Raw genomic sequence first — 56,539 nt, 5'->3', positions numbered from 1 at the left:
CGGCGGCATCGAACCGGACGGGGGGCAGGGCACGCGCGCACGACGGCATCCGACTGCCGGCCGCGCGGCGCCGGCGTGAATCCTCTCTCGGCGCGCGTCCCTGCGGCCTGGCTACGACGTCGTGATTCGGCCCCGGCATGACGACTCGAAGCGGCCTCATCTCGTGTAGATCCACGACGACTCGACGCGGCCCCGATGCGTGAAGATCCATGACGGCTCGAAGCGGGCCCCAAGCCGTCATGGGCCAGGTCTCTGCGGAACCTGAGAAAGCTACCGATGCTCAAGTAGGGGGCCGACTCCAGCCACCCGGGTGCGGCACCCGAACGACGGCGCAGTCACCGACGTGTACGCGGGTGAGGGCCGGTCGGGCCTGGGCTGAGGGCCTTGTCCCACCGCGAGCCGGCGGGGATCATGACCGCGTGCGGCACCAAGGGAAACTCCACGAACTCCTCGCACGCGCCGGCCTCACGGTCGTCGAGGACGTGCGCCCGGGCAGCCTGTTCCCGCCGGAGGCCGGCTGGCGGATCGCGCGGGGGATCGCGGCGCCGGACGGCGTGGCCCGGGAAGCACTCGATGCCGCGTGGTGGCGCCGTCTTTGCGATGTCGACGGCGAGTTCCTGGTGGCCGTCCACAGGCACCGGATCGGCGGCAACGACTCCTGGTGGACCCGGGTCCGGCACGCCGGGAGCGGTGTGCCGGAGTTCACCGGCGGCCCCGGGTTCGTGGCCCTCTCCCTCGACGGGCAGGTGCTGCTGGCGGAGGTGCCCGGCGAGGGCGGGCCCCGGGTGACGGCCCTCGACCGACTGCCGGAGCGGCTGGAGGAGGCTGCCGCGGCCGCTGGGCGCGAGACGGAGACCGAGCGGGCCGAGGTGTGGGCGGCGGTGCCCGGCCGACCTGCGTGGCCTCTGCACTGGGCGGAGGGGATCGGATCCAATCCGGCCGCGACGGACGAACTGCTGATCCGGCTGCTGGACGTGGACGAGGGCTTCCTGCACGGATGCGACCGGCCCGCCGTCCTCGACGCCGCCGTGACGCACCCCGATCCGCAGGTGCGGTCAAGTCCCGCCGACACCTTCCGGCCCAAGCTCACGTCCGATCAGTGGGTACACGTGGTCCGCGCCGAGCCGTCGCCCGACCGACGCGTGCGCTGGGCGGAGCGCGCCCGCAGCTGGGGCGCCGAACTCCCCGAGGACCTGTACGACGACCTCCTCGCCGGCCCGTCCCGCGCGCGAGCCGCCGAACTCCCGGGGCTCCCCGCACAGCACCTCCCTGGCCTCGCGGCCGACGCCGATCCCCTGGTGCGGGCGGCGGTCTGTGCCCGGTGGGAGGACCTCGCTGCGCCGGTGCGGGAACGGCTGCTGGCCGACACCGACCACACGGTGCGAACGGCTGCGCTGCTCGCCCACCACTCCGGCGTTCCCATGCCTGGCGAGGTTTTCACCGACCTGCCCGACCAGCGACCGGCGCTCGAACGGTGCCGCCTCGCACCTGAGTTGGAGGCGGAGCTGGTCCGGGACGGGGACGCGGAGGTACGTCGGGCGCTGGCCGCCAACCCGGGCCTGGGCGCGCGCGGCGTCGCCGTGCTGGCGGAGGACCCGCAGGACGACATCCGCTCCGCGGTGGCGCTGCGCCCCGACCTCACCGAGGAGCAACGTGCCGCGGTGCGCCACGACTTCGACCCGACGTCGATGTCGATGTCGCACACCCTGCCCTGGGTCGAGGACCTGCACGGCGACGCCGACGCCATGCGCCGTCTCGCCGCGTCGTCCCACCCGCTGGTCCGCCGCGGTGTGGCCCGAGCCCGGCACCTCCCGCCGGACGTCGTGGGGCGCTTGGCGCGGGACGAGGACCGGGTGGTCCGCCTGTTCCTCGCCGAATCCTGCGAGGACGCGCCGGCCGACATGCTTCTGGAGGTCTGGCGCTGGTGGGACGGCAGCTTCAGCCACCCCGACCGGCCCCGCAGTCACCCCAACTTCCCCCGTGCGGGCCTGCTGCGCTACACGGCCGACCCCAGCGGGCGCATGCGCCGCCTGGCCCTGGACGACCCGGGGTCGACACCGGCCGACGTCGCACGCCTGGCCCGCGATCCGGAGGCCGAGGTGCGCCGCCGAGCGGCTGAGGACCCCCGGCTGTCACCGGCGGACGCGGTGCGGTTGCTGAACGACCCGGAGGCCCACGTCCGCGGCGCCGTGGTGCGCAATCCGCGGCTACCGGCCCGCGTCCTGGCCGGGCTGTTGCACGACCGCGACACGGCATCCACAGCGGTCACCAACCCGGCGATCCCGGTCTCCGTCCTGCACCTCATCCTCACTGCGGCTGCGACAACCCCGCGCCGAACACCGACGCCCCGCACGGCGACCGTGATGGTCCCACACTGAACTCCGCCACGCACAGCCGGCCACGCCCTGCTCCAACTCCGCGGGCACCCGCCGTACTCCGTCGCACGTGTGCCGCCGGCGCACCCGCAGGGTTGGCCGCGACGTTGTTCGAGTGCTCGACCCGGGTGGCTGGAATCGGCCCCGTTCGTGGTCGCTGAGCAGCGTGCTGCGTGCCTGCCAGCCGCTCTCCATGGTGCGGGCCAGGGCGTGCTGGTCGTCGGTGCAGGTGTCCCCCGAGTGCATGGCAGAGCACCAGGTGGCGAACTGCCTACCGAGACCGCTTCGCCCGCCAGGGCGCCGCTGAGGCGGCCTGGAGCGGCACTTCCGGTACACGACCGACCTGTCCTCGGGGAGTCGCAGGACTCCCCTACCGCCTGGCCGGTTGGCGCCGCGCGGTTGGTCAGGCGGATCCCACGCATGGTCCCGCCGCTGTCGCCGCCGGAAGTGCAGGAGATCGGCTCTGGTCACGACAATGGCTTCTGGCTCAGTTTCCGTGCTGAGTGACGCTCTGTCACGGCTGGACATCGAACAGAGCGATGGAAGGGGGTGGCGGGGCAAGCACTGCGCGAAGCCGCGTGAGCATGGCTCGCCACTGCTTCCAGTCCTCCCGGTCGACCCGGTCCGAGGCCGGCCCATCCTCGTCGCCGACGATACGGGCGAGGGCTTCGTCGGCGAGTGCGCGCAGGTCGGCAGAGAACCGTCGAGGGCGCCGCCGCCGGAGCGCCGCAGGCGGTCCGCTCGCACCCGCTCTCAAGGCCCTGACCCGCTGGGCCGCCAAGACAGACGTTCCCGACCCGTCCCGGACGAGCTCGTCCCTGTCGAACGAGCCCGGCCGACAGGCGATTGATCAGGTCGTCGACACTCGGTGGCGACGCTTGTCACGAGATGGGGAAGGCTCAGTCGCCTCGGATGCGGGCATGCAGATGCATGTCGTGTCGGCCGTCGTCATGCACGGCGGCGCTGCGCCTGGTGCCTTCCAGGAGGTAACCGGCCTTGGTAGCGACCCTGCAGGAGGCGTGGTTGCGGGTGGAGTGGTCCAGCTCCACCCGCTGGAAGCCGATCTCGTACAGGGCCCAGGCAGTGAGCGCCCCGAGGCCGTGCGAGGCCACTCCGGCGCCGCGGGCGGCCGGGAGCACCCAGTAGGCAACGTCGGCTATGCCGTCGTCGAAGTCCAGTCCGCGTAGTGCGATCCGGCCGAGTACCTCGTCGCCGTCGCGAGTGATCGCCCAGTGGCCGCCCTTCTCGTGCTTCCAGTCCTGGCGGTATGCGTCGAACCATTCCCGGACCTGGAGCTCGGTGGAGGGCCGACGCGTGTGCCAGCGTCGGATCTCGTCATCCTGATAAGCAGACAGGAACGCTGGTGCGTCGGATTCTTCCCAAGGGCGTAACAGCAAGCCCCCGGTGGCGGAGAGCACGGGTTGGGGGGAGCCACCGAGCAGGCCGGAGGCGATGACGGGCGGCGTCGACAGAGCGCGAGTCATGCACCATGATCGCCCGATGCTGGCCGCGCACGTCAACAGCGAGCCATTCGGCAACGCATGACGATCACCGCCGGGTCAGGGCCGGATCAGAACACGCGTCTTTCGGCGGCCCGCAGCCCCCGCGGCCCCGACCACTTGATTCCCTTGGTCTTGTTCGCCTTGATGCGAGCGAGCCGGAAGGACTTGGTGCCGGTCTCGATGACGGTGGCGTTGAAGGCGAGCCGGTCGACGATGGCCACGCCCTGCGACAGGGATCCAGCGGTCGTCCTGGCGGTTGTGGAGCAGCGCGCAAAGGGCAGATCCTGCCGGGATGCCCCACGGTCCGACGGCTTCGCGGCGGTCGCTGGGTGCCTGCCGGGCTGCACGCCTCGACGGGCGCGTGCACCAGCTGCGGCCGACTGCGCTCGAGTCGAGCGACCGTGGTGCCGTTGGCGGGCCGAAGAGCGAGGCTCAGCGCACGGACTTCTGCTGCCAGGCGGTGCGGCGGGTGCTGGTCCGCGCCGGCTTCCGGCGACAGCGCACGATCGTCGGCCACTCCCCCGCGGCCGTCACAGCGTTCCTGCGGCCCCGGCCGGTTCGGGAACTGCCGGACGTCGACTCGAAGACGGCCGCCACGCTCACCTCGTACAGCCTGCACACCGTCGGCGACGTCCCCCATCCCCCAGCTCACCCTGCAACGCGCGCTCGACGCCCGCGCCGCCCGGACCCTGGACGAATGTGCCCACGGCCACGACACCGCCCTCGTCGACCCGCGCCCGGCACCCGCCCGCATCAGCGCCGACCACCTTTGCCCGCGGCGAACTTGGCACCCGCCTGCGCACACCGCCCACGGGACAGCCTGTAGACGGTCACAGTGTCAGGGAGAGGGAGTGCCGTTGTCAGGAGCGCACGGAACTCCCGCCCGCGTCGGGCATGTCGGCAGTGGAGACGGATGGGCGCGCTCGTATTCAGCGCGCCAGGCTGTGATGGTGATGATCAATGCGGCCGTCACGACGACCATCTGGATGACCCCTGCCAGCGGATGTGCCCAACGCAGCAGGGCCACCGCCACCAAGAGGACTGCCAGCGTGTAACCGCCGAACCAGAGCACTGGTGCCCAGTCCATCGGTGGCGTGCCGACCTGCATGGAATCGCTCGAACGGGCCCACCCTTCCAAGCCCATTTTCAAGATCAACAGGAGGGCGACCGGAATCTCAAGGAGCAGCAGGATCAGCACCAGGCAACCACCCGCGAACGCGTCGCCACGGCTGTCCAGGGGCTTCCGGGACCGGGGCAGGTCCTCCGACGTGCGCGAGGTGCGGGAACCACGACCTAACGGCATGGTCGTACATTCGTACGCAACATGGTGCTACGTCCCAGGCTTTTCACGGTCGAGATCAAGTCGTGCCTGTTCGTGCCCACAACAGACACCGCGGTGCCGCCACCCTGTGTCCGATGGATCCCTGCAACGCCTGCACAGCCGACGGCACGGGTACGCCCTCCGATCCTCCTGCGGCTTGCTCACGAGAAGCACGGAAGTCACGGTGATCACGCTCTTCGAGGAGCGAGCGAGACAGGATGAGGTTCCGACCGGTGCTCGAGCACAACACCACGCAGGCAAGATCAGCAACGGACGACAGTCCACGACGCGAAAAGCGGCTCGACACCAGGTGGACCGAATGCCGTCGAAGGCACTCCTCGACGTCCCGTCGCTCGACCAGATCGGCACTCGCGATCTCGACGCTTCCGGGCATGTCGGCCCCCGTAGATGATGGCGCGATGAGCAACATCAGCGATGCCCACGTGAAGGTCCACTTCCGCATGGAGGTGGACGAGGACGGCTGGCCTCCGGCGTCAGTCGAAAGCCTGTGGGCCGTGGACCTCGGCGACGGGACCGTGCGCTTGGACAACATCCCGTGGTTCGTCCGCGGGGTCGCGAGCGATGACGTTGTCGGAGTCGAAGTCGACGACGAGGGCCTGTGGTGGGCCGGCGAGACCGTTCGCGCCTCGGACAACTGCACCATCCGGTTGATCGTGCTGAAGGACGAAGGTTCGGCAGCAGCCAGGCAGACCGTGCTGGAGACCTTCCATCAGCTGGGAACGACAGGCGAGGGTATCGAGCAGTTCCGGATGGTCGCGCTGGACATCCCGCCGACGGCGGACCTTCCCCGGATCCGCAGGTTGCTCGAGCACGGCGAAGTCAAGGAATGGTGGCACTGGGAGGAAGGGTGCGTCACCGCGGCATGGAGAGCTACGGCCTCGGACCAGGGCCAGGACGGCCCCGGTTCGATCAAGCCGTGGGTCGGCTCGCGGGGCAGCCCGTCGGGCACAAGAAGCGCCATCCACGGAGTCGCACCACCGCCGGACGTGGGCGCGCTGTTCGCCCTGGCCCTGACACGTCAGTGGCAGCCGCTATGGTCCGTGCCATGACCTCAAGTGATCATCTGCTCGACCTGATCCGGACCACCCCGGAGATCGATCTGCTGCTGCGGTCATCGTTCGGCTTCGACATCCACCGCAAGCACAATGGCGATGACCTGAGGCTTGCCTCGGGTGCGCCGCTGGAGGCGATCGCCGGGGAGCTCGCAGGTGGGGCGTACTTCTTGTGTGCCGAGCAAAACGGTCGCCGTCCGGTGGTGTTCGCGAGTTCCGAAGGCGAAGGCGGGCTGCTCGCCGACGACCTGGCGGAGGCGCTGGAGATCATCATCGGGCTGGAGTGGCAGGACTGCCTCTCCTTCTCGGGGGGTGGCGATGTGGAGGTCATGCAGATCTCCGCTGAACACCTCGCACGGTCCCGCGACAAGGACAACCCGGACATCGACAGCGAAGCCGCCGAGGTGGCCGCAGCCCTGTCGCTGAGTATCGTGCCTGTCCTTGACCTCGTCACCCGGTTGCACGCAGCCGCTTCGAAGACCGAACCGGACTACATCGTGACCGATGACGACGGGCAGGCGTTCGACCCACCGTTCGGCGAGTACGTGGAGCCACGCCACGGTGGCTGGCACTGACCCCGACCGGCCGCTGCCGCATGTCGTTTCGACACCGACATCTCGGCCCATATCTGACAACGCGTCGGGCAGGCTCTCCGGCGTGCCTGCCGACCTCGTTCCCGACGATTCCTGGGAGTGCATAGCTCCGTTGTCTCCTGGCGACGGACGGCTCGGCGACCGATGGCTCGCACGTCACAGCGCTCAATGGGGCTCACACCGGACCATCACCCGTCGACCGAGGCCGGCCGGACAGGAAGCCTCACCTGATGATCTACCGGCACGGCGCCGCACTCGCCGGCACGCTCACCGGCGGCAACCGCCACGACGTCGGCAGCAACGGCACTTTGCCGTCGCCCGCCGTCCACGAAGCCCCGCCCCGCCCCGCCCCGCCCCGCCCCGCCGACATGGTCCAGGGGGCCCGGTTCCAGGCCGACGCCCTTCTCGGACCCCCCGGCGGTGTGGTGACCCGGCCGGTCGTCACTTGGAGCCAGGGGCGTCCCACCGCAACCGTGATGGCCGAAAATGTGTCTCTGATCCTGTGCTCGATGCTCCGGGGCGGATGAGGTACCGGGGCACGGCGGCCTTGGGGGACGGACATGAGCGCTTGGGCGGTGCCGGGATACACCGATTCGCTGGAACTCGGTTCGGGGGCGAGCGGACGGGTCGTGCTCGCCGTTCATGTGGAGACCGGGGTTCCGGTCGCGGTGAAGTACCTCAGCGACTCATTGCGCACCCGGCCGGGCTTCGTGCAGGGCTTCCGCTCGGAGGCGCGGCTGCTGGGCGGGCTGGGGAGTCCGCACGTCGTCGGCCTGTACGAGTACGTCGAGAGCCCCGACGGGGCCGCGATCGTGATGGAGCTGGTCGACGGCATCTCACTGCGCACCCTGCTGATCAGGCAGGGCCCGCTGGTGCCGGAGGCGGCGCTCACCGTCCTCAAGGGATCGCTGCTGGGGCTGGCCGACGCGCACCGGGTCGGTGTCGTCCACCGCGACTACAAGCCGGAGAACGTCCTGGTCGGCACGGACGGGTCCTCCCGCCTCGTCGACTTCGGCATCGCGGTGGACTCCGGCGTCAGCGCGGGCATCGCCGGGACCCCGGCCTATATGGCACCGGAACAATGGACCGGCGCGCCGGCTTCGCCCGCCGCTGATGTGTACGCGGCCACGGCCGCCTTCTTCGAGTGTCTGACCCGCCGTAAGCCGTACCAGGGCGAGAACTTCGCCGAGTTGGCGCTACGGCACCTGGACGCGCCGATTCCGGTGGAGCAGGTACCGGAGGACGTACGGGGTCTGGTGGCGCGGGGCCTGGCGAAGAACCCGGCGGAACGGCCCACACACGCCGCGGAGTTCGTGCGGGAGCTGGAGGTGGTGGCGGGGGCGGCGTACGGGCCGGACTGGGAGGAGCGCGGCCGCAGGGCGCTCGCCGCCCTGGTTGCGCTGCTGCCCCTGCTCTTGCCGTCGGGGCGTACGTCCCCCACCTCCACGACGGACTTCGCCCGGACGGTGCTGCGTCAGCCCTCCGTGGGAGGCCGGCTGCGGCCGTGGCTGCCGGGCCGGGCGGGGCTGGTGCTGTCGGCGGCCCTGGTGCTGCTGGGCGCACTTCTGGCGTACGGTGTCCAGCCGGACCCGACCGCTGCCCCGCCTGAGGCGGCGCGGGTGCTGGCGACGACCAGCGCGGGGCCCGGGACCGACCCCGCCGCGGAGTCGAGCCAGCCACCCACGCCGTCGGCCACCACGACCGCGCCGACTACCCCGACCGCCCCCGAGTCACCCACCGATCCGGCCACGCCGTCGACCCAGTCTCCACCGGTCGATGAGCCGGACCCGGTGACCACGACCCCGACCACCCCTGACGTCGATCCGCCGCCGGCCGTCAAGGACATCACCGCGGACCTCCGGACGACCGGCCCCACGACCGCCACGGCGACGTTGACGATCACTACGGACGGCCCCGGGCCGCTCACCCTCACCGTCGAATGGTTCACCAGCGAGGAGCCCGGCGGCCAACTGACGCCCGACGGCCCGGCAGACACATTCGAGCGCAGCGGCGCGAGCAGCTACACCGTCACCGTCGAGCACGCCTTCCAGAAGGATTACTGCTCCTGGTGGACCGTAAGGGCGACCACTGACCCGGCGTCCGCCGACGGCGAGGCGACCGCCCAGTCGCAGCTACGTGGGTGTCGGGCGGAGCCGAAATGACCACCCCCGAAGACCAGGTTCCCGAGGAACCCACCCGCAGACTCGACCCCACCGAGGCCGAGTACAGCGCGACGGTGTTGGCCAGTCACTGGTTCACGCGCCCGGAAGAGGAGGGGGCCACGGCGACGGTGCCGGAGCAGGGGAAGCCCTCCGTGACGGTGCCGGTCGGGGGGTTCACCCGCCCGCGGTCGCAGGTGTCCCCCGCGACGGTGCCGGACCGCATGGAGGGCACCGTCCTGCGCTTCGGCCCCGGTGTCACGGCCGCAACAGCCCACCGCAACCACAGCACGCTGCCCGTCACGCTCCCACCGTCCCCGCCCGTCCCACGCAGCAGCCCACGCCGCTACGTGCTCCCGGCACTGGTCCTTCTCTGCGTCCTCGCCTTCCTGGCGTGGCACCGGCTCGGCCCCTCGGTGGAGGTACGCAGCGTGTCGGTCACCGCCCGACCGGCAGAGCTGGGCTGCGGCGAGACCGCGCAGATCCTTGCCCAGGTCACGACGAACGGCCGCCCGGGCACGTTCAGCTACCGCTGGTTCCGCAGCGACGGCACATCCTCGGACGTCCTGCGCGAACACCTGCCCCGCGGGCGACGTCACGCCACCCTCAGCCTCCTGTGGACCTTCGAGGGCAAGGGCCACCACGCCGGGCGAGCGGAACTCCGCGTCCTCACGCCGTCGGTGCGCACGGCCGTCACGAGGCTGACCTACGACTGCCGATGACTTCGCGATGGCCTGTTCGTCCGAAGTGTCCACCACAGCAGGCGCGTTCCGCGCCGATGCCCTGGTGAGAACGTGCCGAAGCAGGCCTGGACCTCGCCGTCGGCCAGGCCGCCGTACACGCCCGGGGCGGCCGCAGACCTCCGAGCCCGGCCTCCTAGGCAGGGCATGACATCCGGGACCGGTGCCGGCGTGAGGCCGTGATCGCCCTGATAGGGGTGAAGCCAGACCTTCAACCTTGGGCCCGGCGATACGAAACGTCGACCATGTCGAGGTTTGACGGCGCCCGTCAATGCGGCCGCGGAACAGCGCGCCAGACGCATGCCTGCCGGCCGGCGTGCGCTTTCGCGAGGCCGTACCCTTCTGGGAGTGCATCGCATCGCCGTCGGGCCAGATCAGCCCTGGGGCCTGTTGCGAAAGTGGATCTTCTGTCAGACCTGCCTGGGATGCTCTGAGCATGGAGATGACAGTGCAGCTGACGATCGACTGCTCCGATCCGCGGAGAATGGTGACCTTCTGGGCCGAGGCCCTGGGCTACGTGCCTGAACCTCCGCCGGGCGGCCACGCCACGTGGCGTGCCTACTGGGCGGCCATGGGGGTGCCCGAGGAAGAGTTGCCGGCCGGTGCCGGGGATTTGCCGGAGTCGATCATCGATCCCGCGGGACGCGGACCGAGGGTGTGGTTCCAGCAGGTTCCGGAGCCGAAGGTCGCCAAGAACCGCTGGCACTTCGACCTGAAGGTCGGTGGGGGTCGTGACGTCCCGCTGGACGTCCGCATGCAGAGGGTCAAGGCCACGGTGGAACGGTTGGTCAAAGCCGGTGCCACCGTGCTGCGGATCAAGGATGAGCCTGACATGGGGTTCTATGCCGCCGCCATGCAGGACCCCGAGGGCAACGAATTCGACGTCGTCTGAGGGCCGTCGCGACGGTCCTGGTCACAGCGACTCGTTCGCGGCTGCGACCAGCACCGCGTCGCCGCGTAGCGGACGGAGAGCTCGTCGTACCTCGTGGCCACTGCCGGGTGCCTTTCAAGTCGGTTGATCCCGCACTCGACGGCTTGGCTCTCGCGGTAATCCTTCGCGTCGAACGCGGCGGTCGGCCGCCACGGGAGCCGAGCTTCCTGTGGTTGCGGGCCTGGTCAGCCTTGTATGGGAGATGGTGCAGCGGATTCCGCGGCGGCGCAGGTGGGCGCGGTTCTTGCGGGAGGAGTACGCCCGATCGGCGCGTACTCGATCGGGGCGGACGCGTCGCCCGCCCGATCCGATGCGGAGTACGCGGGCATTCTCCCGCAATGCCAGCGCGTTGAACTGCAGGTTGGTGCTCGACTGGACCGTGACGCGGCTCTCCCGGATTCCCTCTGGAACCGGCTGGAGGTAGAAGTTGATGGCGCCGGCCTGCCACCCCCAAACGGGCACTGCGGGGGTTCCAGTAGCGTCCGTTCCATGCATGCTCTCGATGCCCTGGTCCGCCTTTGCCCGCCGCCTGCCGAACCGCCGCCCTCGGTGGACTGGGCGCGGGCCGAGCACGCCCTGGGTACGGCTCTGCCCGCCGACTACAAGCAGCTCGTCGCAGCATTCGGCGACGGCATCTTCGACGACACGATCTGGCTGCTCGTTCCCGACTCCGCCTACGGCGACTGCGACCTGCAGGCGCAGACGACGGAGCGGGACGAGATATTGGCCGACCTGTGGGAGGCGGGCGAGGAGAAGCCCGCCGGCCTGCTCGAGGCGGGAGCACGGGTCCTGCCGTGGGCCTTCGAAGAGGGCACAGGGGCGTTCCTGTACTGGCTGGCGCGGCCCGGTCAGCAGCCTGACGAGTGGACAGTGCTCTACAACGAGGGGCGCGGCCCACTGTGGGAGCACCACGGCATGGGCTGCCTGGCCTTCCTGCTGGCGGTGCTGACAGGAACGGCGGAGACGGAGTACTTCGGTTACCTCCATGACGTGTTGAAGCCAACCGAGCACCGCTTCGCGACGGCCGACGAGACACTTGGAACGTCACCGCGCTGACGCCGACCAGCAGCTCCCGCCGACCGGTTCGCGGCTGCTGCTCGATAGCACCTTGGTACGACCGCGCGGTCGGCTGACCGTGCGGCGGCGCCAGGTATCCATCGCACTCCACCTCGGGCCTGCCTTCTTCCTCTGGCCCCTGTGATCCGCTAGCTCAAGTGATGTTGTGCCCAATCGGAGACACTGCTGAGCCGGACGGCGGCTTTGACAGGGTCACCGGTTCGGGTGGGCTGGCCCACCTCGAGGTCATGGCCGGTCAGGCCGCTTTCGTCCTCGACAATGCAAGCGATGCGATAGGCCAGTTGCATCACTTCCAACGCCGCCTCACCCGAGTGGCGGTAAGCGACCTCGATGTGGGCTGTGTCCCCGCAGTAGTCGAGCTGCACGCGTCCCGGCGGACCGACCGTCTCAAGGGTGAGGCTGTACAGGTACTCCTCGGACTCGACAGGACCAATGTCCCGCGAGGCTCGGCCCACGATCCGGTCCCACTCGTTCCGTTGCGCGTCGGTAAGCCGGAGCAGCGGCAGGTCGGCATCGGGATCGAAGCCGGCGTTGCGGCGGTCGAGCGTCTCCTGAAGCGTCAGACCCGGCGGCACCCGCACGAGCACGATGTCGTAGGTCACCTGGTGAACCTACGCCGCCTTCCGCTCCTCGGCGACGGCATTGACCCAGCCTCCAGAACTTACTCGGGTGATCCAAAAAGGGCCCGACTCGAGGACGGCGGGCGCATAGTGCTCGGGTAAGTCCTTTTCGACGGACGTATGGGGCAGGGTGGCGCACTCGGCCAGAAGGTCGACGAGCGGGAAGGCCCAGGCCGTTACGGTGTCCAGCCATCCCGCGGTCCAGGCGGACGGAGCCGATTCCCGTGTTGCGCCGGGTCTACCGGATGGCAGCCTTGCGCTCTCACGGCACGCCGACGCCCGTGCCGCAGCAGGGTCCATCACGATCAGGAGAGGAGCCGCGCGAGTCGAAGTCCCTGGTCCGCGTTGCAGGAGTCAGACCTGCACGAGGGCATCGGGGTCGACGTCGCAGCGGACCACCTTGGCAGCCAAGTCGGCGCCGCCGACCGGTACTTTTGCGGTCACCTTGCCCCTCGCAGGCACCTGGACCTCGTGGAAGAGAGCCACGACCGTGCCGCCATTCGCGTCGAGGAAGGCGACGTGGACGTCGAACCGCATGGACTTGCTGTTGGGGTTGCTGACCTGGACGGTGGCGTACGGCGTTGTCGCGTCGGCGCACTTGATCAGACGCACGGTTCCGTCCTCCTCGGACTTCGTGCCGCCCGTCGCGGACGGCGACGACGTGGAGCGGTGAGGCCGCCGCGTGTAGCCGCTGCCGCCAGACGACGACCCGGACGAACTGCCGTACACGTCGTCGTCATCGCCGTACGTGGACCCGGAGCTCCCGCCCCCGGACGTCGACGAGTTCGACGAACTGTCGTGGTTCTGCGAAGAACTGCTGCATCCGCCCCCGCCACTGCTGTGCCCCCGAGAGTGCCCGTGTCCCCGACCCGTCGAGAAACCCGTCAGGGCCAGCACCACTATGCCCGAAACCGCCGTCAGCTTGACTCCCCGTTTCATCACGACGAACACCCTACGCACCACTCGGCAGGCGCCACGCACCCGGCGTAGTTCTGTGGCGAGACCTCAACATCTGGACGACGGTGCCCAGGGGTTCGGACGGCGGCGGGCGGGCGGGCACCACAAGGTCGTGTGCACCATTTCTCAGCCGGTCTGGACCAGGACCCTGCGGCAAGAGCGCTCGGCCGGCCAACGAAAGCAGTCATGCACACCAAGCCGGAGCGATCCCCGAGGGGAAGGGAAGCCATGCCGGAAAGCACGTCATGGGCCGTCGCCCACCGACAACAGGCCGTTCAAGAACTAGTCCGTCGCGGGCTGCACGGCTTCAACCCCTTGGGCCTGGCCAGGTGTTGCAGCACCAGCGGGGAGGCGGTGGGACTGGCGCCGCGATCAGCGGTGCCGGGCGCCGCCGTCGACATGGACCGTCTCGCCCCTCACCCATCCCGCTCCCAGGAGCCACAGGGCGGTGTCGGCGACGTCCTCGAGCGTCCCGACCCTGCCTGCGAGGGAGGCCGCGGCAGCACTGTCGTACAAGGCACGGCGACGCTCGTCCGGAAGCCTGTCCCAGGTGCCGGAGTCGGTGATACCGGGCGCGATGGCATTGACACGCAGCGGCGCGAGCTCGACGGCCAGGTGGGTGACCAGCGCGGCCAGAGCAGCATTCGCAGTGCCTTTGACGACGGTGCCGGGCTTGGGCTTCCAGCCCACAATGCCGGAGAGGAAGAGGAACGATCCGTCGGCGGGCATCCGTGGGGCGAAGTGCTTGGCCAGCAGCAACGGGCCGACGACCTTGGCGGAGAACGCGGCCTGGATCTTGTCGTGTTCCAGATCCGGCACCGGCACGTCATGGTGAGCCGACGCGGTGGAGATCACGTGGTCGAAGGCGCCGAGCGACTCCGCGGCCCGCGCGATGGTGGTCTCGTCGGTGACGTCGATCCGGACCTGGGAGCCAGACCGTGCGGCGACGACGACGTCGGCGCCGGCCTGCTCGGTGCGCCGGACGATCTCAGCGCCGATACCGCGGGCCCCGCCGACGACCAATATCCGGTTGCCTGTGAAGTTCTCACTCATGACCGCGACGGTATACATTTGCTACCGGTATCTTCAACGCTACCGAGGGGACCCCCATGGGCAAGGCGTACAACGTCATGGCGGCGACGTGCCCGAGTCGAACCGTGCTGCACCGCATCGGGGCGCGTTGGACGGTGTTCGCCATCAACGCGCTGGAGGACCGACCGCTGCGGTTCACCGAACTCAAAGCGCACATCCGCGGGATCACCCCCAAGGCCCTCACGGAGACACTGCGCGCCATGGAGACGGACGGCCTGATCACCCGCACCGACCTGGGCGGCAACCCGCCGCACGTCGAATACGCCCTGACCGACCTCGGCCGCTCCCTGCTGGTCCCCCTGCGTGCCGTACGGCAGTGGGCCGAGACGCACGTCCCCGACATCCTCGCAGCGCGCGAACGAGCCGGCGTCGAGAAGGCCGCGGGCTGACGATGCCTCCCCGAACGTCGGCAACAGCGCAGGGCTCCGACGACAGCCGTCATGCCGGGCCTCTCAAGCGGTCCAGTCGCACAGCGGGAGCGTCCGGCAGCGCTCCTGGCCTGCGGCGCGACGACGGCCACGAGGAGCCACTCACGTGCGCGCTCGGCACGCAGCCGTATCCCGACAACAGCCGGTAGGCGCGCAAGAACCAGCGCTCGGCTGCGGCCGTGTTCCAAGCACCGCGGTGACAGCGTCCCCGTCTCGCCGCAGCAGAAGCCGCCGGCACCGGCTTCGCCCTTCGACCTGCTGCCGTGGATCAACGACGACTCGGCGCTCAGTTCGGCAGGCTCCTCGCGGCTTCGACCGCATCACCGGCGGCGATCGACCGTGGATCCGCGGCCTCAAGAAGCGCCTCAGCGATACCCATTGAGCCGCCTGACGGGCATCTGGAACCGGGTCCAGGTGTCTTCGTCGACCTGGTCCAGCTGGGTGCCGGGTGAGCGCATCAGGTGGTTGACCGGCCGGCATTGGTCGAGGCAGGTCGCGGCCGTGACGTTGCAGGCCTTACCCACGCTCGGATCCCGGTAGCGTTGTAGATACCGGTATAGAATATATACCGTCTGGGTCGTGGCTCATTCCGATTCCATGGTCCGTCCCTCGATGGCTCGACACGGCCGCTTCGTCGCGGCGCTCGTCATCGACTCGATCGGTACCGGCGTCTTCATCCCCGTTACGATGCTGTATTTCCTGGCCACGACCTCGCTGTCGCTGGTGCAGGTGGGCGCGGCGCTGACGACAGCCGGGCTGCTGGCGCTCCCGGCAGGTCCTCTGGTCGGAGGACTGGTCGACCGGTACGGGTCCAAGCCTGTGCTGCAAGCGGCGAACCTGGCCCAGGCGCTCGGGTTCGCCGGGTATCTCGTCGTGGGTCAACCCTGGCAGATCGCCGTCTGCGCGTGGTTGAACAGCGCCGGGAGGGCAGTGTTCTTCGGCTGCTACGGCGTGACCGTCACGGCGCTGGCCGCGCCCGGTCAACGCGAGCGCTGGTTCGGCCTCCTCGGGTCCGTGCGCAACCTCGGGTACGCACTCGGCGGGCTCCTCTCCGCCGTCGCCGTCAGTATCGGTACTCACGGCGTCTACGCCGCGATCGTGGCCATCGACGCCATGTCCTATGTCGCCGCCTTCGCCCTGATGCGGGCCGTACCCAACACCCGCCCGGAAGGGGGTCACGACGCTGCCGGAGGCTGGCGGCGCGTACTCCAGGACCGGCGATACCTGTCGCTCGTCGGGCATCAACTGTGCTTCGCGATCTCGTTGTTCGCCCTCAACATCGCGATACCGGTCTACGCCGTGGACGTGCTGGGGCTGCCGGGCTGGACGGCCGGGGCGGTCTTCACGCTCAACACCGTGATGGTCGGCTTCGGCCAGAGCGTCGTCGTCGGTCGACTCAGCGGGCGAGTCCGCAGTCGCGTCCTCGTCGCAGGACACGCCTGCTTCGCTGTCGGCTACCTCCTGTTCCTCGCCGCCGACCGCGTCGCCGGGCCCACCCTCGCGGTCGCCGTCGTACTGCTCGGTGCGAGCAGCTACACCCTCGGTGAAATCCTCGGCGGCCCCATCGCGTCGACGGTCGCCGCGGAGAGCGCCCCGGACGCTCTCCGCGGCCGGTACCTGGCCCTCAACCAACTCGCCGTGACTCTCGCCGGAGCGGTCACTCCGATCGCACTCTCCGGGTTGCTGTCCACGGGGGCAACGGCAATCTGGCTGACCCTGGCCGGCGTCAGCGCCCTCGGAGCAACGCTCGCCACCGTGATCGGCAGGACGGTGCCGGCCGCACAGAGCCGCATCGGAGATGTCCGGACGGCAGCGACGTTCTCCTAGGCGAATGCACTCCGCGAGCGCGGCGAGGACGTGGAAGACGGGTCGGCCGCCGGGGGTGGTGGTGTCCATGTTCTCGCGCAGCGAGGTGAAGCCGATCCACGCTCGCGCCCTCGGACCATGTTGATGAGGTCTTGGAGGCTGCGGCGGTAGCGGTCGAGGGAGGGGACGACGACCATGTCGCCCGCGTCGAGGAAGGTGTGACACGCCTTCTGCTCGGACGGACGGAGCGTGCCCTTGCCGAACTGCTTGTCCGCGAAGCTTCCGGCCGGCACCCGGGGGCGGTGAGCAAGTCGTGTTTCCACTGCAGGTCTTGCCCGCCGGTCGACACCCGGGCGTACCCGATCTTGATCTCGGTGCGCATGAGCGACTCGGCGACGAGCGCGTCCGCGTCGCCCGATGGGGAAATCCCCTTGCGCAATGGTCAAGAATCGTTGACCATTGCTTGCATGCCTACCGATGATCTTCCCGAGACGTTTCACGTCACCACGGACGAGCAGCTGCGCGCCGTCTCCAGTCTCACGCGCCACCGGATCATGGCCGTCCTCCGCTTCGAGCCGGCGACGATCACGCAGATCGCCGAACGGGTCGGCCTCGCCAAGGGGAGTTCCAGCTACCACGTGCGGCTGCTGGAACGGGCCGGACTGGTGAAGGTGGTACGGACGCGCAAGGTGCGGGGCGTCACCGAGCGGTACTACGCGATGGCCGCACGGTCGATCGTGCTGCCGGATCCGGGCGAGGGAGGCCCGGATGTGCTGATGCGCCATGCGGTGGCGGACCTGGAGGCATCGCCGAAGGACGGCGAGCGGCACGTACGGATGGCGCATCTGCGGCTCACCGAAGAGCAGTTCGCGCAGCTGGGGGCGCGGCTGCAGGCACTGGCGGACGAGTACCGGGAGCTGTCCGATCCGTCGCTGCCGGACGCGTCACTCGTCTTCGCACTGTTCCACCCGGCACCGCGCGACCAGGCCGAGGAGAACGCCAAGTGACCGCAGGTATGAGGAAATTGCCGACCGGATTCGGACGGCTCTGGACTGCGCAGACCGTGTCCTCGCTCGGTGACGGAGTGTCGCACGCCGCGCTGCCGCTGATCGCGCTGACGTTGACACGGGATCCGATGGCGCTCGCCGTCGTCACGGCCGCCGGGACGCTGCCGTGGCTGCTCTTCGGGGTCCTCGGCGGTGCGCTGGTGGACCGCTGGGACCGTCGCCGCACGATGTGGGTCACGGACGCGGCACGTGCTGTGCTGCTCGCGATACCGGCGGCAGCAGCCGCGCTCGACGTGCTGAGCATTGCGCTGCTCGCCGCCGTCGCCTTCCTCCTCGGCCTCGGCGGACTCTTCTTCGACACGGCCGCCACGGCCTACCTGCCGGATCTGCTCGGCCGCCACCCCGCGCTGCTGGAGCGAGCCAACTCCCGCCTGCGCGGAGCCCAGACCGCCATGTCCGGCTTCGCGGGGCCGCCTGCGGGCAGTGCGCTGCTCGCGCTCGGGCGGGCGGTTCCGTTGCTCGCCGACGCCGTGTCGTTCCTGCTCTCCGCGCTGCTCGTACGATCGCTTCCCGCCCTGCCTCGGCCCGTACCGGAGGTCCGCGAGTCGCTGCTTCGGCAGGCGCGCGCCGGAGCCTCCTACGTCTTCCGGGACCGTCTGCTGCTCGGGCTCGCGCTCCGCCCCGCGGTCGGGAACATCGCCTTCCTCGCCGTGGAGACCGTCCTCGCCCTCTTCGCGCACGACCGCCTCGGCATCGACACCTACGGCTTCGGCCTGCTTCTCACGGCGGAGGCCACCGGCGGTCTGCTCGGTGCAGGCATCGCCTCCTCCCTCGGTCGACGACTCGGCACCGGCACCGCCCTGACCTGCACGGCCGCGGTCGAAGGGCTTGCCATCCTGGGGCTTGCCGCTGCCCCGAACCCGTACGTGGCCGGGCTGGCGCTCGCCGTCTGCGGGGCCGGCATGGGCGCCACGATGGTGCTCGGACCCTCCCTCCGGCAGGCGATCGTCCCGGCCCACCTCATGGGCCGGGTCGCCTCCACCTCCCGCATGCTGGCCATGTGCGCCGCCCCCATCGGGGCCTTCGTCGGCGGCTGGCTGGCCACCGCCTACGACATCCGCACCCCGCTCTACGCCGCCGCCGGCCTCCTCCTGACGATGACGATCGTCACGGCATCCATGACCAGCAACCGCCGGGTCGAAGCGGCCCTCCGTGCCGCTGCCCCGGCCGACGATCCGGATCACCCGGCATCCAAGGCCCCCGCCCAGGAGAGTGCACCCGACGTGTTGTGACGCCTGCCGCGAAGGCGTCACAACACGTCGGGTGCCAGGCCCCCGGTGGGCGCACGGAGTGGCCGGGGCGGTCGCATGGGCCGGCCGCCAGTCCTCGTCGTCCTCGGCGGCGCCCAGCTTCACATGGCGGTTCTGTGACAACCCGCGCCTCCCGCCTACTTCACAGGTCAGCCGCCCCAACTCCACTGCACTCCCCCGTGGTTCGCCAGGCCACCGATGACAGTGCACGTCGCTGACCTGCGGCGACGAGTGTTGCGGGAGAAGGTGACATCCGCGTGCCGCGCAGCGACTGTGCGCATTCGGACGATCTCGTCGTCATCCGCCCCTCTTCCTCGACGGACATCGAGTCACTACGCCCTACTTCGGTGCCTGGAAGCCGCCGATCTCCAGCTCGAGCAGTTCGGCCAGCCGCAGCGGGGTGCGGTCCTCGAACATCGGACCGATGAGCTGCACGCCCACCGGCAGACCCTCGGCGGACCGACCCGCGGGTATGGCAGTGGCGGGCAGGCCGGGCATGGTGGCCAGACCGGCCCAGACGAGCTGGTCGAGGTACGGGTACTCGACGCCGTCGATGTCGATGCGCCGTTCCAGCAGATTGGGGTTGTGGTCGTGCGGGAACGCTGGCGTAGGCGTGATCGGGCACACCACGGCATCGAACTCGGCGAACAGCTGCCGCCAGCCGTGGCGGTGGAGTTCACGACAGTTGTTCGCCTCGATCCAGTCGCGGTGGCTGAACACCATGGCGCGCAGCCGCGCAGCGTCCAGGCTCCGGTCGTCTGCGCTCAGCCCGGCGACGCGGGTCTGCAGCTGCTCGTGCGATTCGACGGGAAAACGTGCAATGGAGCTCGAGATCAGCAATTGGGTGTAGAGCGTCGCCGCCTCGGTCAGGTCAGGCAGCAGCGGACTGTGGTGTTCGACGCGGGCGCCGCCGTCGACAAGGGCGTCGGCCACCCGGTTCACGCCCGCCCGCACGGCGGACCCGGTCGCAATGAGCGGATGGTCGTCGATGACCAGGACCCGGAAGTCGCGGAGCCGCTCGTGGCGCGCGGGCGGCAGCGTCAAGTCGTACGCGACGCCCAGCGTCAGGGGGTCCGGTCCGGCCATGACGTCGAGCAGGAGCGTGAGGTCGCGGGCGGTGCGCGCCATCGGACCGACGACGGCGAGGTCGAGGTCGGACGGCAATGCCGGCGCGGGCGGCGGGACCATGCCGCGGTTGGCCGCCAGCCCGAGTGTGGGCTTGTGTGCGTAGACGCCGCAGAAATGCGCGGGGGTGCGGAGCGAGCCGCCGATGTCGGAACCGATGGACAACGCGCCGAACCCGCAGGCCAGGGCCGCCGCCGAGCCGCCGGACGAACCGCCCGCCGCGCGACCGTGATCCCACGGGTTGTTGGTGGTGCCGTAGATCTCGTTGAAGCTCTGTATGTCTTGCAGCCCCAACGGCACATTGGTCTTGCCGAGCACCACCGCGCCGGCAGCCTTGAGCCGCGACACCTGTACCGCGTCCTCGGGCGGCACATAGTTCCGGTACTGCGGCATGCCCCAAGTCGTGGGCAGCCCGGCAATGTTGTAGGACTCCTTGACCGTCACCGGAACACCCAGCAGGGGCCCGTCCTCACCGCGGGCGCGCGCCTGGTCGGCACGGTGTGCGGCGGCCCGCGCACGGTCGAAGTCCGGCACACAGATCGCGTTGATCGCCTTGTCGTCCCGCTCAATACGCGCGATCGCCTCGTCAGTCAGTTCCGCAGAGGTCACTTCTCCGGCACGCAAGGCAGTCGAGAGTTTTTCGGCCGTCTGAAAATTCCACTCCATGAATCCGACCGTATCGGCCACTGGAAGAGGTCATAAAATACCGGTTCGCACAATGGATTTGGTGCCTCAATACTCGTGATCCTTTTCGGCCACAGACGATTCGCCTGACCGCCGGCGATGGCGACGCGCGGCGGTTTCGCGGTGAGCTGCCGGTTGACCGGACGCCGATAGGTTTCGTCGACCGGGTCGTTCAGGGCGAGGAGGGCAACGTGCCGGGCAGCTCCTCAGATCACCGCCGTCGGCGTCGAGGGCACCGTCGCGGCACGGCGCTCGACTTCACGCCCTCGCAGGCGGGCTTCACCGGTCGAGTGCCTCATCCCAGACGTCTCCGCCATCCGCCCAGGTCCATAGCCACTTACGCAGCGAGGACGATACGTGTGTCAGGCCGTCGTGTGCGTCATGGCCCCAGTCGGGAACCCAACCGTCCGCGTCGTAGAGCAGCACGGGGTTGCCGACCGCGGTGAGTGAGAGGTGCCACTCCATTGTGCAGCCGCCGTAAGCGAGGTGCAGCCAGGACGCCGGCACTCCACGTGTGCGGTTGCGCTCATGGATGCTGACCGCGTCTGGCCAGTGGCTCAGGTGCCCCGGAGCTCGGTTGCCGTCGGTGAGCGAGGCCAGACCGCTGTCGGGGCCGAAGCCTCCGTTGGCGACCTCGGTGTACACGCGCCGTAGAAGCTCGGGAAGGCGGCGTCCGATTCTGTGTTCTGCCTTATCGACATCCCCCATGGAAAGCGGCGGAAACAGCGGGCCGCGGGGAGCGTCAGCGTAGTAGACGGCCACCTCCTGGGCGTCGGACTTGAGCTGTACCGTCCCATCGCTGCAGTACGACCTGATGACGTCCTGGAGCTGCTCCAGTCGCGCGCTGCCGTAACGCTCGGATATCCACAGAACTGGAACGTCAGCGGTGTCGAATCGCCGACCCGGATCGCACGCCCGAGCACGCAGCTTCTGGATCAGCGCATCGTCGTCCTCTTCCTTGACACTCGGCTCGTCGACAGACTCCGGCCGGAGCGGCGCGGGACCACTGTGCGAAGGGGAGGTCATGCACGGGAGCCTAATGCCGAGCACTGACACGCTTCGGTGTGCGCCGACCGGGCAGCGGAAGGCGGCACTGTCCTGGCGCGGATCAGCAGGTGGAGAGGGGGGTGGGTACGGAGCCATTCGGCATCCCGGGATCCAGCGGATCCGGGGACCCCTATCCGGCCACCCCCCTTGGCCGCCGTGTTCCTCAGCGAGAACACTGAACCGGCTCATCCCTGGTCCGGAAGCTAACACCCGCCACTGACAACGGCCTTGTGGGGGCAGTTGGCACCCACGCCAATGTCGCAGACGCGTGCCAGAACCTGCGGGGAACTGCTGGGAACACCAGGTAACCAGTTGACCTTCCCACCAGGGGCCGACTCCACCCCGCCGCACGTCAGCGGATACTCCACCTCCGGATCACCTCAGCTTCCCAGGCCGAGGTCGCATCAGGGCACCGCAGTTGGCCTGCCGTGACCGGCCGTTGTCATGCACGATGACCATATGCACTACTTCAACGGGACGGGTTGGCTCGCGATCTTCACCGGCACGGAGACGACGATGGGGCGAACTGTGGACGTGGACGCTTGGGACGCGGCGACAGGCGTAGCCCTTGTGGTCGATCCGCAGCGCGGTACTCGGCTGCTGGTGACGGACTACCCGGACTTCTCGCACCTGGAGCGAGCCGACCAAGTGGTGGCCGCCATCCCCGGAGGAGGCAGGCGCGCGTACTGGAAGGACGAGGGACCCGCGAACGGGCCGCTGACCGAGCAGGTGCTGGCATGGCTCGTCACCTCCACGGGACGAGCCACCCCGATCACCGTCGACGGGTACGGGCACGTGGACGACGCCGAGAGCGCCGATCGCCTCATTCCGCCCGGGGAGGAGTGATGGAGCCTGCGCAGCATGGTGGATCAGGCACCCGTCGTGATTCTCGCCGGCGTTCCTGAGGAGACTGCCGAGCTCGCGGTGACGGCACTGCGCGAAGCCGGGGCTGTGGCTGAGATGCGGCGACGATCGGGACCGCGCTCCCCCGGCACTGCCGGGTGACGGCTCACAGGCGGCGCCGGCACAGCACCCCCCTCTACCAGCAGAGACCTTGCTCGATCAGGTCCCCGGCTTCCCTGTCACGCGCCACGACGCGATGTGCTCGCGTAAATATTGGGCGAGTTCGCTGGGGTGAAGGTCCAGTGCTGCCACCGCAGTTGTGTCGAGTTCGACTCGTATCGGCGAGAAGTCCCCTGTATCCGGGTCCTCCATCTCCGGGCCGGTGCGGCGGTTCAGGTCCATGTCCAGCACGTCAGCGCGAAAGTAGTGCTGCACGACACTGACCCGCTCGCCTGGTTCGGTCACGGTCAGGAACTCGGTGACCGGGCCGATGGTGGCACCGATCTCCTCCATGACTTCGCGACGTAGAGCAGCTTCGAGATCGGCGTCGTCGGCTTCGACGCCTCCGCCGACGGTTGTGTAGTAGGAGGGTCCATCTGGCCATCCTCGACGCAGAAACACCAGATGATCCCCGTCGAGCAGAACCGCGCGGACGTTGCGTCGGATCTTCATGCTCGCGACGATAGCCGGTTGGACCTCGCCGGCAACGCGGCTCGTCAGATCCTCATGCTGCTGTGCCGAACACTCAGGCTTCGGGCAGTTCTGGCACCACGCGAAAGCCAAGAGGTCCACGCCGGCGCTTCCCGGGGGTCAGTTCTGACCTTTCGGGTACCGGGCGTTGAAGAAGCTCATGACTGCCGCTCGATGGGCGTCGAGATTCACGACGTCTGCGGGAGATGCCGGGGCGAAGATATCGACTGTCTCGAAGCCTTCACTCCCCGGCTCCGAGTGGAGATCGTAGGCATGCCGGCCGTTGGTGAACTGCCTTAGCTGTCCGGAAGGGTGGACGTCGGGGCGGGCTCCCTGGCAGCAGAGCAGACGGCCCTCTCGCTCAAGGTGTCGCCGGGCCTGGGTGAGGCAGTCGAGATAGTCCACCCCACTGAACTCCACGGATGAGTTGGCGTCGAGAAGCGCGATGAGAGCGGTGGAAGCACCACTGAGGCACATCGTCACGTGGCGCACGATGCCTGCGGCGTCGACGGTTCGAAGGGGTATCTCCTCGGTCCACTTCGGCCAGGGAGCGCTGTTGTCGTCGGTGGTGTCCTGCTCGGACCGGCTGCTCATGCCACCCATGATCGTTGTTTTCGGCGGGCCGGGAAAGCTCGCGGCTTGTCGGCAGGACGCGCTCGCGGAGGAGGGCGAAGACGGGACGGACCCACGTCAAGTTCGGCCGAGGGTTTCGATTCCGGGCTTCGCGTAGGGCAGGCTCTGAGCAAGCGCCAGAAATACGCTCGAGAGGCGATTGCCCGGGGTCATAGGCAGCCATGACCATGCGGGCATGGACAGTGCGCTCATGGCGGCGGTCATCGGTACGGCGGGGGGTGGCCTGGCCACCGTGGGCGCGACATGGTGGCGGGGGCGGACCCATTTACGGACGGCGGCACGCCTCGTCTACGCAGAGCTGACCCGCGACAGCGCAGCGGTGGCGTACTTCCGCCAGACCGGCCACTGGGTGGCGCCGACGTTGTCGCGGGCTGCGTGGGACAGGCACGGTGCGGTGCTGGCGCGGCGGCGCCGAGGTGAGTCCTTCGAGAAGGTGCATCGGGGGTACGAAGCGCTGGAAGTCGCCCCGTTCATTGCCCACGACACCCTCTCCTCTGTCGAACGGGAAGAGTGGCTGCGGGTGGAACTCAAGCGACTGGTCACCGCGATCGAGGAGGTCGGGAGCATCGCGCAGGTGCCCAGACCCCAGGTCGAGGAGTGGACACAGCGCTTGAACGGCAGGGTGTCCCTCCGCCCCACGCCGCCACCTCAGCTTGGGTCCAGTGTGGTCTCGTTGGCGCTCTTGGAACGCTTCAGTGGCGGGATGACACCCGTGCGCATGTACGGAGGTCCCGATGTCAGGCTTCGGGACGGCGAGGTCGAATGGCTCACCGAAGAGGGCGCAAGCGTCGTCAACCACGTTGTCTTCGACGCTCGCGGCGAAGAATCCCTGGACACCCTGCCCGCGGTCCGCTGGACCGGTGGCGCGCCCAGTGACGACGAAGTCACCGAACAGGCGTACAACGGCCTCGTGGCGGTCACTCGGCTGGTGAGCGAGGTTTTCGGACGAGCTCGGATGCTCTCTACCGATGGCCCACTCGTGGCGGTGGTGCACTACGGGCGTGAGTTGTCCTACGGCGCATGGCATGGCACGCTCGCCGCCCTCGGTGACGGATACAGGTACTTCCGACCGTTCAGCTCTGGTCTTGAGGTGGTCGCGAGTGTCGCCTGGCATGGGGTAGAGGAAATGTCTCATTTCATCTACGAGGGGGAGACCGGAGCATTGGCTAACGCGGTGTGCGACGGCTTCGGCCTGCTCGCCAAGCAGTACGCACTGGGGCAGACGGCGGCAGAGGCGGACTGGCTGCTCGGAGCCGACCTTCTCACCGCCGAGGTCAACGGCAGCGCACTTCGTTCCTTCAAGGCACCCGGGACTGCCTACGACGACGAGGCCTTGGGCAAGGATCCGCAGCCTGCTCACATGGACCACTACGTTCACACGGAGCGCGACCAGGGGGGCGTTCACATCAACTCGGGGATCCCGGCGCACGCGCTCTATCTCCTGGCCACCAGCCTCGGCGGCCACGCCTGGGACCGAGCGGGCCGAATCTGGTGGGAAGCGCTCACCGGTGACGGTATGCGGGAAGGTGTGCTCTTCACCGACTGGGCCCGTCTTACCGTCGACGCCGCCACCACCCGCTATGGCGAACACAGCGAAGAGCACCAGGCTGTGCTTGCCGCCTGGGAAGCAGTCGGTGTGCCTGTCGACTCCGACGGTGACAGCTAGCCAGGCATGCCGCTCTCGTGCCAGAACGGGTGGGAACTCACGGGGGTGTGGCGGGGGAAAATATTGGATGAGTGAGCCCGAGACAGCAGTCCTGTCGTCTCAGCGCGACTTCCAGCAGCACGGTGCGGACGGAGGTGCGAGGATGCGCTCGTGGTAGCAGATGAAGAGTGGTCTCGGGTTCGGAGAGGGCTTCGCTTCGGTCAGGTTTTGGAGGGCACCGTCGTGAAGATTCCTCGCCCCGGTGCGATTGGGATCTTCGTGGACATCGGTCTGAGCGCCGGGGCTTCGTCGACGTGCTGTTGCTTCCAGAACAGAGCGATGACCGGCCGGTGGAAGGGGCCGTTGCCGATTTCGAGATTTGGTGGGCCGACAGCCGTCAAAGAATCCGACGGAAGCCGTCCTGATCTCGCTATCTGTGCAATGAGCTTTTTCAGAGTAGCCACTGATCGAGTGATGGCTGGGCCGAAACACGGTGGTTGTCACATGGGCGGGCTTGCTGTCGCTGTGGCCGGGCTGCATGCGTTGGACTTGACCAGCTGAACACCTTTGTCGCCGAAGCTGGTTGAGGCGGCCAGGGGTTGTCAGTGGCTGGTGACAGGATAACCGGCATGGTTTTCGTACGTACTACTCCGCCGCGGCCCGTCGACGTGACCGCGGTCTTTCCCGAGCTGGCGCCGTTGGCACGTCCTGCGATTCGGTTGCACCCTCGTCCCGGCTCGCCTTCGGTCGGGGAGAGCTCGGTCGGGGGGCCGTTGCTGTGGCCGACGGAAGAGCCATGGCCACACTGCGAAGCCTCGCACCTGCACGTGGACAGCGGGTTCCGCCGGTCGCCGGACGACTTGCGGCTCATGAGACGCATGCAGGCACGCTGGCACGGTGATCACGATGGTCCTGGGACAACGCCCGAGGAGGCAGCGATCAAGGAGCGGAACGCCACGAGGCTCGCGGAGCGATTCGCCGCTGGCCCGCCGCCCGCGGACTGCCCGGTCCCCATGCTGCCCGTGGCCCAGCTGTATCTGCGCGACATACCCCTGTTGCGGCCGCCGGGACAGGCCGATCTGCTCCAGGTTCTGTGGTGCCCCTACGACCACGATCCGCATCACAAGCCGTCGACCGCACTGTTCTGGCGGTCCGCCGCCGAGGTCGTCGACATCCTCGCCACACCGCCCGAACCGTACGAGGTGAACGATGACGGCTATCTGCCGGAGCCGTGCGTGCTGGCACCGGAAGCGATCACCGAGTACCCCGACAGCCTCGATCTGAGCCCGCAGCTGCGGCTGATGCTGGAGGACTGGAACAGATGGCAGGCAGCCGGCGCCGACGTGGACAGCTCCTACGCGGACTGGCCGCGGGACTTCTACGACATCCATCTGGCGGACTCGCCCGGATGGAAGGCCGGCGGCTGGCCGCCGTGGGGCCGCACCGATCCCAACCCCCGATACTGCACGGTCTGTGAGGTGCAGATGGTCCCGCTGCTGACCATCGCCTCATTCGAATGGGACGGCGGTGAGGGACACAGCTGGGCGCCTTGCGAAGATCAGGCCGCCGCCAACGCTGCCGGTCATTGCTGTGGCCAAAGCCCCTCGCGGCCGACCAAGGTCGCAGTCGGCAGCACCGACAACATGCAGATCTACATCTGCCCGGCCTCCCCCGAGCATCCGCACACCGACCTGATCCAATGAGCTGCCCGGCCTGTCACACACCGTCCCGCAGTCGCTGGCAGAAGTGCCGCCGCGTCAGGGGTGTGTGACAAGCCGTTCGCCCCACGGCGACGGGACCCGCAACGCACGAAGCTCCTGTGCCGTTGGGGGAGGTGTTCGAAGTCCCAACCCGTGGGCGCAGGAGCCTTGTTGGTTCCCCACCCGTGGTCGACCTGCTCGCAGCCAGAGCACCGGGCCTGCTCAAAGTCCTGCGTGAAGCCGACCCGGACTTCGTCCTTACTCGACGGAACGCTTGCAGCGTGCGACCGCCTGGGCGACGGCCCGGCGGACTACTCCGCCAAGCATCGCCGCCACGGCGTGAACGTCCAGGTGGTGACCGACCCGGCCGGACAGCTGCTGTGGATCTCGCCCGCCATGCCGGGCCAGACCCAGGACCTGACCGCGGCCCGCACGCACGGGATCATCCGCATCTGCGAACGCCAGGGCGTCCCGGTCCTCGCCGACCGCGCCTACATCGGCGGCTCTTGCTTCGGCAGGCCCTGCATATACCCGGAACTGTGGCTTCCACCACGGCGAATATCGTCTTGTCCTGGTGAGATCGCCGGATGCTCGGTTTCCTCCTCCGTCTCCTGCCGTTCTGGGTCCGCGAGCCGCTGCTCATCGCGATCGGGTCCGTCCTCGGCGTACGCATCATGTACCTCGCCGTCCGCGATCACGATCGCGTCGCGGCCGGTCTCGGCATGGTGTTCCTCGTGTTCACCGCAATACGCGTCTACGGGGTGGTCCGGGCCCTGCGCGCACGCCGGAACCCGGCTCCGCAGACTTCGGCGGACGGGCCGGCGGTCGATGCTGCCGCCCACGCCCACGCCCAGGCCCAGGCCCAGGTAGGAGCCGGGCCACGTCCCGGCCCGGACACTCCCCAGAAGGAGCCCGGTGCGTGGGGCCAGGCCGTCGCCGCCGTGGCCGTGGTCGGGGCACTCGCGGCCGCGCTGTGGGTGGCCCCACGCGTGATGCCGTCCGACGACAACACCCCGCAGCCCGCCTCGTGTTCGGGCGGAGAACACGAGGAGCTGCCGAAGGCCTACAAGGAGACGCCCCAGCCTGTGACGGGTGAAGAGCTGTGCCAGGCGCTCAACCGGCCAGACCTGGCCAAGCTCCTCGGCACGCCTGGAGAAACCGCGACCAGTGCTTCCGGCACCAGCAACACCGCTCCCCTGACGGATGGGAAGGTCGCCCAGCCGGAGGCCGAGGTCACGTTCGACACATACACCGTGAATGTCTCGGCCACCTACAACGAACTGACGACTGACCAGTACGTGAAGCTGATGAAGTTCGGGGATGAGACAGACATCAAGACCCTCACGGTTCTCGACCGGCCCGCGGTCCTCTCCTCGGATCACACCATGAAGCTCGAGATCGACCTCGGGAGCGGCGGATCCGGCGGACCGGTCGAACAGGGTCCCCTGGCCAGGACGCTGACCGTGGCCCTCGACCGTAAGGACCGGGGCGGCTACTGCGACATCACCGTGTGGAGCACGTCCGGAGCCCTCCCGGACGACAGCGTTCTCCTCGGCATCGCTGAGAAGGTTCTCCCGGCGATCCCCGAACGGCCTGCCCGATGAGACACCGAGAACATTTCAGCCGCGAAACGGCTGGTCCAGTCACGCCTTCGGCGACCGCACCCGTCGTGTGACGGGATCCGGGCCACGGACTCCTTGGCCCAGCCCCGGGCGGCGAAGGGACACTGCCAAGGCGTGTCCGGGGGATCATGCTGCTGTCCCCGTACATCCCGACGGTGGAAGATCCCATTACGGACTGAGTCATCAGTCCGTGGCGATCAGCAGTCCGCCCTCGCCGTCTCGCCAGCCGATGCCCACCGCGCCGTCGGCGATATCGACGACGTCGAGCTTCACGAAGTAGTCATAGTCGTCCGGCGTGGTCATGGACGGCAGCCGCAGGGTGTGGAGCAGGCGCCCTGTGTCCGCGTCGAGGACGAGCAGGTCGCCGTGTATCCGACGACCTGTGTCTCCCTCGGTGAGGAAGGGCTGGCGTACGACGTACACCCGGCCGTCGGCGATCTTCGGGAACCCGTACTCCTGGCCGGTCGGTGCCCGCAACTGCCAGGAGGATCGTCCGTCACGGATGTCGTAGGCCCGCAGGACCGTGTCGTGGTCCCCAGAACCGTCTTTCGGGTCGGTGCCGGCCAGTACGGTGCCGCTGCCCGCAGCGACCACGTCCCACCCGTCACGCCGGAGAGTGGCACGTGAAGAGATCTTCTGACGATTCATGTCGAGCGACTGCACGGTCTGCGTGCGGTCCGGGTCCGCGGCGACGAGAGTGTGCCCGTCGCCCCAGGCCGTCTGCTCGGGGTCCACGGTGCGCTGCCGCCACAGGACCTTGCCCGTGCGGTTGTCGACCCCGAGCAGCAGTCCGAACTCGTCCCGGTCGCCGCGACCCGATGCATTGCACATCACGTGGACGGCGCTCAGGTGGCCTGGTAGGGCGTGCACGGAATGGAGGAATACCTCGGGACACGAGTCAGGCGTATGCGCCGTCCACAGACTTCGGCCGTCCCGCTCGTCGAAGGCGCGTACGGCGCCGGGATCCTCGGTGACTGCCTGACCGTCGACGAGCTCCACGGACCTGTGGCGGTCGCCGGCCCTGATCTCCGCCTGCCACAGCAGCCTGCCCGTACGCAGATCGATGGCGACGAGCTTCCCGTCCGTGAAACGGGCCACCACGGTGCGCTCCGACACGCCGAACGACCACACAGCAGGATCGTTCGAGTCCCGTCGCTCGTAGCGCCAGTACTCCTTACCGGTCCGCAGGTTCATCGCCGCCATGCCGGAATCCGTCCACCGCAGGGACAGCCCGTGCACCAAGGTCTGTTCACCCCCCGGCCTCCGTATGACCTGTCCAGGCGTGACCGGGGCACCGGCGGCGAACGCGGCCGGAAAGGGGCCGCGGGCTCCGGTGAACACGTCCCGCGACTTGTACCAGTCCGCCAGCCCACCGATCACGAGGAGGACCAGCACAAGGAACACACCCCACACGCGGCCGCGGGCCCTCTGCACATCCTCACGACTCGGCACTGGCCTGCCCGGTCCCCCCGGCAAGCCCACCCCCGGCTCTCCCAACATGTTCATCCGCCGCGCCATCACTGCCCCCAAGCCCCTGCCACCTGTCACGGTGACGCGGCGGCCCACGGATCTTCGCCCCCCGCGCGAGAGCCAGGCAAGTCAGGCCGCTGTTCAAACGGTGTACGCCGAGCAAGGTGGACGGCTCCCGAACGCTGAGCAGGTGTGCGAGCCGACCTCGGTGAGGTGCACACCGGAGTGGCCCTACGGGCCGCCGGACCGCGCTCGAATCCGTCTTCTTCGCGGGCCGGCGGCCAGCCACATCATGGGCGCTGTGCCCGTCGATCACCCACCAGCCGATCGTGACCGAGTGGTTCGCCTGGGGAACGACCGAGTGCCCTCGTGAGGGCTTACCGGCAGCCGACGAAAGCCGTCTCCCGGAACGAACGCGATCGTTTCCGGCCGCCCAGGTGCGCCGCAGCGAACTGATCACTTCCGCCGCTTACAAGCGTCGCCGATGGCACGAGGAACCGTCGCCGGCTCTGAGCGCCAGTGACGTGGCCGAGCCGGACGTCCCAGTGGCTGCCTCGCCAGGTGAGAGAGACCGGGGACAGCGGCGGCACAGCCAGATGCCAGAAGGCTCTCGCCGGTACGGCCAGAGCATGGATGAGGGCGGCTCGGACAACGGCTGCTTCGGTGATGGCCACTATGTGGCCCATGTCGGGCGCCACGCTGTCCAGCCAGTCGGCGGTCCGGCGGCAGAGCCGGCGCACCGACTCGCCTTCGTGTGGCGTGGCATCCGGGTCCGTGAGCCAGGCGCTGAACCCGTCGGGGTCGGCTGCGGCGACTTCATCGACGGTGCGACCGCGCCATGTGCCGAGGTCGAGATCGCGCAGCGCGGGTTCGACCGCTACCACCAGGCCGAGGGCGTCCGCGGTCTGCGAGCAACGGATCGAGGGTGCGCGGACTGCCAGCTCGTGGAGAGGGAGCGCTGCTCCCCCGGCGCCGGCCATACGCGCACTGCGCTCACCCAGGGGAGCGTCACCGAGGAGTGGATCCACGGCGGCGTCACCGCCGGGCGCACTCACCAACGTCAGGCGGATCGTCATAAGACCAACCTCCTCCTGGCCCGGCGCCACGCCGTGACTCATGCGCTCCAGGATCGGTGAGGGCCTCCCGCTGCAACATCCGTCAGGCGGCCGGAACCATGCCCGCCGACCGGCCGGCGGGACCCGCCACTCAGCCGCACCCGGCAAGGGTCATCCTGTGCGCCACCACGTGTTACTCCGAGTAGCGGTGGTTGGCGATGCGGCTCTCGTCCGAGCGGGCCGCCGAGGGCTGCCCGGCCGCGGGCGCGTCCGTCACCGCACGCCCGCCCCAGCCGCACCCGCCAACCGGCGATCGGGGTCATGAGGCGCGACGACAGAGGGCCGCGGGCCCGAGGAGACCTCGAGGCCGCCGCCGCCGACCTGCCGGGGAACGGCCCGGCCGACGGATCACCGACCGGCTCCGGCCACGAGGCGAGGAGCAGACCGCTCACAGGCGGTCCGGGACGACACGGCGAAACCGCCGACCCCTCCGGCCACCACCGCGACCCCGGCCTGCCAACCCTGCTCCCGCCGCGGACCCGCCCCACACCATTGAGTCCCTGCTACCATCGATGCTCATAGATGATTATGTCGGCGTAATAGTTTGCCGACAGACAAGGTAAGTGGGGTGACAGTGACAATGACTGCGGACCTGACCGGCACCGTCGAGGCCGAACCCCTCGACCGCCTCGGCTTCCTGCTCGCCCGGCACGGCGCCATCGCCTACGCCCGCACCGAGCACGCCTTCAAGCAGTGCGGACTGACACCCCGCCAAGGCGCGACACTGGTCCTGCTCGGCGAGTCGGGCAACATGAGCCAGAAGGGCATGGCCGAGGTTCTGGAGGTGGATCCCAGCATCCTGTGCGGGATTTTGAACGACCTCGAGAACACGCACTTCGTCGAGCGCCGACGCGATCCGGCCGACCGGCGCCGCCACATCGTGGCGCTCACCGACGAAGGCAGCCGCGTCCTGGCGCAGGCCCAGGACGCCATCACCGCCGTGGAGAAAGAACTCTTCGCCGACTTCACACCCGAAGAGCTCACGACCCTCCGCACCCTCCTCTCCCGAGTCAGGACGCCCAAGAGCGTCAGGACGTCGGGGAACGAGATCGTCTGCACCTGACCGACCGCCACCAGGCAATCAGGGGCCACGGGCATTCCCGTGGCCCCTTTGCCGTGCCCCCTCCGCGGATCCGCGGCATCCCGGGCAGTTTGGTTTCGGTGAGTCGACAGTCACACTCGCTCATTCATTGATTAGCCTCAACGATCTGCTAGCTTCAATGCATGACGTCGCTCAGCCGTAGCGGCCACGAGCCCCCCGGCATCACGCGTCGATCGTTCACCGCCCGCACAACAAAGCGGGCGAAGCAAGGAGAAGAATCATGAAGAAGCTGATGACCCGCGTCGCCCTCGCCGCCGCCACCGTGACCATGACCGGCAGCGCCCTCGTCGCCGTCACCGGCCCCGCCTCGGCGGCCACCCTGCCCGCGGCCCAGCACAGCGCTCACCCCGCCACCGCCGTCGCCACCGCGACCCAGCACGGCAACCTCTCCCGCATCGGCCAGGGATGGTCCCTCTCGGACGGACAGCGTGAGTGGCACGGCGAGCGGGACGCATCGGGCTACTCGTACTGGCGCTCCGACGACAACGGTCGCCAGCTCCGCTACGACGGCCACCGCGTCTACCACCGGCACCAGGGACAGTGGGTCGCCGTCGCCCAGGCCGACGAGCGCGCCTACGCCTTCGACCGCTGGCACTTCGACCAGCTCTGGACCGTCCGCGTCATCGAGGGCCCCCGCGGCATCTGAGCCCGAGCCCGAACCGCCCGGAACCCCCACCCGGAGAACACCATGACGCCCTCGATCCGCACCATCAGGACCCTGCGCCGCCTCCGCCCGGCCACCCACCCCGGTACCGGCCGGCACCGCGGACAGCCATCCCCCGAACGCCCCTCCGCCCTCGACACCCCCGCAAGCGGCCGCCATCGCCGCACCGAGACCCTCGCCCTTCCCGCGTCCGCCTGACACGACCCGCCCCGCCAGGCCGACGGCGCGATGAGCCCCCGCCGCGCACGCCCGGCGCCGCGAAGCGTCAGTGCCCCCGACACGACACGGCAGCGGCCGACCCTGTGAACAACACCGTCGACCGCCGCACGCGAGCCGAGCGACATGGACACCCCATCACCCGGCCGGCACCCTGCCGAGCGTCCCGCCCCAAGGGCGCGGACCTACGCCTCCACCTCCACGGCGGACAGACCGCCCCGGCGGATCAGCAACAGCGCGGGAACGGACGACCAGAAGCAGCCCGCACAGCCGACGGCGTCACCGAGCGACCACCGACACGGTCGGCAGCACAGCCCCGGCGCGGCCGGTGAGCGGTGATCCGCACGTCGGCGGTGCCGAGCGCCGTCCACGTCTCTCGACGCGGACCGACGGGATTTCTGGCACGGCTGGTCGACTCGCCACGGCGACCGGTGCCCAAAGCCGGCCTCGTCACGTGTCTTCGTCGTCGAAGCCGTAGGACGGGATGGTCCACCGCATCACCGTCTCTCCCGCCTCGCCGGCTTCGAGCGTGACCGGATAGACCTGGCCGGTGTGCCGCTCACCGCGGTGCCTCATCGAATGGTCCCCCTGGTCCCATTCGATACCGAGCAGATGGCAGCCTCCGACCTCGATCGCACCAGCACGAAGCGGATGGTGCCACCCGGCCCGTCGGAAGCGATAGTCGTCGGTGTGCTTGTCGACCGAGACCATGAGGCCCTTGCCGTGGAGGCGGTCGCGCCAGGCGGTGAGTTCGGCAGCGCGTGCGGCCGCCTCGGTCACCGGGAGGTCCAGCCACCCGTGTGGTCCCTCCGCGCCATACCGCGCGATCCGCTCGCCACCGAACCGCGCGTGTGCGTCGTCCGCGTACAGGCCCCGGTAGAAGACGTCGGCGAGCCCGTCGGCCGGCTCGTCGTCCATGCCCGTCCAGGCGTCCAGCGCAGTGGCGTCGCCGACGACCATGCCGCACCGGTCCACGGGCAGGTCCCCGAGCCGGACCGGGATCGGCCGGCCCGCGCTCTCGGGCCACGGAAGACCGAGACCGATCTCCAAGGTCGCGATCGCCGGTTGCTTGTCGAACGGAGACGGCGAGGTGCTCGCCCGTACCGTCAACGGCCGGTCGCCGGCTGCCGGAACCGCGACCGCCTCGCACAGCCACTCACGAAGGTGGCCTCCTCCTGACGCCGCGGCCGTCCTCGCACGCTCGGACAGGGGCTGTCCCAACTCACGCCACTGGTCGATCCACCCGGCCATGCCGAGCACGAGCACACCCGACGGCGCATCGACGTTCCCCAGGCCGACGAAGATCTCAGACATGCGCCGATTGTGCCTCCCCCGTACGACAACAGACCGCACAAGGCGCCGACGCCCGCGCGCAACGCGATCGGCGGGTGCTGCCACTTGCAGTCGGCATCTTCTTACCCGCAGGCGGCCCACGGGGTTGGGCCGGAACATCCAGCGAGCTCGGCGGGCGGTCAGCGCTGCATATCGGCTCCTGCGGGACCGAGGTGGGAAGGGCCGACCTGCCACACCCGCCGCCGAGAGGCAGAACGCGACCATCGGTCCGGAAGCCGTCGGGCACCACCTCGAGCCGGATCAGACGGTGATCGAGTGCCGGCACCCAGCCGCGTTCACCGATGGGTGGCCAGTACGGCCGTGAAGCCCTCTTGCAGGTCCTTGACGAAATATTCGGGAACCTCCAGTGACGGGAAATGTCCCCCGCTGTCGGGCGACCTCCATCGGACGATCTGCCGGTACCGCTCCTGCGCCCAGGGGCGCGGGCACTTCTCGATGTCGCGGGGATACATACTGATTGCCGACGGGACGTCGACCCGAAGTTCAGGGTCCAGCGAGTTGTGGCTTTCGTAGTAGATGCGGGCCGCCGATGCGCCGGTCCGCGTCAGCCAATACAGGGTGACGTCGTCAAGAGTCCTGTCTCTGGAGATCGTCTCGAACGGGCTGTCCTCGGTGTCCGACCACTCGGCGAACTTGTCGAGGATCCAGGCAAGAAGCCCGACCGGCGAGTCGACGAGCGAGTAGCCGATGGTCTGCGGTCGGGTCGCCTGCTGCTTCGCGTACGCCGCGCGGTGGCGCCAGAAGTCGCGGGTTTCTTCGGTCCACTTGCGCTCGACCGCTGTCAGCCCGTCCGTCGTCAGCCCGGGCGGCGCCTCCGCGAACAATGTGTGGATGCCGAGAACGTGCGCCGGGAACCTGCCGGCGAGAACCGTGGTGATGTTGCCTCCCCAGTCGCCGCCGTGGGCTAGGAACTTGCTGTAGCCGAGCCTTCCCATCAGTTCCACCCATGCGGCCGCGATCTTTTCGGTTCCCCATCCTGTGGTGGCCGGCTTGTCGCTGTAGCCGAAGCCTGGTAGCGACGGAACCACGACGTGGAACGCCGGCGCGTCTGCATCCTTCGGATCTGCCAGCTCGTCCACCACGTCGATGAACTCGGCAATGCTGCCCGGCCAGCCGTGCGTCAGGATCAGAGGAGTGGCGTCTGCGCGCGCGGATCGGCGGTGCAGGAAGTGGATTCCCAGATCATCGATGGTGGTGCGGAACTGGCCGATCTGGTTGAGGCGTTCCTCGAACGACCGCCAGTTGTACCCAGTGCGCCAGTAGTTGACGACATCGACGAGGTCGACGAGGGGAACGCCCTGTCCCCAACGGCGAGGGTCGGGCGCGGCGCGATGGACCGTCTCGGCCTCCGGCAGTCGCGCCGCGGCCAGTCGGGCGCGCAGATCGTCGAGGTCGGCGTCAGTCGCGCGGGCTTCAAATGCTTGCACGTCGCTGGTTGGACGGGGCATGAGACCTCCTGGCCATCGTAGAACCGTCTAAGACGGTTCTAGCAGTCCTCCGAGCCGCGCTGCAACCGGCTAAGGTGGTTCCATGCGTGCTGCGTTCCCTGAATTCCGCCTCGGCAACGTGCTGGCGACCAGCTTCACCGGGACTCTGTCGGAGCGTCATGGCAACGCCGTGGAGCGCATTCCCACGCCGCAGCGACTCGTCGACTGGCTGGCGGTGAACGGCCTCGCCGTGGACTCCTGCACCACTGCCCAGCTCGACCTCGCTCGGGAACTGAGGGAGTCGATTGACGCCGCCGCGACAGCGGCCGCGATCCAGGACGCTCTCCCCGCATCTGCCGTCCAAGTCATCAATGACCGCAGCGCTCAGGGTCGGGCCGCCGCGATCCTGACGCCCGAGGGCAAGCGGCGATGGCGGCTCAGCTCGGCTTCCTGCGTGGAAGATGCCCTCGGCGTGATCGCCGCCGACGCGATCGACATCATCGCAGGCGAGCGGGACGGAAAACTGGCCTTGTGCGCATCACCGACCTGCCGGGCCGCCTTCTTCGACACCAGCCAGAGCCGCACCCGCAAGTGGTGTGACATGAACACATGCGGGAATCGCCAGAAGAAGGCGCGCTTCCATGCCAACCAGCGCAAGAACCCCGGATCAGCGGAGTGATGTACGCGGGGCGGGGTCAGACGCGGGTGGTGTGTCGGTCCAGGAGGGCCCGCAGCCGGTCGGCTTCGGCGGGCGTGCTCAGCCCGTGCTTGGGCAGGACCTCGAGGCACATGATGTTGGGGTCCCGGCTGAGCAGGACGAAGTGGCCGCGTGTCTCCCGGTATCCCTGCAGGACCGACCACTTCTGGATGAGCGTGCCATGGTCACTGCTGGTGGTGATCCCGGCCGAGGACACGGTGGTGCGGTACTCGCCCTGCCATCCGACAGTCCGCTGCACTTGAGCGGCCTGCAGCCGCGGATAGCCGCCCACCACCAGGACGACGAACACGAACAGAACGGTGGAGACCACGTCGGCACTCCCCCGGCTGATGGTGCCCACCAGCCACTGCACCACCCACAGCGTGAGGAACACACTCCGCAGCAGGAGCCCCCACCGCTTGATCCGCGCCCGGACCCGCAGACCGACCAGCGTGTCGGCGGGCTGCGGGCGGTACACCAGCTGCACCGCCGACCCGTCCACGACATCGGCGGCGCCCTCCGCGCTGCTGTTGGTGACTTCGCGACCCTCGGCCATGATCCCTCCCCTGTAGGACGACCCGCGGATCCTACCGACCTCATGGCCGCCACCCAGCGGCCCGAGGCCGCCTCTGCCCTCGAACAGAAGGCGGCCGCAGCCACCTGGATGCCCCCCGCCTGATGCACCGTCGCCACCCACGACAAGAACATCCCTTCGGTCGCACGGCACTTCATGCCCTGTGCCGGCGCGTGACGGTGCGGCGCGAGCAGCAAGGCCCGCTCGTCGTAGCGGTCGTCGAGGTCGCACCTGCGCTCGGCCGATGCCGGTGCCCGCGTGAGCGTCCCGGCGGCCCCACCCACCGGCAGTGGAGGGAGCGTCCCTCCTCGGCGCCCGTATACGTCTCAAGACAGCCGGCCACGCGTCGCCCGTGACGGACGGTAATGCCGCGCCGCGATGCTGTCTCAGCCGATGGTGACGACACGCGCCCAGGGCGGCGGGGTGTCCGGGACGTAGTCGGGGTTCTCCTCGTCCACGGCACGCGAGGGACGGGGGAAGAGACCGACGACGGTGCGGCAGGGCGGCTGCGCGGAGGGCCAGGGCGTCTGGCCGTCGGTGAGGGCGACGATCACGTCCGGGCGGGGCCGAGAGCGCAGCGCCCGCGCGAAGCCGGAGCGCAGATCCGTTCCTCCGCCGCCGACCAGTGCGATGTTCTCCGCGCGGCAGAGCTGGACGGCGACCCCGGCCGCCGCGTCGCACGAGATCACCGAGACGAGGTCGCGCCGCCCGCCCACCGCCTGCGAGATCGCCGCCACCTCCAGCAGCGCGCTGCCCAGCTCGGCGTCGCTCACCGACCCGGAGGTGTCGATCACGACACAGACCCGGGGCGGGGTACGGCGCAGGCTCGGCAGCACCACTCCGGGGATCCCGGCCGAGCGCCGGGACGGACGCCGGTAGCTGTGGTCCTCGCCCACCCCCGGCGCACCCGCCGCCGAGCGGACCGCCGCCCCCAGCAACTGCCGCCACGGCTGCGGCGGATGGAACGCCTCGTCCGCCCACCGGCGCCACCCCTCGGGCGCGTCGCCCGGTCGTCCCTTGATCCCCTCTGCGACCCGGAAACGAACCGCGTCCCGCTGCTGCCTGGTCAGCCCGTGCGCCCCGTCGGGCCCCAGCTCCCACGGGCGGTCCTGGCCGTCGGCACCACTGCCGCAGTCCAGCCAGGCCAGTGCCGAGTCGAGCCCGGACATCGACGCCCTCCGCAGGTACTCCTCCATCAGCAGCCCGTCGGGCAGCCGCAGCAGCGACGGCAGCACCGCCCCGGCAGGCCGGGGCAGACCGTCACCGTAGATGTCGTCGTTGATCTCGAAGTCGGCTGCGATGTTCCGCCGCAGTCTCCCCCAGCCTTCGGCCCGGGTGACCCCCGTCTCGCTGCCCTCGCCCGGCCCGTGCTCCTCGTGCTCCCGCGCGTACCGCTCGCCCCGCCCGTGGTGGTCCCGGAGCAGGTGCGAGACCTCGTGCACCCAGACGCCCGCCAGCTCCTCCACCGGTGTGCGCGCCACGAAGCGAGGGGAGACGTAGCAGCGCCAGTGCGCGTCCACCGCCATCGTCGGTACCGACCGGTCCTCCACCACGTGCAGTGCGAAGAGCGCGCTGGCCAGGTAGGGACGGACCTGCACCGCGTGCAGTCGGGCGGCCAGCAACTTCTCCATGTCCAACGGGAGTCCGGGCCGGCCGAGCGGCTCGCCGGAGCCGGCCGGCGGTCCCGGCACGGTCGGCCGCACCGGGCGCGGCGGCGCGGGCGGGGACATCGGACGAGGCAGCGGGCGCGGCTCCGGGCGCTTCACGGCCCTCGTCATCGGGACGCCCTCGTCGCGCGCCCTGCGCCGGCCGCCGCTGCGGCCCGCACCACCGACCGGTCCGCCCGGCGGGCGAGACCGACCACGCCTGCCAGCCGCTCCACCGCCTCCGGCACCTCCCAGTCGTCGCGTCGCAGCGCGGCCAGCGCCGTCGCCGGGGCGACCAGCAGGTCCGGGGCGCCGGTCTCCAGCGCCCGGACCAGCAGCGCCCAGGCCGCCTCCCACCGCTCCCGATCCGGCCGTGCACCGACGGCGGCCACCACCGCCTCCAGCGCCGCCTGACGCAGGTCGCCCCGCACCGGCAGATCCGCGGAGGTCGGATCGGCCAGCAACGACTGCGGATCCGGCAGGTCCATCCGGTCCAGATGGGCGAGGAGTTCGAGTCCCGGCCCGTCCCCCACCGCGCCCCGCACCAGCAGTGCCAGCACCTCCCGGGAGACGGAGGCCGCCGTGCCGAAGGCCAGCAGGGTCAAGGCGGCCTCCCAGCTCCGGGGCGAGGGCCAGGCACCGCCGCGCCGGGTCTCGGTGCTCGGCATCCGGTGGATCAGCGTCGGCCGTGCTTCGAGGAAGCCGCACACCGCGCGCCGGGCGAAAGCCACCGCTTCCGGCAGATTCTCCTGCACCAGCCGGGGCAGCTCCGCCCGGGGCCAGACCCCTCCCAGACCGCGTACCACCACCTCCCGGTCGTGCACCCAGTACAGATGCACGAACCGGTTGGCCAGCGGCGGGCTCAGTTCCCATCCGTCCGCCGCCGACGCCCGCGGATTGGCGGCGGCCACGATCCTTACGCCCGGCGGGAGTTGAAGGGCACCGACTCTCCGTTCCAGGACGACGCGGAGCAGTGCGGCCTGGACGGCGGGGGTGGCGGTGGAGAGTTCGTCCAGGAAGAGCAGCCCCCGCCCGGCGCGCACGAGGTCCACCGCCCACTGGGGCGGTGCCATCGGCACCCCTTGCACCGCCGGGTCGTCGCCCACGATGGGCAGCCCGGAGAAGTCGGACGGTTCGTGGACGCTGGCGATCACGGTGGTCAGCGGCAGGTCGAGGGAGGTGGCGAGCTGTGTCAGGGCCGCGGTCTTTCCGATGCCCGGCTCGCCCCAGAGCAGCACCGGCAGGTCGGCTGCGACGGCCAGGGTGAGCGCTTCGAGCTGCTCGTCGGGGCGCGGCTCGGTCGTGGTTGCCCGTAGGAGGGTCAGGAGGTCGTCGGCAAGGGTGAGTTGGGTGCCGGTTCCGGATGCGTCGGCGGAGGTCGGCGCGGCTGCGCCGACGGCCGCGACCGTGGCGGGCAGGAGTGTATTGGAGATCGTCATGGCATCACCTGGGTGCGATAAGGGAACGGGACGGCCCGTCCTGGACGGCATGGGGTGTGCGGCGCGGAAGACGCGGCGCGGGCAAGCGACGTCGGTGAGGGCAGCCGGTCAGCGGTGCAGCCCGGTGCGGGGCCGGGCCCGACTGCTGTGCTTACGGCTCATGTCGTATGGCGTACGTCGGTCGAGCCGGGGACGGTGGTCCGCCTCCGAGTGCCGCGCACCCGAGGTCCTCCCGTCCCTGACCGCACGGGCGACTGGATGTTCGGCGACCAGTCCCGAGCGGAAAAGGCCGTGGTCGATACGGCGTGCCGCGGCCGACTCCAGCTCCTGTCGGAGCGGTCCGTCGCGCAGGATCGCACCGGGACCGAGCAGCCTTTCGACCACGTCGAGCGCCCCGGCGACGTCACCGTGGGCGAGTCGTTCCCGGACCGCGGGCAGTTCCTCCGGGTTGCGCTGCACCGCGTCGATCGCCCGCAGGCACGGCAGCGCCGGCCCGCCGAGAGCCACCAGCAGTTCTTCCCTGCGCAGTTGGGCCGGGTCGTGATCGACCGCCGTCAGCGCACCGTCCCGTAGCGCGATCCGGTGGATCTCGCCCCGGCACTCCACCCGGTGCGGATCGCCGGTTCGGGTGGCGGGGCCTGCCACCGGTGCCCTGCCGGAAGCTGCCACCGACCCGGAGCCCTCCAGTGCCGCGGCGACGAGCGGATGCAGCCGCTCGGTCGCGATCAGCCCGGCCCGCAGCAGCTCCAGGTCCGGGAGAACCCGGACCGCCGCCTCCGGCAGCACCGGAAGCGCCGCGACCTCCTGCGGCGGCAGCGTCTCGCGCAGCGGCCGGAACGTCGGGGCATGGCTGTCGTCGGGGGCGACGAGTTCGAGCACCGTGCGGCTCCGGGCACCGAGCCGCACGGTGAACGGCCCGAGAGGGCGGCCCTCCGCCCGCAGCAGCGACTCCGCCTCGGCGGCCCAACGTTCCACCGCCCACGCGGAATCGAGGAGGTCGAGCGGATCCGCCGGATCTGGCAGATCCGGCCGGTCCGGCAGGACGGGCCGGCCGGGTGTGTGCGCCCGGGCGGGCGGTGCCACGGCCGGTACCGCGCCCGCACCGCACCGCCGCGCCAGTTCGCCGCTCCGCCCGGAGTCCCAGAGGTGCCGGTGCAGGTCGAGCCGGAAACGCCGGTCGGGATGCGGGTGCGGGTGGTGCCTATGGACACCGTCCCCGGCCCCCTCCCACAGGGCCAGGGACATCCGCTGTCCGGCGTCCGCCCAGACCGGGGGTGTCCGCACCACCAGATGCAGCGGCGTGGTGCCGGAACTCCGGTAACAAGCCAGGGAAAAGGTCAGGCCGGACCGAAGCCGCCCGTCGGGGGCGATCCGGGGCATGTGCCAGCGGAGCAGATCCGGGGCCAGCAGTCGCAGATCTGTACGGAGTCGGGTGACGAGATCGGTGCCGTGGCGATCGCGCACGGCGCGCAGATCGAGATCGACATCGACGCGGGCAGCAGCGCAGGCCCCCGCCCAGTCGCCGACCGCACGTCGCGCGGTCGCAGTCTCGATCATGGACGGTGGCACGGCGTACTCACGTACGCGCTGCCACATCAACAAGCGGGTCGGAGCCTCGTTCGCGAAGTGATGTGCCATCAGCACTCACCTTGCGCGAACGATTCCCCCGTTCCATACGAGGAGTGATTCTTCATCGTCGGCATCGTAACCACGCCGACGACGATCTGTCAGGCCCATTTGGACGCCACCTCATGTGACTCGATGGGGTGTTGGTCGTGGTCGGCGGGATTGTCGAGCGGCTGGTGCCGGACGAGCTGCGGGAACTGTTCCGGCGGTAGTGCCTGCGGCGCCGTCGCGGCCTCAGGATGGTGGTCGACGTCGGCATGGTGATCGTGAGGTGATGGCCGCAATCGTCTTCTTGGCGGCATCCGGCTGCACATGGCAGCAAGTGTCGGTGACGTCGTTCGGTCCGTCGGGGGGCAACAGCTCACCCCGGTTCACCGAGTCGTCGAACGCACACGTCTGGGCCAAGCTTCACCGCCTGGCCCTCGCCGACCTCGGGTCCCCCGGCGCGGTGGACCGGTCCCGATGCGCGATCGACTCGGTGAACATGCGCGCCCTCAAAGGCGGCATCTGACAGGACCGAATCCGACCGACCGCGGTAAGAAAGGATCGAAGATCCATCTGATCTGCGACCGCACCGGCCTGCCGATCTCACTCGCGATCTCGGAAGCCAACCTGTAGGACAGCCAGGCTTTGGAGCCCTTGATTCGAGGTATCCCACCGATCCGCTCGCGCCCTGGGCCGCGTCGGCGTCGTCCGGCCAAACTGCACGGGGTCCGTCAAGGCCAGCCAGCGGTCAGCCGCCGTGAAGCCCCCACTCGTCAAGGCCACCGTAGACATGGGCTTCTAGGCATCCCGGAGCGTCCATCCCGACGGCCACGCCCCGGTACAGGGCGATGAGCGAGTCCTTGCCCCTCCACCAGGTGTCGGTCAGGCCCCGTACTTCGGGTATCGGCTCGTACCCTTCGAGGTCCAGGGAATCGACGGCGTCGCCGGTGATCCTCGTGATGGTTCTGGCCCAGCGTCTCGCATGGCCGGCCAGTGCCAACGACTCCACCCAGCCTTCGATACTGGCATGCAGCGGTGCCCAGTGATAGCCGTGAATCCCGAACTCGCCACCGGGGCCGATCATGAATCCGTAGGCCATGGAATAGCGGCAGTCCCCGGCCGGGATCCACCAGCCCTCGGGGGCCGATCGCTCGGGAACGTCCGCGCCCAGGACGCGCGGACCGCTGTCGTAAAACGGCGCCGACGGCAGCGCGAGACCACCCCAACGGTCCTCGAAGGCCACTGCGCGATCGATCTCCGCGGCCGGGACACCGTGCTCGATCCAGGCGTCTCGGTGACGCTCGATGTCCTGTCGGGCGACACGGATGCCTTCACACTCGACGAAACACTTGGCCCTGCGGGTCAAACCGGCCGGCGCGACCGGGACGGGTGATACGGGAGTGGCAGCCACCATGGCATCGGAGTCTACTGGCGAGCTCCGGCAACGCCCCAGACAGAAGCCCGCCCGCTCCGTTGCGGCCCAAGACTTGCACTCAGGCACCAACCGAGCGCCAACTTTCGCGCCCAGTCACCCGTGCTCCCGGGAACCGCCATAAGGAGCGACCTCTTAGAAGTCATCTCATTTGGTGAGTCGGCGGTAGCAGATGAGGGTGCAGGCGATGCTGGTGAAGGCCAGGAAGTGGTCGGCTTTGCGTTCGTAGCGGCGGTGCAGGCGTCGGCATCCGGCGAGCCAGGCCATGGTGCGTTCGATGGTCCAGCGGTGGCGGCCGAGTCGTTGCGAGGTCTCGATGCCCCTGCGGGCGATGCGGTGCCGGATGCCTCGCCTGGATAACCATTGCCGCAGGTGGTTGTAGTCGTAGCCCTTGTCGGCGTGGAGTTTGTGGGGCCTGCGGCGTCGGCGTCCCCGGCGGGAGCGGATCGGCGGTATGCCCTTCACCAGTGGGATCAGTGCCTGGCTGTCGTGCGTGTTGGCGCCCGAGATTCCGATGGACAGGGGCAGGCCGGTCCGCTCCGTCATCAAGTGGATCTTTGACCCGTACTTGCCCCGGTCTACAGGATTCGGACCTGTCAGTTCCCCCTTTTCAGGGCCCGCATGTTGACCGAGTCGATCGCGCACCGGGACCAGTCCAGCTCGCCGCGGGATCCGAGTTCGTCGAGGACCAGGCGGTGGAGTTTGGCCCACACGCGGGCCTTCGTCCACTCGGTGAAGCGTCGGTGAGCCGTCGCTCCGGAGGGACCGAACGAGGCGGTCGGCAGCTGCTGCCACGTGCAGCCCGACGCCGCCACGAAGACGATCGCGGCCAGCACTTCCCGGTCGCCGTGCCGACGCCGGCCACCGTCCTGAGGCCGCGACGGCGCCTCCGGCACCACCCGCTGGAACAGCTCCCACAACTCGTCCGGTACCAGCCGCTCAACGATCCCTGTCACGACCGGCAGCCTATCCAGCCAAATGAGATGCTGTCTTAGACCGTGTCCTACGTGGTGAGGCGGTCGTTGATGTGTTCATGGGGCGGGGTACGTGGAGTTGGATTGTTCCGGACGGGCTGTGGGGGATCGCGAAGCCGCTGATCCCGCCGTCGAAGGTGCGTCCGCAGGGTGGTGGGACGCAGGACACGCCTGATGAGACGTTGTTCGCAGCGATCGTCTACGTGCTCGTCAGTGGTTGCGCCTGGCGTGCCCTGCCGCCCTGCTTCGGGATATCGAAGTCGACGGCCCACCGCAGATTTCTGATCTGGTCGAGAGCCGGTGTCTGGGGCCGCCTTCACGAAGCCGTACTGCACCGACTCGATGACGCCAGCCTCATCGATGTCACCCGCGTCGTCCTCGACACCGCCCATGTCCGCGCTAAAAAAGGGGCGAACACACAGGCCCGAGCCCCGTGGACAGAGGCAAGCCGGGTTCCAAGATGCACATCCTGTCGGACGCGAACGGACTGCCCCTTCTCGTCGGCGTCTCGGCCGGCAACACCCACGACAGCGAAGGGCTGAAGCCCATGGCCGAGGGTCACCAAACGAGACACGACCCCCACCGCGGCCGGTACTTCAAGCCCCAGCGCCTCCATGCCGACAAAGGCGTACGACCGGGCCGACCTGCGGAAATGGCTGCGCGGCAAGCGGATCGGCGTGCGTATCGCCCGCAAAGGCATCGAGTCCATTGAACGATTAGGGCGCAGAAGGTGGGTGATCGAGCGCACGATGTCGTGGCTGTCCGGATACCGCAGACTCAGCCCCCGCTACGAGCGCAATCCCCGCAACTACCTGGGCTTCCTCGGACTCGCCGCAGCCCTGTGCTGTTACAAGAGACTCGTCCGCCTCACCACGTAGGACACGGTCTTAAGCGCGCCACTGCTCGTCGGCCTGCTGGGCACGGCTGCATCGACATCCCACACCCCACCCGCGACCGGGAACGCCAGGACGGCCGCTGCTCTACGGGACAGCGAGACGTCAGTCCCACCGATGGTTTCGTAAGCGAGAGCGAGCAACGTTTGCCCACGGTTTCGGGCAGTACGTAGCGATCGGGCAGTTCGAAATTGTCGATGGGAACTGACAACGCTGGCGCTCGGCTGTGACCGGAGGGACAGCATCGAACGCTCGTACGATCCGTGCGAGGATCACGACGTGAACGATCTGTACTTCCGCCTCGCCGAACAGAGCGACCTCGCCACTCTCGTTCGTCTGCGTGACGACGCTGCCCGCTGGATGCTCGCGCAGGGCATCATCGGCCAGTGGCAGCCCGGCCAACTGGACGAGGACCACTTCCGCAAGATCATGGTGAGTGGTGAGGTCTGGCTCGCCGAGGCCGATGGCCGCGTGGCCGGGGCATGGGAGCTGTGGTGGGAAGACGAGGACGCCTGGGGACCGCAGCCGCCGGTGGCCGGCTATGTGCATCGGCTGATGGTGGACCGCAGCAGCACCCAGCCGGGGACGGGGCGGCTTCTCCTGCGTGCTGCGGAGCGCCGCGTTGCCGCGGCGGGGCGGGCGTTCGTGCGTCTGGACTGCCTGGCCGGCAACACACGCCTGAACGCCTACTACCTCAACGCCGGCTACCGGATCGTCGGCCACAAGGCAGGCAAGCCGCAGCCGGGCGGTGCACCCAAGTCGTTCACCCTCCTGGAGAAGACCTCCGGGCAGGCCGCGGGGGCTGAGCGACAAGTGGTGTCAGCTTCCACCGAAGAAACCACACCGGGCACGGAATAGGCCAGCAGGATCATCGACAGGGGTGAGTACGGTTCGAAGATCCACCTGATCACCGAGCGGACCGGTCTGCCCCTGTGCGTCGGAATCTCGGGTGCCAACGTCCACGACAGCCAGGCCCCGGTCCCACTCGTGAAGGGTGTGCCGCCGATCCGGACCTGCCGGGGCCAGTGTCGCCGCAGGCCCGGCAAGCTCCACGCCGAAAGGGCTACGACTACTGCCACCTGCCCCAAAGGCTGTCGCAGCGAGGCATCCGGCACCGTGTCGCCCGCAAGGGCGTCGAGACCTCGCAGCAACTCGGCCGACACTGTTGGACCATCGAACGGACCATGGCCTGGCTCGCAGGCTGCCGCCGTCTCCACCGCCGCTACGAACGCAAGGCCGACCACTTCCTCGCCTTCGCCGGCATCGCCTGCACCCTCATCTGCTACCGCAGACTCGGCGGCCTACCGCCGCGGTAGTTCGATGGCGCGCCTGAAGCGGTGTGATCACCCTCGTCCAGTGATCGGCAGCGTCGCCGTCAGAACCCAAGCATCAGATCCGAGCCTTGCACACCGAACTCCACGGTCACTGTCTACCAGGCGTACGCGCCGGAGCCAGCTGTGGCCCAGTTGGGTGCTCGGAGAACACCGGTTGGCCCGCGAGCGGGGCCTGGCGGGTATCCCCTGCGTTGTGTGGCAGACATGCTCTGCGCGGTCAGTCGAAGGCCACGACCAGGCGAACGCCGTCGTCTCCGAAGCGTCCTGCCATGGCCTTCATCACGGCAAAGACGTGTGGCCAGTGAGTCTCATGGCCCAGTACAGCACCGACCGTCAACGGCTCGTACGCGCAGGACAGTTCACCGGTGGTCCACTCTACGCGTTCGGTCGCCTCGCGCAGGTCGGTCGGCGGCTCGCCTACCGCGGACAGGGCTTCCGGAGGCCAGGCGTCGGAAACGAGATGTTGGTGCGGGATCGACGGCAGGGACTTCGTGCGCCAGGTCAGTCGGCCGGTGAAGTGGTCAGGCGTTGTCGTGGGGTCGATCGATGCGAGCTCCGCCCAGCTGACCCAGCTTGCGCTGTGCAAGTCATCTGATGCGGCCGAAGGACCCAACCGCGCGCGCAGTCCGGTCGACAGATCAAGGGGAAGACCACGGCCTGGTGCAACGGGTCGGAAGCCCACGTAGTTGCGTACTCCGAAGAGACAACCGAAGGCTGCGTAGTCGGTCTCGTCGTACAGCGGCCAAAGATCCATGGCTGCCACCCACGGCTCGCCGTCGTGGTAGTCGGTGCCGGTGGCGGGATGGCGAAACTCGATGCCGCCATGGATATCCGTACTCACGGCGTCGCACCCTAACAGCGCCTGGCTGGACAGATTCGAACATTGCAGGTCAGCAGCGGAGGCGGGCTCTGTCCCCATAGATTCGCAGGACGCACTCCCTGAAGCACGTCAGCGGCGCACCCCCGTCCGAAGGGTGCAGGGTCAGTCCCAGAGCCATCAGGGGGCGAATGGCATCCGCATGCCTACGTCCATCGGGGTCAGGTCCTTGTACAGCCGCCCACGCCTCGAACAGTGCCCTGACAGCCTCCCAGCCCGGTCCGGGCACGAAATGGCACAAGAACGTCGGCTGGTCGACCCCGTACTGGCGAAGCTCACCAACCCGAACGTCTCCGCGCATGAGCCGCCATGTCCGCACTCCGTCTCCCTCGTTCGTCTCAGCGGAAGCACGCTACTGCCGTTCGTTCACACGCGGGCTACGCAAATCGGTCGCTCCGCATTGGCACAGGACCGTTCGACCGTCCTTGCAAAGGTCGGTGAACGCGGTTTGACAGGGATCATCAAGCCGCGTTCACGGATCCGTGTCTGTGCCAGGCCGCGAAGCCGACTGCGAGGCGTCACGATCTCAGCCGTCGAATTGGTCCCACTCGACCGGCACGTCGGCCAACGGTGCGAGAGCACTGCGATGGGTGGCGTCGGCCCAGGCGCTGAAGGCATCATCGCCTCCTTCGTCTGAGACACGCAGGACAAGTCCTGGAGCCACGTAGAAGCGCGTGGGGGCCCCGGGCCAGAACGGCCGCAGAGGCACGGGGCGAAGTGCCGCCGTGAGTCGGGCGACCTCCTGCGCGGTGAGGGGGCAGGACAGTGCAACGTAGTCGGCGCCCATGGAAGCCTCGAAGAGCGAGAACTGGATGAGAAAACCACTGAGGGGTTCCAGCTCGGCGATCAGAGGCTCGTCGTACTCACAGAACCAGACGGTCGGATCGGCTTCGGGGCCGTCGAGCGTCCACAGCACTGACCAGAAGAACCCGCCCTGGTTCTCTTCGCCGAAGACGAGCATCTCCCCCTTGGGGTCGGTCATACGTTTGGTGACGGGGAGGATTCGGTTCTGTGCTCCCAGACAGCGTGGGCGGTGCTGGGCCAGCCGGTGGAAATGCCTCAGTTCATTCGGCAGATCCACGGCGGAGACCTCTACCGAAGGAGGCCCGGCTGTCTCAGGAGCAGCGGAATACCAACCAGTGACGAACTGTTCGAGCGCACTGGCTCGATTGCCGTTCACCTCTCTGAGCCACTCCAGGTCCGGGAGATCCACTGACGGGAGGGGAGGGCGGACCCGGTCCAGGCTGAGCTTGGTCAAGGGCGAGTCGAGCCGGAGGACGCAGTCGGTGAGAACGTGTTCGTCGCAACCCGGACGGAGTACCGTTCTGGCCCGAGTCACGGATCCGATGCCGAGATGCAGCAGGCCTTCCGAGACTCGGACCGTCACATGGACGGGCAACTTCGGGTCGTCTGTGCCGCGCTCCCATGGATCTTCCACCAGCCGTTTCCTGACAGGCGTTGGCGCAGGACCAAGGAGGCGGACCTCGTCGGCGCTCCACACGCAGCTCTTGTCGAGACTGTCTCCGGCTTCCACGATGATCAGTGTCCCGACATCGCCGATAACGACGGTGGCGCTGCCGAAGGCGAAGCTTTCGGGGATCGTCAGGCCGCCACAGAGCGCGTACGCCCACTCGTCGTCCACGAGCGGCATGGGGGGCATGGGGGGCACCTCGCGAAAGTGATCAACCATGTGCACATCATCCTTGATGATCTGTCGCCGGATTCCTGCACGGTGGACGTCGTCGAAGGTGCGGGCGGCGAGAGGTCTGCGAGCAAGCCTTGACATGGATCACCAAGCCGCGTTGACAGACCTTTGGCTGTTGCTGCCCTCACCGTGTAGTGGCGGCTATGGGCGCCGCGCAGTGATCAACGCTTCCGCCCACTCGGGTGAATGAGCCCGACGTGCCGCGTCTCTGATCTGCTGGTCGCTCATGCCTGAGACGAGTTCGTGCGACTCATGTATGCCGTCTCCGTTACCGACGTGCACCATCATCAGGAACCAGAACAGCGAGCGAACCCCCGCTGAGCGGCGTCCAGAGCCCGTTGAGCGCTGCCCACAACATCACACGAAGGTACTTCTGAAGGCATCTACGCTCCATCGGTCCGGCGCCATCGAAAATAGGCACCGTAACAACCGCCGACAACAACGGCCTGGTTGCGGTCGAGAGAACGGGATCGGCACACACGGTCTTGGAGGCTCTCCCCCGCGAGCCATGGTCGTACGGACAGAATCCGGACGCGAGCCTGTGCTGACAGCGGCAGGGCCCTCGGAAGGGTGAGTACCGACGTCGATGCCAAGGTCTGTGAACGCCGCTTGACATGGATCATCAAGCAGCGTTCACAGATCTCTGCCGTCATGTGACCAGTGGGTGATGCCGGCCGTTGTGCCGGACAGCCGGTCAGGGACTCAGGTGGGCCAGTAGCTCTTCGCCGGCGGGGTATCCCTGCTCCTGGGGCAGCAGTCGGGCAGCTGAGTCCAGTTGGCCGTCCTCGACGAGGGCATGGATTTCGTGGGCGAGCGGGGTCACGTCGCGGATGGACACGATCCACTCGTCCGCGTAACGCGTCGATGCCTCACCCGAGAGCCCCAGTTGCAGCGAGCGGTACGGCAAGGGACGCAGGTGCAGATCGCGTTCGGGATCCCACTGGACACGGGCCGGTGCGCGCTCGAGGTCACGCTGCCAGGTGCCGCAATGCCTGTTTCACTACGCGCGCCATCCCCGTAACTATCTAGCCTTCCTCAGACTCGTCACTCTGCTGCTGCAAGCGGCTCGTCCGCCTCACGGACGTAGGACACAGTCTTTAGGTAAGTTGACCTCGTTGGAAGGCGACACAGCGGCCGCAGCTCCAGGCGGCCACCGTCACGCGCCTACAGAGACGGGGGCTACATGACGGACGAGCAGCAGGCGGTCGACCGGCACCTGTGGGAGCTCTTTGACTCCCTCCGTGGCTACTTCTCCGTCAATGAACTGGCCGACACGCTGCTGTGGAACGCCGTCGACTGGAAGACCCAGTCAACGGGCCTGACAGCTCCTGGAATCGTCGATCTCCAAAGTGCCGCGCAGCGCATGCAGAGCCGCGCCCCGGCTCTGGCTTCCGCGCTGGAAGGCGAATATCGGGTGCTGAGCGCCTATACGCCGGCACAGATCCGCCAGTACGCAAGGACGTTGCTGCGCCCGGTCGACCAGCATTCCGAGTTCGCCACCTCAGCGTCCCTGGTGAGGGTTGCCTCAACTGCACTGACGGCGTACGAGCAGGCAGACCGTGTGCAGCCGCTGCATCTGTACGATCCTGCCTGCGGCTCCGCCACGCTGGCCCTCGATGCAGCCGGAGCTCTCGCACGTCAGGCGGGCACATCGGTCAGCACCGCCGGTCAGGACATCAACTCTTCCAGCATCCGACGCGCCCGAGCGCACGCTTTCCTCACGGACGCCGAAGCCGCCTTCAGCGTGTCGGACTCTCTGGCGGAAGACGCGTTCCCCGGCCGCCGCTTCGACTGCACGGTCGCCGAGATTCCCTACAACATGTCGTGGCGCAACAGTCACGCCCTTTGCGCGGATGAGGCCGCACGGCCGGAGGGCCGTTATCCCGCCGGGCTGCCGCAATCCGACAACGCCTCATTGCTGTTCGCCCAGATCCTGATCAGCAAGCTTCGGGAGCCGACCGACGGCGGCGGCCGGGGCATCATGTTCACAGCCACCGCACCGCTGCTCGATACGGGCGGCAACGCCATCCGCACCTGGCTGCTTGAGCAGGATCTGCTGGACGCCGTTGTCGCCCTACCTGAAGGACTCAGCGCACACACGCACATCAGACTGTTCGCCCTGGTCTTCTCCAACACCAAGATCAAAGCTCGTCGGCACAAGGTGCAGTTCATCGACCTGCGCGGCTTCTACGAGGATGTGACGTCCTCTCGTCGACTTGAGCGCCGCGTGATCAGCGAAGCAGCCCTTGATGAGCTGGCACGCAGTCTGAAACAGTCCAAGCCGACGGCTTATAGCCGCACGGTGCAGGCGAAGGAACTGTCCTACCGCCGTGTCAGCGTCACCCACCCCACCACGGCGGCCACCGGCAGGCCCGAACGTCGGCAGGCACCCCCACTGACCGCGCTGCTGCCGGCTGCTGCCTCTCTGGAAACATGGCGCGACGCCCGCTACGGCGTGATGCCACCGGACGTGCGGGAGGTGGCGAACTCCCAAATCACGAGGTTCGACGTGGACCGGGTCTTCCGGTCCGACAAACCTCCCCGCGCTCTGCGTGAGCTCACCCGGCACCACTGGAAGACGGCACGGCTCACCGAGGTCACCGAGCACGTCTGCTACGTCCCCTCGGCCAAAGCGGCCGACCGCGCGAATCGGCTTTCGGCAGCCGCGGGACAGCAGGCGGTCATCCTCCCCGTCGAACCGCACCTCGACGCAGTCACCGGCGACCCGGGCGACGTCGCCCCCGACAACCGCATCGTCGTCCTTCAGACGAGGGGAACACACGTCGACGCTGACTACCTCGCGGGCTGGCTCAATTCCTCACTGGGCCGGCTCCTGCGCGCCGCAGCCATCGGATCCGGCAGTGACAACTACGTCAGCCCACGCGCCCTCAATCTCAACCAGGCATGGCGCATCGTGGACGACGTCCTCATCGCTCTGCCAGAGCTTGCCATCCAGCAGGAGATGGCCCGTACGGAACGGGCCCTTGCTGCAGCCCGCCGTCACCTTGCAGACTCACAGAGGGAACTGTGGAACGACCCCCGGCGGCGCTCGGACATCTACCGGGAGGCCAGCCGTCTCATCCCCTCGGCAGATCTGGGCGAATGGGCGGCAAGCCTCCCTTTCCCCATAGCCAGCGCACTGTGGGCCTACGAGTCCAAGGGCGAGAGCAATCTCCACGCCCGTCACGCCCAGATGTTTCACTTCTGGGACGCCACGATCGAGTTCCACGCGGCCGTCGTCCTGTCCGCCCTGTTGCAGGACCGCTCCGTCCTCGAACAGGAGCTGCCCGCCCTTGCCACGCAGTTCCAAAGGGCAGGGCTCTCACCAGAGCGGGCCTCCCTCGGACTCTGGCACATCGTGCTGCAGCGTCTGACCAAGAGGTACCGTACGGCGCTGACCGGAACCGACACTGACGAACAGGCCCGCGTACAGGCAGCGTTCGCGGACGCTCCCTCGGACTTCCTGCAGACCCTCCTCAGCACGGACGTCACCAACCTGTTCGCAGACGTCATCCACCTGCGCAACACCTGGAGCGGCCATTCAGGGGCAACGAGCGAGGACTCCCTCAAAGAACAGCTCGCCACCCTGACCGGTCACATGCACACCTTGCGCAATCTGATCGGTGCCAGCTGGCAAGACTTCCCCCTCGTACGCGCCGGTGGCGCCCGGGTTAGGAACGGGATATTCCACCATGATGTGGATCTCGCCATGGGGCCCAACACCCCATTCCGCCAGGAACGGATCCCCAGCAACTCCGCCCCGGAAGAAGACGGCCTCTACCTCCTGCCCCGCGAGGGCGGCAGCGCTCTGCGACTCGCCCCGCTGGTCGAGCTGCAGCCGGGCGCCTTCGGAGCGAACAGCGACTGCTATTTCTACAACCGCCTGCAGACCGGCGGCATCAGGTTCGTGGCATACCACGAAGCCGCCGAATCGGAAGCGCTCAAGCAGACCCGCTCCACCGCAGCCCTGGTCGCCGACCTGACCTCCGGCACCTCGGCCCCTATGTAATCGGGCCCGGACAGTCGTTGTAAGTGCCTCGACCGTTTTGCCGAGGACTGCCCCGACCCTGCCGAGCCAGAAACCGAAGACAACGGTTACCCGTCGGGGGCGCAGTCGCGGTCCGGCGTGCGCAGAGCAAGCAGCCGAAGATGCGCCCTTCCAGCGGACGTGACCTATCGTGTGTCTGCAAGCGGCCCGAAGGATCAGGGCTCTGGTCGGGCGCCTGGCTTGCCCCTCACCGATTCTTCTTTCGCAACCCAGCTCGTCCAGCCGCTAGCGAAGCGCTGTCGGTGTGGGAGGCCCGAGGGGGCGTACAAGCAGGTCTGTGATGTCGGCTCTGTCCCGACCTGGTTTCTGTGTGGCAGGGGGACGACCTTCACGCGTGACGTCGGCGTTCGTGCGTCGAGAGCAATTGTCACTTCTTGTGGATCGGGGAGTAGGGAGTGGCTACCGTCCCGCGATGAGTCTCGGCAGTTCGCGCATGTCATAGAAGACGGTGGTGTCGCGGCCTTCGAGGCGTTCGGCCGGGGTCAGTCCGCCGACGTAGCCGAAAGACCGCATGCCGGCGGCACGGGCGGCGTAGACGCCGGGCCGGCTGTCCTCGACCACGACGCAGGCCGCGGGGTCGACGCCCATCCGGCGGGCGGCGTACAGGAACAGGTCGGGGGCGGGTTTGCCGCGGGAGACCTCGGTGGAGCTGTAGATGCGGCCTGCGAAGCGTTCGTAGAGTCCGGTGCGGCCGAGGGTGTGCCGCATCTTGTCGTGGGAGCCGCTGGAGGCCACACTTCCGTCGCTGACCTGCAATGCTCGATCCGTCCAGCCGGGCGCCGTTAGGTGGCGGTGTCGTGAGCACGGACATCCGCGACGGCATCGAGTTTCGCCGTCCTCCCACTGGTACCAACACCACGACGGCGAGCCGTGGGTGGCTGCCATGGATCTTCGGCCGCTGTATGACGAGACCGACTGTTCAGGACGTGATGTTGCTGGCACGGGCGACTGCCTTCTGCCCGCGGCCGGCGTACTCCGGCGGATCGGGCAGCGGGTCGAAAATCGATGGTCATCCGAGCTGGCCGGGCCCACGCTGTACGCCATGGAACAACCGCTCCGCGAGATCCGTGCGCTCTACACGGCGTCCACGATCACCGTCTATCAGGCGTACCGCCCGGAGATCGGCGGCCCCGCCGTCCGCAAGGGCCGCTTCCCCGCCGCGTGGAAGCCCGACCGCATGACGTGGATAAAGCCCAGCTTCTTGTGGATGATGTACCGCTGCGGCTGGGGCATGAAGGAGGGGCAGGAGACCGTCCTCGCCGTCGAGATCACTCGCGACGGCTTCGACTGGGCGCTGCGCCATGCCTGCCTGTCGCACTACGTCCGCGGACTGCACCCCGATCGCGCCGCCTGGCAGCGTGACCTCAAGCGCGCACCGGCCCGCGTCCAGTGGGACCCCGAACGCGACCTGCACCTGCGTCCCCTGCCGCACCGCTCACTGCAACTGGGGCTCTCGGGAGAGGCGTCGGCGCGCTACGCGAACGAGTGGATCGTGTCCATCAACGACGTGACACCGCTCGCCCACGAGATCCACGCACGCGTCAAGGACGGCGAACTGGACTCAGCCACCCAACTGCTCCCCCAAGAGCAGGGATACCCCGCCAGCGAAGAACTCCTGGCCCATCTGTGTCCCTGACCGGCAGTCCGGGCAGGACCGCAGGCACCACCCACGGGTCACACGGCGCCAAAGGTCTGTGAACACTGCTTGATGACCCACATGCTGTCAGGCTTCCACGCGGCGGGGAAACGGCCCTTGCGGGCGGCGGGTCCGCCGATCTCCGGGCGGTACGCCTGGTAGACGGTGATCGTGGACACCGTGTGGAGCGCGCGGATCCTGCGGAGCGGTTCTTCCATGGCGTACAGCGTGGGCTCGGGCAACTCGGACGACCACCGAATTTCGACCCGCTGCTCGATCCGCGGGAGCACGCCGGCCGCAACCGGCAGGCAGTCGCCCATGCGAGCCGAAGCGCGTCCGGCGCATGGAGCGACATCCCGGCAATGCCGCACGCGAGGTGGCGGACGTCAGAGAGCCGAATATCGCAGACCCTTACGCTGCCGAATCCGACAGGACGCTTCTGTGGACGGTCACGTAATTCCCCAGGGCCACGGTCACGTAATTCCGGAGGGGGATCCGGGGCCGGCGTGCCTGAAGGCGGCCCGAACTACCGCCCTGAGCGGGGCCATGCGAATTCACATGACAGTGGAGAGCGAGCTCCTCGATCATTGACCGATGACCACGGGACCGGATCTTCTCAGTCTGAGCATCGCGTGCCCTCCACCCGACGAGGGCGTCATAGAGGTCCGCCCGATCGTCAATGGCCGGGATCTTCTGGCCGAGGCCGTCCCCGGTGACGTGGAAGGCTCCCGGTACCTGGGAGTGAGCCCCCGGTACCTGCTGGGCCAGGACGGACTGTTGCATGCCACGGCGACGCGCCACGAGGTTGGTCTCGCTTGGTCCGGGTGCGGTGTGGAGGAGTGCTGTGGCGCGCTGTACATGACGGTCACGCGTGACGGGGATCATGTTGTCTGGGCGCGCTGGCGCGACCTGGCCAATCAGGACGTCGACCTGCCGGACCTTCGGTTCACCGCAGGTCAGTACGAGGCCGAGGTCCTTCGAGCCGGAGAGGACCGCAGTTGGGAGTGGCCGGCAGGAGCGGTTGCGCAGCTGCTCGAGGCTCGCCTGAGGGGACGCGGGGACTGGCTCGTCAGGTGGGACTGCGAGTTGGAAGGCGTCTGGGCCTCCCGCAAGGAACCCGATCGAATCCACGTCGTCCTGGGTCATCCCCGTGACCGCGCCGATTCAGATCTGCCCTGGCTCCAGTTCGGGATGACCCTCCCGATCTCCGCGGACGCCCCATCGGACCAGACCCAGCACCTTGAAGCGCGGCTGAGAAGCCGTATCTCAACCGAACGTGATCGTTTGATTTCTGCTGGTCAGGAATGGTTTCGCTCGGGTTGAGGGAGGCATGTCGACGTCTTGTG

The 56,539-nt window shown here is 68.6% G+C and carries 48 protein-coding genes and 6 pseudogenes; 28 read left to right on the top strand and 26 right to left on the bottom strand.

What is annotated here, in order from left to right; translation table 11 throughout:
* Window positions 1-419: 419 nt before the first annotated feature.
* A complete protein-coding gene (locus ACZ4IF_RS43180) occupies window positions 420-2,378 on the top strand; it encodes a hypothetical protein (protein ID WP_467574343.1) in 1,959 nt (652 codons plus the stop codon).
* A gap of 896 nt (window positions 2,379-3,274) precedes the next feature.
* On the opposite strand, the gene ACZ4IF_RS43175 is transcribed toward ACZ4IF_RS43180, so the two are convergent.
* The 3 genes from ACZ4IF_RS43175 to ACZ4IF_RS43165 form a co-directional block, all read right to left on the bottom strand.
* Window positions 3,275-3,859: a GNAT family N-acetyltransferase gene (locus tag ACZ4IF_RS43175; RefSeq protein ID WP_467574339.1), complete on the bottom strand. Its 585-nt coding sequence runs from the start codon at window positions 3,857-3,859 to the stop codon at window positions 3,275-3,277.
* 86 nt (window positions 3,860-3,945) lie between these two features.
* Window positions 3,946-4,098, bottom strand: a complete 153-nt coding sequence (locus ACZ4IF_RS43170; RefSeq protein WP_467574337.1) for a hypothetical protein — start codon at window positions 4,096-4,098, stop codon at window positions 3,946-3,948.
* Window positions 4,099-4,715: 617 nt separating this feature from the next.
* Window positions 4,716-5,075 (bottom strand): DUF6234 family protein, encoded by a 360-nt coding sequence (locus tag ACZ4IF_RS43165; RefSeq protein ID WP_467574334.1) that lies wholly within the window; start codon window positions 5,073-5,075, stop codon window positions 4,716-4,718.
* 542 nt (window positions 5,076-5,617) lie between these two features.
* Between ACZ4IF_RS43165 and ACZ4IF_RS43160 the strand changes: the two genes are divergently transcribed.
* From ACZ4IF_RS43160 to ACZ4IF_RS43130, 7 genes are all read left to right on the top strand, one after another.
* A complete protein-coding gene (locus ACZ4IF_RS43160; RefSeq protein WP_467574331.1) occupies window positions 5,618-6,268 on the top strand; it encodes a DUF4265 domain-containing protein in 651 nt (216 codons plus the stop codon).
* On the top strand, window positions 6,265-6,846 hold the full coding sequence (locus ACZ4IF_RS43155; protein ID WP_467574328.1) for a hypothetical protein: 582 nt from the start codon (window positions 6,265-6,267) through the stop codon (window positions 6,844-6,846). The genes ACZ4IF_RS43160 and ACZ4IF_RS43155 overlap by 4 nt, the downstream gene beginning before the upstream one ends.
* 248 nt (window positions 6,847-7,094) lie before the next feature.
* On the top strand, window positions 7,095-7,391 hold the full coding sequence (locus ACZ4IF_RS43150; protein ID WP_467574326.1) for a hypothetical protein: 297 nt from the start codon (window positions 7,095-7,097) through the stop codon (window positions 7,389-7,391).
* Between the two features lie 33 nt (window positions 7,392-7,424).
* Window positions 7,425-9,026 (top strand): serine/threonine-protein kinase, encoded by a 1,602-nt coding sequence (locus tag ACZ4IF_RS43145; protein ID WP_467574323.1) that lies wholly within the window; start codon window positions 7,425-7,427, stop codon window positions 9,024-9,026.
* Window positions 9,023-9,745 carry a hypothetical protein gene (locus ACZ4IF_RS43140; protein ID WP_467574320.1) on the top strand — a complete coding sequence of 241 codons (723 nt, stop codon included), beginning with the start codon at window positions 9,023-9,025 and terminating at the stop codon, window positions 9,743-9,745. The genes ACZ4IF_RS43145 and ACZ4IF_RS43140 overlap by 4 nt, the downstream gene beginning before the upstream one ends.
* A 454-nt stretch (window positions 9,746-10,199) precedes the next feature.
* Complete coding sequence (locus ACZ4IF_RS43135) at window positions 10,200-10,655, top strand: VOC family protein (RefSeq protein ID WP_467574317.1); 456 nt, start codon at window positions 10,200-10,202, stop codon at window positions 10,653-10,655.
* Window positions 10,656-11,183: 528 nt separating this feature from the next.
* The gene (locus ACZ4IF_RS43130; protein WP_467574315.1) at window positions 11,184-11,750 is read left to right on the top strand and encodes an SMI1/KNR4 family protein; all 567 of its coding nucleotides are present in this window, start codon (window positions 11,184-11,186) and stop codon (window positions 11,748-11,750) included.
* A 149-nt stretch (window positions 11,751-11,899) separates the two neighbouring features.
* Here ACZ4IF_RS43130 and ACZ4IF_RS43125 read toward each other — a convergent pair whose 3' ends face one another.
* The 3 genes from ACZ4IF_RS43125 to ACZ4IF_RS43115 form a co-directional block, all read right to left on the bottom strand.
* A complete protein-coding gene (locus ACZ4IF_RS43125; RefSeq protein ID WP_467574312.1) occupies window positions 11,900-12,373 on the bottom strand; it encodes a hypothetical protein in 474 nt (157 codons plus the stop codon).
* A gap of 372 nt (window positions 12,374-12,745) precedes the next feature.
* Window positions 12,746-13,003: a hypothetical protein gene (locus tag ACZ4IF_RS43120; RefSeq protein ID WP_467574308.1), complete on the bottom strand. Its 258-nt coding sequence runs from the start codon at window positions 13,001-13,003 to the stop codon at window positions 12,746-12,748.
* Window positions 13,004-13,720: 717 nt separating this feature from the next.
* Window positions 13,721-14,401, bottom strand: a complete 681-nt coding sequence (locus ACZ4IF_RS43115) for an SDR family oxidoreductase (RefSeq protein WP_467574305.1) — start codon at window positions 14,399-14,401, stop codon at window positions 13,721-13,723.
* Window positions 14,402-14,457: 56 nt separating this feature from the next.
* Between ACZ4IF_RS43115 and ACZ4IF_RS43110 the strand changes: the two genes are divergently transcribed.
* Window positions 14,458-14,829, top strand: a complete 372-nt coding sequence (locus tag ACZ4IF_RS43110) for a winged helix-turn-helix transcriptional regulator (protein ID WP_467574302.1) — start codon at window positions 14,458-14,460, stop codon at window positions 14,827-14,829.
* 404 nt (window positions 14,830-15,233) lie between these two features.
* On the opposite strand, the gene ACZ4IF_RS43105 is transcribed toward ACZ4IF_RS43110, so the two are convergent.
* Window positions 15,234-15,392, bottom strand: a complete 159-nt coding sequence (locus ACZ4IF_RS43105; RefSeq protein ID WP_467574299.1) for a hypothetical protein — start codon at window positions 15,390-15,392, stop codon at window positions 15,234-15,236.
* A 55-nt stretch (window positions 15,393-15,447) separates the two neighbouring features.
* On the opposite strand from ACZ4IF_RS43105, the gene ACZ4IF_RS43100 reads away from it, so the two are divergent.
* From ACZ4IF_RS43100 to ACZ4IF_RS43090, 3 genes are all read left to right on the top strand, one after another.
* Entirely contained in the window at window positions 15,448-16,695 is a 1,248-nt protein-coding gene (locus tag ACZ4IF_RS43100; RefSeq protein WP_467574296.1) for an MFS transporter, read from the top strand.
* A 446-nt stretch (window positions 16,696-17,141) separates the two neighbouring features.
* Window positions 17,142-17,681: an ArsR/SmtB family transcription factor gene (locus ACZ4IF_RS43095; RefSeq protein WP_467574293.1), complete on the top strand. Its 540-nt coding sequence runs from the start codon at window positions 17,142-17,144 to the stop codon at window positions 17,679-17,681.
* A 17-nt stretch (window positions 17,682-17,698) separates the two neighbouring features.
* A complete protein-coding gene (locus ACZ4IF_RS43090; RefSeq protein WP_467574368.1) occupies window positions 17,699-18,973 on the top strand; it encodes an MFS transporter in 1,275 nt (424 codons plus the stop codon).
* 357 nt (window positions 18,974-19,330) lie between these two features.
* Here the strand turns inward: ACZ4IF_RS43090 and ACZ4IF_RS43085 are convergent, their stop codons facing one another.
* Entirely contained in the window at window positions 19,331-20,782 is a 1,452-nt protein-coding gene (locus tag ACZ4IF_RS43085) for an amidase (RefSeq protein ID WP_467574290.1), read from the bottom strand.
* A 297-nt stretch (window positions 20,783-21,079) separates the two neighbouring features.
* Window positions 21,080-21,826: an SMI1/KNR4 family protein gene (locus ACZ4IF_RS43080; protein ID WP_467574287.1), complete on the bottom strand. Its 747-nt coding sequence runs from the start codon at window positions 21,824-21,826 to the stop codon at window positions 21,080-21,082.
* A gap of 480 nt (window positions 21,827-22,306) precedes the next feature.
* Here ACZ4IF_RS43080 and ACZ4IF_RS43075 point away from each other — a divergent pair, with 480 nt between their 5' ends.
* A complete protein-coding gene (locus ACZ4IF_RS43075; protein WP_467574284.1) occupies window positions 22,307-22,693 on the top strand; it encodes a hypothetical protein in 387 nt (128 codons plus the stop codon).
* Between the two features lie 216 nt (window positions 22,694-22,909).
* Here the strand turns inward: ACZ4IF_RS43075 and ACZ4IF_RS43070 are convergent, their stop codons facing one another.
* Both ACZ4IF_RS43070 and ACZ4IF_RS43065 read right to left on the bottom strand, forming a co-directional pair.
* Window positions 22,910-23,362, bottom strand: a complete 453-nt coding sequence (locus ACZ4IF_RS43070) for an NUDIX domain-containing protein (RefSeq protein ID WP_467574281.1) — start codon at window positions 23,360-23,362, stop codon at window positions 22,910-22,912.
* Window positions 23,363-23,500: 138 nt separating this feature from the next.
* Entirely contained in the window at window positions 23,501-23,974 is a 474-nt protein-coding gene (locus ACZ4IF_RS43065) for a hypothetical protein (protein ID WP_467574278.1), read from the bottom strand.
* Window positions 23,975-24,188: 214 nt separating this feature from the next.
* On the opposite strand from ACZ4IF_RS43065, the gene ACZ4IF_RS43060 reads away from it, so the two are divergent.
* The 4 genes and pseudogenes from ACZ4IF_RS43060 (at window position 24,189) to ACZ4IF_RS43045 (ending at window position 28,962) form a co-directional block, all read left to right on the top strand.
* Window positions 24,189-25,679 (top strand): M4 family metallopeptidase, encoded by a 1,491-nt coding sequence (locus tag ACZ4IF_RS43060; protein ID WP_467574275.1) that lies wholly within the window; start codon window positions 24,189-24,191, stop codon window positions 25,677-25,679.
* Between the two features lie 608 nt (window positions 25,680-26,287).
* Complete coding sequence (locus ACZ4IF_RS43055; RefSeq protein WP_467574365.1) at window positions 26,288-27,361, top strand: hypothetical protein; 1,074 nt, start codon at window positions 26,288-26,290, stop codon at window positions 27,359-27,361.
* A gap of 182 nt (window positions 27,362-27,543) precedes the next feature.
* Window positions 27,544-27,859: pseudogene (locus tag ACZ4IF_RS43050) on the top strand (transposase family protein); the annotation flags it as partial.
* A gap of 86 nt (window positions 27,860-27,945) precedes the next feature.
* The gene (locus tag ACZ4IF_RS43045; protein WP_467574272.1) at window positions 27,946-28,962 is read left to right on the top strand and encodes a DUF6215 domain-containing protein; all 1,017 of its coding nucleotides are present in this window, start codon (window positions 27,946-27,948) and stop codon (window positions 28,960-28,962) included.
* A gap of 201 nt (window positions 28,963-29,163) precedes the next feature.
* On the opposite strand, the gene ACZ4IF_RS43040 is transcribed toward ACZ4IF_RS43045, so the two are convergent.
* A complete protein-coding gene (locus ACZ4IF_RS43040) occupies window positions 29,164-30,384 on the bottom strand; it encodes an outer membrane protein assembly factor BamB family protein (RefSeq protein ID WP_467574269.1) in 1,221 nt (406 codons plus the stop codon).
* Between the two features lie 443 nt (window positions 30,385-30,827).
* Entirely contained in the window at window positions 30,828-31,526 is a 699-nt protein-coding gene (locus ACZ4IF_RS43035; protein WP_467574265.1) for a histidine phosphatase family protein, read from the bottom strand.
* A gap of 619 nt (window positions 31,527-32,145) precedes the next feature.
* Between ACZ4IF_RS43035 and ACZ4IF_RS43030 the strand changes: the two genes are divergently transcribed.
* The 3 genes from ACZ4IF_RS43030 to ACZ4IF_RS43020 all read left to right on the top strand — a co-directional run bounded on the left by ACZ4IF_RS43030 (window position 32,146) and on the right by ACZ4IF_RS43020 (window position 33,529).
* Entirely contained in the window at window positions 32,146-32,628 is a 483-nt protein-coding gene (locus tag ACZ4IF_RS43030; RefSeq protein WP_467574262.1) for a MarR family winged helix-turn-helix transcriptional regulator, read from the top strand.
* 259 nt (window positions 32,629-32,887) lie between these two features.
* On the top strand, window positions 32,888-33,313 hold the full coding sequence (locus ACZ4IF_RS43025; RefSeq protein ID WP_467574259.1) for a hypothetical protein: 426 nt from the start codon (window positions 32,888-32,890) through the stop codon (window positions 33,311-33,313).
* A 42-nt stretch (window positions 33,314-33,355) separates the two neighbouring features.
* Entirely contained in the window at window positions 33,356-33,529 is a 174-nt protein-coding gene (locus tag ACZ4IF_RS43020; RefSeq protein ID WP_467574256.1) for a hypothetical protein, read from the top strand.
* Between the two features lie 468 nt (window positions 33,530-33,997).
* On the opposite strand, the gene ACZ4IF_RS43015 is transcribed toward ACZ4IF_RS43020, so the two are convergent.
* Both ACZ4IF_RS43015 and ACZ4IF_RS43010 read right to left on the bottom strand, forming a co-directional pair.
* The gene (locus tag ACZ4IF_RS43015) at window positions 33,998-34,861 is read right to left on the bottom strand and encodes a hypothetical protein (RefSeq protein WP_467574253.1); all 864 of its coding nucleotides are present in this window, start codon (window positions 34,859-34,861) and stop codon (window positions 33,998-34,000) included.
* Window positions 34,862-35,175: 314 nt separating this feature from the next.
* Window positions 35,176-36,348 (bottom strand): epoxide hydrolase family protein, encoded by a 1,173-nt coding sequence (locus tag ACZ4IF_RS43010; RefSeq protein ID WP_467574250.1) that lies wholly within the window; start codon window positions 36,346-36,348, stop codon window positions 35,176-35,178.
* 82 nt (window positions 36,349-36,430) lie between these two features.
* Between ACZ4IF_RS43010 and ACZ4IF_RS43005 the strand changes: the two genes are divergently transcribed.
* Window positions 36,431-37,006: a CGNR zinc finger domain-containing protein gene (locus ACZ4IF_RS43005; RefSeq protein WP_467574247.1), complete on the top strand. Its 576-nt coding sequence runs from the start codon at window positions 36,431-36,433 to the stop codon at window positions 37,004-37,006.
* Between the two features lie 16 nt (window positions 37,007-37,022).
* On the opposite strand, the gene ACZ4IF_RS43000 is transcribed toward ACZ4IF_RS43005, so the two are convergent.
* The 4 genes from ACZ4IF_RS43000 to ACZ4IF_RS42985 all read right to left on the bottom strand — a co-directional run bounded on the left by ACZ4IF_RS43000 (window position 37,023) and on the right by ACZ4IF_RS42985 (window position 42,321).
* Window positions 37,023-37,580: a YcxB family protein gene (locus tag ACZ4IF_RS43000; protein WP_467574244.1), complete on the bottom strand. Its 558-nt coding sequence runs from the start codon at window positions 37,578-37,580 to the stop codon at window positions 37,023-37,025.
* A gap of 404 nt (window positions 37,581-37,984) precedes the next feature.
* The gene (locus ACZ4IF_RS42995) at window positions 37,985-39,229 is read right to left on the bottom strand and encodes a vWA domain-containing protein (RefSeq protein ID WP_467574241.1); all 1,245 of its coding nucleotides are present in this window, start codon (window positions 39,227-39,229) and stop codon (window positions 37,985-37,987) included.
* 143 nt (window positions 39,230-39,372) lie between these two features.
* Window positions 39,373-40,683, bottom strand: coding sequence for an AAA family ATPase (locus ACZ4IF_RS42990; protein WP_467574238.1), 1,311 nt, complete (start codon window positions 40,681-40,683; stop codon window positions 39,373-39,375).
* A gap of 108 nt (window positions 40,684-40,791) precedes the next feature.
* Window positions 40,792-42,321: a hypothetical protein gene (locus tag ACZ4IF_RS42985; protein WP_467574235.1), complete on the bottom strand. Its 1,530-nt coding sequence runs from the start codon at window positions 42,319-42,321 to the stop codon at window positions 40,792-40,794.
* 137 nt (window positions 42,322-42,458) lie between these two features.
* Between ACZ4IF_RS42985 and ACZ4IF_RS42980 the strand changes: the two are divergent.
* Window positions 42,459-43,020 (top strand): annotated as a pseudogene (locus tag ACZ4IF_RS42980) (transposase); the annotation flags it as partial.
* A 22-nt stretch (window positions 43,021-43,042) separates the two neighbouring features.
* Here ACZ4IF_RS42980 and ACZ4IF_RS42975 read toward each other — a convergent pair.
* Window positions 43,043-43,708 carry a hypothetical protein gene (locus ACZ4IF_RS42975; protein ID WP_467574232.1) on the bottom strand — a complete coding sequence of 222 codons (666 nt, stop codon included), beginning with the start codon at window positions 43,706-43,708 and terminating at the stop codon, window positions 43,043-43,045.
* Window positions 43,709-43,873: 165 nt separating this feature from the next.
* Window positions 43,874-44,673 (bottom strand): IS5 family transposase gene (locus ACZ4IF_RS42970; protein ID WP_467574362.1). Its coding sequence is split into 2 segments (ribosomal slippage): window positions 43,874-44,335 and window positions 44,338-44,673, totalling 798 coding nucleotides; the frame shifts between segments, so codons are not numbered across the junction.
* An 86-nt stretch (window positions 44,674-44,759) separates the two neighbouring features.
* Between ACZ4IF_RS42970 and ACZ4IF_RS42965 the strand changes: the two are divergent.
* From ACZ4IF_RS42965 to ACZ4IF_RS42955, 3 genes and pseudogenes are all read left to right on the top strand, one after another.
* A pseudogene (locus ACZ4IF_RS42965) lies at window positions 44,760-45,578 on the top strand (IS5 family transposase).
* Window positions 45,579-45,872: 294 nt separating this feature from the next.
* Window positions 45,873-46,451, top strand: coding sequence for a GNAT family N-acetyltransferase (locus ACZ4IF_RS42960; protein WP_467574229.1), 579 nt, complete (start codon window positions 45,873-45,875; stop codon window positions 46,449-46,451).
* 15 nt (window positions 46,452-46,466) lie between these two features.
* Window positions 46,467-46,909, top strand: a pseudogene (locus ACZ4IF_RS42955) (IS5 family transposase); the annotation flags it as partial.
* Window positions 46,910-47,144: 235 nt separating this feature from the next.
* On the opposite strand, the gene ACZ4IF_RS42950 reads toward ACZ4IF_RS42955, so the two are convergent.
* From ACZ4IF_RS42950 to ACZ4IF_RS42940, 3 genes and pseudogenes are all read right to left on the bottom strand, one after another.
* The gene (locus ACZ4IF_RS42950) at window positions 47,145-47,768 is read right to left on the bottom strand and encodes a hypothetical protein (protein WP_467574226.1); all 624 of its coding nucleotides are present in this window, start codon (window positions 47,766-47,768) and stop codon (window positions 47,145-47,147) included.
* A 562-nt stretch (window positions 47,769-48,330) separates the two neighbouring features.
* Window positions 48,331-49,590, bottom strand: coding sequence for a hypothetical protein (locus ACZ4IF_RS42945; protein ID WP_467574223.1), 1,260 nt, complete (start codon window positions 49,588-49,590; stop codon window positions 48,331-48,333).
* Between the two features lie 613 nt (window positions 49,591-50,203).
* Window positions 50,204-50,491 (bottom strand): annotated as a pseudogene (locus tag ACZ4IF_RS42940) (DUF4291 family protein); the annotation flags it as partial.
* 201 nt (window positions 50,492-50,692) lie between these two features.
* Here ACZ4IF_RS42940 and ACZ4IF_RS42935 point away from each other — a divergent pair.
* Entirely contained in the window at window positions 50,693-53,518 is a 2,826-nt protein-coding gene (locus ACZ4IF_RS42935; RefSeq protein WP_467574220.1) for an N-6 DNA methylase, read from the top strand.
* A 438-nt stretch (window positions 53,519-53,956) separates the two neighbouring features.
* Here the strand turns inward: ACZ4IF_RS42935 and ACZ4IF_RS42930 are convergent.
* A pseudogene (locus tag ACZ4IF_RS42930) lies at window positions 53,957-54,292 on the bottom strand (HAD-IA family hydrolase); the annotation flags it as partial.
* Between the two features lie 307 nt (window positions 54,293-54,599).
* Here ACZ4IF_RS42930 and ACZ4IF_RS42925 point away from each other — a divergent pair.
* A complete protein-coding gene (locus ACZ4IF_RS42925; protein ID WP_467574217.1) occupies window positions 54,600-55,193 on the top strand; it encodes a DUF4291 domain-containing protein in 594 nt (197 codons plus the stop codon).
* A gap of 38 nt (window positions 55,194-55,231) precedes the next feature.
* Here ACZ4IF_RS42925 and ACZ4IF_RS42920 read toward each other — a convergent pair whose 3' ends face one another.
* Window positions 55,232-55,411 (bottom strand): DUF4291 family protein, encoded by a 180-nt coding sequence (locus tag ACZ4IF_RS42920; protein ID WP_467574214.1) that lies wholly within the window; start codon window positions 55,409-55,411, stop codon window positions 55,232-55,234.
* Between the two features lie 376 nt (window positions 55,412-55,787).
* Between ACZ4IF_RS42920 and ACZ4IF_RS42915 the strand changes: the two genes are divergently transcribed.
* Window positions 55,788-56,516 carry a hypothetical protein gene (locus ACZ4IF_RS42915; RefSeq protein ID WP_467574211.1) on the top strand — a complete coding sequence of 243 codons (729 nt, stop codon included), beginning with the start codon at window positions 55,788-55,790 and terminating at the stop codon, window positions 56,514-56,516.
* Window positions 56,517-56,539: the final 23 nt, after the last annotated feature.

This window comes from Streptomyces sp. NPDC025784 (assembly GCF_055558435.1).
The sequence above is the reverse complement of the archived record's forward strand: the minus strand, read 5'-3'. Positions and strand labels throughout refer to the sequence as shown.

What these genes read in the sequence shown, in the direction of transcription:
- ACZ4IF_RS43025 (WP_467574259.1), top strand. Translation starts at nt 32,888, where the DNA reads ATGAAGAAGCTGATGACCCGCGTCGCCCTCGCCGCCGCCACCGTGACC.
- ACZ4IF_RS43045 (WP_467574272.1), top strand. Translation starts at nt 27,946, where the DNA reads ATGCTCGGTTTCCTCCTCCGTCTCCTGCCGTTCTGGGTCCGCGAGCCG.
- ACZ4IF_RS43145 (WP_467574323.1), top strand. Translation starts at nt 7,425, where the DNA reads ATGAGCGCTTGGGCGGTGCCGGGATACACCGATTCGCTGGAACTCGGT.
- ACZ4IF_RS43115 (WP_467574305.1), bottom strand. Translation starts at nt 14,401, where the DNA reads ATGAGTGAGAACTTCACAGGCAACCGGATATTGGTCGTCGGCGGGGCC.
- ACZ4IF_RS42920 (WP_467574214.1), bottom strand. Translation starts at nt 55,411, where the DNA reads ATGGAAGAACCGCTCCGCAGGATCCGCGCGCTCCACACGGTGTCCACG.
- ACZ4IF_RS43080 (WP_467574287.1), bottom strand. Translation starts at nt 21,826, where the DNA reads ATGACCTCCCCTTCGCACAGTGGTCCCGCGCCGCTCCGGCCGGAGTCT.
- ACZ4IF_RS43055 (WP_467574365.1), top strand. Translation starts at nt 26,288, where the DNA reads ATGGTTTTCGTACGTACTACTCCGCCGCGGCCCGTCGACGTGACCGCG.
- ACZ4IF_RS43135 (WP_467574317.1), top strand. Translation starts at nt 10,200, where the DNA reads ATGGAGATGACAGTGCAGCTGACGATCGACTGCTCCGATCCGCGGAGA.
- ACZ4IF_RS42995 (WP_467574241.1), bottom strand. Translation starts at nt 39,229, where the DNA reads ATGGAGAAGTTGCTGGCCGCCCGACTGCACGCGGTGCAGGTCCGTCCC.
- ACZ4IF_RS42990 (WP_467574238.1), bottom strand. Translation starts at nt 40,683, where the DNA reads ATGACGATCTCCAATACACTCCTGCCCGCCACGGTCGCGGCCGTCGGC.
- ACZ4IF_RS43030 (WP_467574262.1), top strand. Translation starts at nt 32,146, where the DNA reads ATGACTGCGGACCTGACCGGCACCGTCGAGGCCGAACCCCTCGACCGC.
- ACZ4IF_RS43060 (WP_467574275.1), top strand. Translation starts at nt 24,189, where the DNA reads ATGGACAGTGCGCTCATGGCGGCGGTCATCGGTACGGCGGGGGGTGGC.
- ACZ4IF_RS43150 (WP_467574326.1), top strand. Translation starts at nt 7,095, where the DNA reads ATGATCTACCGGCACGGCGCCGCACTCGCCGGCACGCTCACCGGCGGC.
- ACZ4IF_RS43160 (WP_467574331.1), top strand. Translation starts at nt 5,618, where the DNA reads ATGAGCAACATCAGCGATGCCCACGTGAAGGTCCACTTCCGCATGGAG.
- ACZ4IF_RS43070 (WP_467574281.1), bottom strand. Translation starts at nt 23,362, where the DNA reads ATGAAGATCCGACGCAACGTCCGCGCGGTTCTGCTCGACGGGGATCAT.
- ACZ4IF_RS42985 (WP_467574235.1), bottom strand. Translation starts at nt 42,321, where the DNA reads ATGGCACATCACTTCGCGAACGAGGCTCCGACCCGCTTGTTGATGTGG.
- ACZ4IF_RS42925 (WP_467574217.1), top strand. Translation starts at nt 54,600, where the DNA reads ATGGAACAACCGCTCCGCGAGATCCGTGCGCTCTACACGGCGTCCACG.
- ACZ4IF_RS43075 (WP_467574284.1), top strand. Translation starts at nt 22,307, where the DNA reads ATGCACTACTTCAACGGGACGGGTTGGCTCGCGATCTTCACCGGCACG.
- ACZ4IF_RS43110 (WP_467574302.1), top strand. Translation starts at nt 14,458, where the DNA reads ATGGGCAAGGCGTACAACGTCATGGCGGCGACGTGCCCGAGTCGAACC.
- ACZ4IF_RS43015 (WP_467574253.1), bottom strand. Translation starts at nt 34,861, where the DNA reads ATGTCTGAGATCTTCGTCGGCCTGGGGAACGTCGATGCGCCGTCGGGT.
- ACZ4IF_RS42915 (WP_467574211.1), top strand. Translation starts at nt 55,788, where the DNA reads ATGACCACGGGACCGGATCTTCTCAGTCTGAGCATCGCGTGCCCTCCA.
- ACZ4IF_RS43155 (WP_467574328.1), top strand. Translation starts at nt 6,265, where the DNA reads ATGACCTCAAGTGATCATCTGCTCGACCTGATCCGGACCACCCCGGAG.
- ACZ4IF_RS43000 (WP_467574244.1), bottom strand. Translation starts at nt 37,580, where the DNA reads ATGGCCGAGGGTCGCGAAGTCACCAACAGCAGCGCGGAGGGCGCCGCC.
- ACZ4IF_RS43130 (WP_467574315.1), top strand. Translation starts at nt 11,184, where the DNA reads ATGCATGCTCTCGATGCCCTGGTCCGCCTTTGCCCGCCGCCTGCCGAA.
- ACZ4IF_RS42975 (WP_467574232.1), bottom strand. Translation starts at nt 43,708, where the DNA reads ATGGTGGCTGCCACTCCCGTATCACCCGTCCCGGTCGCGCCGGCCGGT.
- ACZ4IF_RS43095 (WP_467574293.1), top strand. Translation starts at nt 17,142, where the DNA reads ATGCCTACCGATGATCTTCCCGAGACGTTTCACGTCACCACGGACGAG.
- ACZ4IF_RS43175 (WP_467574339.1), bottom strand. Translation starts at nt 3,859, where the DNA reads ATGACTCGCGCTCTGTCGACGCCGCCCGTCATCGCCTCCGGCCTGCTC.
- ACZ4IF_RS42945 (WP_467574223.1), bottom strand. Translation starts at nt 49,590, where the DNA reads ATGTCAAGGCTTGCTCGCAGACCTCTCGCCGCCCGCACCTTCGACGAC.
- ACZ4IF_RS43005 (WP_467574247.1), top strand. Translation starts at nt 36,431, where the DNA reads ATGCGTGCTGCGTTCCCTGAATTCCGCCTCGGCAACGTGCTGGCGACC.
- ACZ4IF_RS43065 (WP_467574278.1), bottom strand. Translation starts at nt 23,974, where the DNA reads ATGAGCAGCCGGTCCGAGCAGGACACCACCGACGACAACAGCGCTCCC.
- ACZ4IF_RS43010 (WP_467574250.1), bottom strand. Translation starts at nt 36,348, where the DNA reads ATGCCCCGTCCAACCAGCGACGTGCAAGCATTTGAAGCCCGCGCGACT.
- ACZ4IF_RS43140 (WP_467574320.1), top strand. Translation starts at nt 9,023, where the DNA reads ATGACCACCCCCGAAGACCAGGTTCCCGAGGAACCCACCCGCAGACTC.
- ACZ4IF_RS42935 (WP_467574220.1), top strand. Translation starts at nt 50,693, where the DNA reads ATGACGGACGAGCAGCAGGCGGTCGACCGGCACCTGTGGGAGCTCTTT.
- ACZ4IF_RS43035 (WP_467574265.1), bottom strand. Translation starts at nt 31,526, where the DNA reads ATGACGATCCGCCTGACGTTGGTGAGTGCGCCCGGCGGTGACGCCGCC.
- ACZ4IF_RS43020 (WP_467574256.1), top strand. Translation starts at nt 33,356, where the DNA reads ATGACGCCCTCGATCCGCACCATCAGGACCCTGCGCCGCCTCCGCCCG.
- ACZ4IF_RS43085 (WP_467574290.1), bottom strand. Translation starts at nt 20,782, where the DNA reads ATGGAGTGGAATTTTCAGACGGCCGAAAAACTCTCGACTGCCTTGCGT.